Source organism: Xanthomonas sp. fls2-241-TYG-148 (genome assembly GCF_030208815.1).
Taxonomy (GTDB): domain Bacteria; phylum Pseudomonadota; class Gammaproteobacteria; order Xanthomonadales; family Xanthomonadaceae; genus Xanthomonas; species Xanthomonas campestris.
On the sequence record NZ_JARVTE010000001.1, the window covers coordinates 507,536 to 564,766 of the forward strand.

Genomic DNA, 57,231 nt, shown 5'->3' on the forward strand with positions numbered 1-57,231 from the left:
GCGCCGCATCGGCATCTGGCCAACGTTACGCACGCACGAGGCGCTGCCGGCGCGCGCCACCTTCCCTCAACTTTCGCACGCGTCGGCCGATACTGATGCCGACTCCTCCAGAACTTCGCCCGTGATCCTCCATTTGCGGCGGGATTTCCGCCTCGGCATCGTCAAGATGCTCGGGCCGATCACCGCGCTGTTGCTCTGCCTGTACGCGGTGTACCTGGCCATGCATGGCCAAGGGGTGGCATGTGCGTTGACTGCCACGCTCGGCCTGGTCGCGGTGTGGCGTGGCTGGCGCATGCGCAGTGCCGAGCGCACCGGACGCGGTGGGGTGTGGCTGGCCTCCATCAATGTCGCTGGCTGCCTGATCGGCTGCTGGAGCGGCGGCGACGGCGCCCTGCCCTGGTTGTTCCCGGTGCTGGCCACCAATTATTTTCTCTGCGGCCCGCAGCGCGCGGTGTTGCTGAGCCTGCCGTTGCTGGCGGCCTTGCTGTTGCTGCCCGGCTTGATCGTCAGCCCTGGCCAGGGCATCTCCACTGTGATGGTCACCTTGGTGACGCTGGCGGTGGGCTACGCGTTCTCGGTGCGCATGCAGGACGACCGCGTGCATCTGGAAGAACTGGCCTCGCTGGATGCGCTGACCGGGCTGCCCAACCGGCGCATGCTCGAGCGCGCGCTCACCCATCAGATCGATCAGCGCCAGCCGCAGGATCGGCTCAACAGCCTGATCATCCTGGACCTGGACCACTTCAAGGACGTCAACGATCTGTACGGGCATGCCGCCGGCGATGCGGCATTGGCTGACCTGGCCACGATCCTGCGGTTCGAGGTGCGTGAGCCGTACCAGGTGTTCCGTTTCGGCGGCGAAGAGTTCGTGGTGCTGCTGCGTGCCGGCTCGCTGGCGGAACTGGAAGCGGCCACCGAACGCTTGCGCAAGGTGATCCGCAACGGATTACGCGGGCCGGGCGGACGCATCACCGTGTCGCTGGGCGCGGCCCGCCACGATGGCGAGACGCACTGGCAAGACTGGTTTTCGCGTGCGGATGCGGCGCTGTATCTGGCCAAGAATGGCGGTCGCGACAGCGTGCGCATCGCCGACTGAGTCATCAATCGCTGATCGGCGATTACCGATCAGCGATCGATACCGTCGTGCATGCATGCATGGGCGGGACGGCCGCGCGGCCGCCCCGCCCTGCCATCTCAGCGCTCGGCCACTGCCACCGGCGCGGCCGGTGCATCGCCTTGCTTCCAGCCACCCAACGCCTTGTAGACGCCGACCACGCCGACATTGACCGCCGCTTCGGCCTGCGCCAATGCATCGTCAGCCGCCAACTGGGTGCGCTGTGCATCCAGTAGGGTCAGGAAGTCTTCCGAACCCTCGCGGTAGCGGATCTGCGCCAGCTGCTCGGCACGCCGCGCCGCGTTGGCCTGGTCCACCACGATCGCCAGGCGCGCCTGCTGACGCCCATAGCCGGTCAAGGCATTTTCGGTGTCTTCCAGTGCCAACAGCACGGTCTGCTGGTACTGCGCCAACGCGCCTTCGGCCTGCGCCTTGCTGGCACGCAGGCGTGCACGCACGGTGCCGAAGTCGAACGCGGCCCAGCTGATCGACGGCGTGATCGACCAGGCCTTTGCGTTGCCCTGGGTCAACCTGGCCGCATCGCCAGACAGAAAGCCGACAAAGCCGCTCACGCTGATACGCGGGAACAGATCGGCCGTGGCCACGCCCACCTGTGCGGTGGCCGCAGCCAGACGCCGTTCGGCGGTGCGCACGTCCGGGCGTTGCCGCAGCAAGCTGGCGGTATCGCCGAGCGGCAAGGCGCGGGCGAACGGCGGTGCGGTGCGCGCCACCAGGGTGGCATCCAGCGCATTCGGCTGTTGACCAAGCAACACGGCAATCCGATGGCGGTACTGCGCTTCGGCAGTTTCCAGCAGCGGAATGTCGGCTTCGATGGCCTTCAAGCGTGCCAGGCTGCTCTGCACATCCAGCTCGCTGCCGGCGCCCAGGTCCCAACGCGTCTGCGTCAGCTTCTGGGTGTCGCGCAGGTTGGTCAGGGTGCGCTTGGAGACGTCCAGCTGCTTTTGCGTGCCGCGCAATTCGAAATAGTTGCGCGCCACTTCCGCCGCCACCGTGACCTGCACGTCCTGCAGGCCGGCCTGCTCGGCTTCCAGGTCGGCACGCGCCGCCTCCGACGCACGCCGTTGGCGGCCGAACAGATCCAGCTCCCACGCCGCATCCAGACCCAGCGTGGTCTGCTCGGTGAGGAAACGCTGATTACCGGCGATCACCTGCTGTTGTTCGCGGCGATCGAAGCTGCCTTGTGCGGTGATGTGCGGCGCCTGGTCCAACCGGCGTTCGACGAACACCGCACGCGCCTGCTTGACGCGCGAGACGGCAATGCGCAGATCGTGGTTGGCGAACAACGCATCGCGCACCAGTTGTTCCAGTACCGGGTCATCGAATTGCGACCACCAGTTGCCCACCGGCGACTCGGCACTGTAGGCCGCATCCTGCGCGCCTTGCAGTGTCACTGCGGCCGGCGGTTCGGGGCGGTAATCCGGCCCGACCGCGCAACCACTCAGGATCGCCGCGGCAAGCGCGGCGCCCAACAAGGTCCTCACCATGGCAGCACCTCGCCCAGGTGGGTGAAGCTGCCATTGGGGCCGTGCGCATCGATCAATGCCATCTGCACGCTGCTGTGTGCGCCCTGCTCCACGTCGATCTCGCCACCGCCACCGTTCATGTCGGTTTTGACATAGCCCGGGTGCACCATGTTGACCTTGATCGCGCTTTCGCGCAGCTCATGGGCCAGGTGCACGGTCCAGCTGTTGAGTGCGCTCTTGGAAGCGTCGTAGGCAGGTATCTTGAAGTCATAGATCGGCGAGCCCGGCTGTGTGTGCAAGGTCAACGAGCCGAGGATGCTGGAGACGTTGACGATGCGCCCGGCCAGCGAACGACGCAGCAGCGGCAGGAACGCCTTGGTCACGCCGACCACCGCAAACAGGTTGGTGTCGAAGGTGCGCTTCCAGGTGTCCAGGCTCTGCTCGGACGGCTTGCGCTGCATGTCCTCGATCATGATGCCGGCGTTGTTGATCAGGATGTCCAGATGGCCGTGACGCTGCTCCACCGTGCCAACGGCCGCGGCGATGCTGATGTCGTCGTTGACGTCCAGCTGGATGGCTTCCACCGGCAGGCCTTCGGCCTGCAGCTTGAGTGCGGCGGCGACGGCGTCATCGCGCTTGCGGCCAGCCAGCAGCGTGTGCACGCCGGCCTGGGCCAGTTGACGGACGGTCTCCAGGCCGATGCCGCGGGTGCCGCCGGTAACCAGTGCGATCTTGTTGGTGCTCATGTGCAATGTCCTTCAAAGATGGGGGAAGAGGAATCAGGCCTTGACCGGATCATGTGCCACGGCGGCCGGTGCGGCAGGTTCGCCACGGGTCACCCACTTGCGCAGGGCCACGTAGAACACCGGCGTCAGGAACAGGCCGAACAGGGTCACGCCCAACATGCCGGCGAACACGGTGATGCCGGTGACCGAGCGCACTTCTGCGCCAGCGCCATGGCCGAACACCAGCGGCACGGTGCCGGCGATGAAGGCAATGGAGGTCATCACGATCGGGCGCAGACGCAGGCGGCAGGCTTCCAGTGCGGCTTCAACGATGCCCTTGCCGTGCATTTCCAGTTCGCGGGCGAACTCCACGATCAGGATCGCGTTCTTGCACGCCAGGCCCATCAACACCACCAGGCCCACCTGCACGAACACGTTGTTGTCGCCACCGGTGAGCCACACACCGAACAACGCAGACAACAAGGTCATCGGCACGATCAGGATCACCGCCAGCGGCAACGTCCAGCTCTCGTACAACGCGGCCAGCACCAGGAACGCCAGCAACACCGCCATCGGGAACACGATCAATGCCGAGTTGCCCTGCGTGGATTGCTGATAGCTCAGGTCGGTCCACTCGATGTTCATGCCGTTGGGCAACACCTTCGGCGCCATGCCGGCCAGCGTCTGCATCGCCTGGGTGGAGGAGAGCACGCGCGGGTCCGCTTCACCGATCAGGTCGGCGGCCGGGTAGCCGTTGTAGCGGATCACCGGATCCGGGCCGTAGGTCTGGCCCAGCGTGACCATGCTGCCGATCGGCACCATCTGCCCGCGATCGTTGCGGGTGCGCAGGTTGGCGATGTCTTCGACGCTATCGCGGAACTGTCCATCGGCCTGGGCGATCACCTGGTAGGTGCGACCGAAGCGATTGAAGTCGTTGATGTACGACGAACCCAGATAGGTCTGCAGCGTGTCGAACAGATTGGTCAACGGCACGCCCTGCGCCTTGGCCTTGTCGCGGTCGACCTTGGCATCGAGCTGCGGCACGTTGGCCTGGTAGGTGCCGATCGGGAACTGCATACCCGGCGTCTGCGAGATCGCACCGGACATCGCGTTCACCGCACTCTGCAGCTGGCCGTAACCCAGTCCCGCGCGGTCCTGGATGTACAGCGAGTAGCCCGAGCCCTGCCCCAGACCCAGAATCGGCGGCGGCATGAAGGCGAACGCGAAGCCCTGCTGGATCTGGCTGATGCGTGCGTTGATCTCTGCATTGATCTGCACCGCACTGCGGCTACGCTGACTGAAGGGCTTGAGCGTCAGGAACACCGTGCCGGTGTTGGGCGTGTTGGTGAACTGCAGCGGATTCAAACCCGGGAACGCAATCGCGTGGTCCACGCCCTCGGTCTGCAGCGCGATCTGGGTGATCTGGCGGATCACCTCATTGGTACGCTCCAGCGAGGCGCCTTCCGGCAGCTTGGTGCCTGCGATCAGGTACAGCTTGTCCTGGGTGGGAATGAAGCCGCCCGGTACCAGCTTGAACATCACCCCGGTGCCGACCAGCAGCAACAGGTACACCACAAACACCGCACCGCGCTTGCCCAACGCGCGCGACACCGCACCTTGATACTTGTGCGAACTGCTGTTGAAGAAGCGATTGAACGGACGGAACAGCCAGCCGAACAAGCGGTCGATCAAGCGCGACGGGCCGTCCTTCGGCGCGTCGTGTGCCTTCAGCAGCATGGCGGCCAGCGCCGGCGACAGCGTCAACGAGTTGATCGCCGAGATCACCGTGGAGATCGCGATGGTCACCGCGAACTGCTTGTAGAACTGGCCGGTCACGCCCGACAGGAACGCCATCGGCACGAACACCGCGCACAGCACCAGCGCGATCGCGATGATCGGCCCGGACACTTCGCGCATGGCCTGGTGCGCCGCCGCCAGCGGGGTCAGGCCTTCTTCGATATTGCGCTCGACGTTTTCCACCACCACGATCGCGTCGTCGACCACGATGCCGATCGCCAGCACCAGGCCGAACAGGCTCAGCGTGTTGATCGAGAAACCCAGCAGATACAGCGCGGCAAACGTACCGACCACCGACACCGGCACCGCCAGCAACGGGATGATCGAAGCACGCCAGGTCTGCAGGAACAGGATCACCACCAGCACCACCAGCAGCACCGCTTCGAGCAGCGTATGCACCACCGCGCTGATCGAGTCGCGCACGAACACGGTGGGGTCATACGCGGCCGACCACGCCATGTCCTGCGGGAACTGTTTTTCCAGCTCGGCCATCTTGGCGCGCACCGCGTCCGACAATTCGATTGCGTTGGCACCGGGCGACTGGAACACACCCATGCCCACCGCGTTCTGGTTGTCCAGCTGCGAGCGCAGGGTGTAGTTGCCGGCGCCCAGTTCCAGACGTGCCACATCCGACAACCGCACGATCTCGCCGCTGTTGCCGCTGCGGATCACGATGTTGCCGAACTCTTCTTCGGTGGTCAGGCGGCCCTGCGCATTGATCGAGAGCAGAAAGTCGCTCTTGTTGGGCATCGGCTCGGCGCCCAACTGGCCGGCGGAAACCTGCACGTTCTGCTCGCGGATGGCGGCAACCACATCGCTGGCGGTCAGCCCGCGCGCAGCCACTTTGTCCGGGTCCAGCCAGATGCGCATGGCGTAATCGCCCGCGCCGAAGATCTGGATCTGGCCCACGCCCGGCAGGCGCGACAGCTCGTCCTTGACCTTCAGCAACGCGTAGTTGCTCAGGTACAGCGAGTTGTACTTGCCCTTGGGCGAGGTCAGATGCACGACCATGGTCAGCGTCGGCGACTGCTTCTGCGTGGTCACGCCCTGGCGGCGCACGTCCTCGGGCAGACGCGCCTGCGCCTGGCTGACGCGGTTCTGCACCTGCACCTGCGCCTGGTCCGGATCGGTACCGGGCTTGAAGGTCACGGTGACCACCAGCACGCCATCGGAGCCGGCGACCGACTTCATGTACATCATGTCTTCGACGCCGTTGATGGCTTCCTCAAGCGGCGTGGCGACGGTCTCGGCGATGACCTTGGGGTTGGCGCCCGGGTACACCGCGCGCACCTGCACGCTCGGCGGTACCACTTCGGGGTATTCGCTGATCGGCAGCAGCGGCATGGCGATCAAGCCAGCCGCGAAGATGATGATCGATAGCACCGCCGCAAAGATCGGTCGGTCGATGAAAAAACGGGAAAAGTCCATGGGGATGGTCCTGAAAGAAGTCGCCGCCGGGTGGCGGCGCGGCACACAGCGCCCCGGTCCGGCCATCGGGATGGCCGGCGGTTGGGGCGTGCGGTGCAGCGGTAAAACGGGTGCTTAGTTGGACGCGGTGCGCTTGTCCGCCGCCGGCACCATGGCCACGGCCTTGGCGTCGACCGGCATGCCGGGCATGAAGATCTTCTGCACGCCATCGACCACCACGCGGTCACCGGCGGCCAGGCCCTTGCGGACGATGCGCAGGCTATCGGCCGTACGGCCGAGCTCCACGTCGCGTCGCTGTGCCTTGCCATCCTTGTCGACCACGTACACGTACTTGCGGTCCTGGTCGGTCAGCACGGCCTTTTCATCGACCAGCATGGCCTTGAACTGGCCGCTGCCGAGCAACTGCACATGCGCATACAGGCCCGGCGTGAACTGCCGATCGGCGTTGTCGAGTACGGCACGCACGCGGATGGTGCCGGTGCTGCGGGTGACCTGGTTGTCCAGGAAATCCACGCGCCCGCTGTGCGGGAAGCCCTGCTCGCCGACCAGGCCGATGCGCACCGGCAACTCGCCGCCACGTTCGTCCGGACGCTCGCCGTTGCGGCTCATCTGCGAGTAGCGCAGGAAGGTGCCTTCATCGGCATCGAAGTACACGAACACCTTGTCCAGCGACACCAGCGTGGTCAGCACGCTGGCGCTGTCGCCGGCGGTGACCAGGTTGCCGGCGGTGACCATCGCGCGCCCGGCGCGGCCGTCGATCGGGGCACGCACGCGTGTCCAGTCCAGGTTGAGCTTAGCGGTGTCCACGGCGGCCTGTGCGGCCAGCACCTCGGCATCGGCCTGGTCGGCCGCGGCGCGGCGTTGTTCCCAGGTTTCGGTGGAGATGGCCTGCTGCTCGGACAGCTTGCGCGCACGCGTTGCTTCGCTGCGGGCCAGGCTGGCCTGGGTGCGGGCACGCACCAGCGCGGCATTGGCGCGGGCAAACTCGGCGCGGTAGCTGCGGTCGTCGATGCTGAAGAGCACATCGCCCTTCTTCACTTCGGCGCCTTCGGCGTAATTGACCTTGTCGATATAGCCGGACACGCGCGGGCGTAGTTCCACGCTTTCCACCGGCTCGATGCGGCCGCTGAATTCGTCCCACTGGCTGATCTCTTTCAGCAGCACCGGGGCGACACTGACGCTGGGCGGTGGCGGCGCGCCGGTCTCGGCGGCCTTGCTGCCGCAACCGGCCAACACGACCGCGAGGACAGCGCCCGTCAATACAGTACGCAAGGGAAAACGGAACGGGGTGGCGTTCGGGGTCATGGGGAAATCTCTCGGGTGGGAAGGGGAAACTGCAGACCGGCCAGGCGGCCAGCCGACGGTGCGGTCTGCGGGCGACGGCTGACGGTCACGATGGCGTGTCCGGGCTGGCCAGGCCCGGCGATCAACGAGACGGCGGCGCGGCCGACGTCCACGGCCCGGATCCATTCCGGGCAGGCCTCCTTGGCACGGCTGGGCGTGCACACCGGCTGCTCGACCGACAGCAGGTGTACGCGCACGCCCAACGGCTTGGCTTCTTCGTGCAGCACCTGCGCCAGCATGCGGGTGGCCGCCGCGGCGATGGAGATATCGCCGTGCGCCGACCACGCACGCAGTGCACACGGGCTGCCGAGCAACAGGTAACGGCCGCCGCCATCGGCCTCGGCCAGCAGCGGCATCAGATGCCGGGCGGCCGCCAGGTGCGGAAGCAGGTCGCGGTCCAGCCGGCGGCGCAAGGCGTTGACCGGGCGGTCCAGCAGGCGGCCAGCCTTGAGCGGGCTGCCCAGGCTCGCAACCACCGCCGCCAGCGGGCGTGGACGCTGCGCCAGCTCGGCGGCCAGTGCCTGCGCGGCGGCGTCATCGGCCACCGAGCCCTGCACCGTCTCCAGCAAGGGGCTGTCGCCATGGCGGGCGCGCAACGCAGCCAGCTTGGCGGCATCGCGACCGACCACCAGCACCGGCAGCTGCGCCTCGAGCAGCGCGGCAACGATGCCGGCACCGACATTGCCCGCGCCACCCAGGACGACCGTCTCGGATTGGACCATCCCAGTCACGGGACTTTCACTCCCGAAATCGGGACAATCCCACACATGGCCCAACGTGCAGACAGCCCGCTGCGGCGCACCGGCGTACCGCCGGCCTGCCGCTTGGGCGAGGCAGCAAAGGCGCGCGAAACGCTGGAATGCGGGCGTTTTGCCGGCATCTGCACCGGATCGAACGCGCTCTCAAGGGCGTCGCGGGGACTGGGGGACAAGCCGAGAAGTTGGCGCAACCACATGGCGGCGCTCCTGCGTGGAGGGGATGCCGCATAAGCTAGGCCTCAAAGCAGCACTTGATTAGTCCGGATTTAGGGGAATAATCGTCCCGCAAGCGGTCCAATCCCTCCAGACTCCGGAAGGCACCCCTCATGACCCACGATCTCAACGACACCCTGATCTTCGTCAAGGTGGTCGAACAAGGCAGTTTCATCGCTGCCGCCAACTCGCTCGGCCTGCCCAAGACCACGGTCAGCCGCAAGGTGCAGGAACTGGAAACCCGGCTGGGTGCCCGCCTGCTGCACCGGACCACGCGTCGCATCGGCCTGACCGAAGCCGGCGCTGTCTATCACGAACACTGCCAGCGCATTGCCCGTGAACTGGAAGAAGCAGAAAGCGCCGTCGGCCAATTGCAATCGGGCCCGCGTGGCTGGTTGCGGTTCACCGTGCCGTACTCGCTGGGCATCACCTGGATCGCGCCGTTGCTGGGCGAATTCCACGCGCAATACCCGGAAATCCAGCTGGACATGCACCTGGGCAACGAAAAGCTGGACTTGATCGGCGGCGAAGCCGATCTGGCCCTGCGCGTGGGTGCCCTGCCCGATTCCAACCTGGTTGCGCGCAAGCTGGGCAGCCTGCGCACGCAGGTGTTTGCCAGCCCGTCTTACATCGAACGCTATGGCGAGCCGCTGCATCCGGACGAGTTGCAGTTCCATCGCACGCTCGCTCTGCGCAAGAACCGCAACGTGCACAACAACCGCTTCTTCTGGTCGCTCAGCGACGGCAGCGATGTGCGCGAATTCCCGGTCAATCCGTTGATGGTGGCCAACGATCCGGCCGCACTCAATGGTGCGGTGCTGTGCGGCGAAGGCTTGTTGCTGACCGGCGATGTGATGGCCAAGCCGTTCGTGCAATCGGGCATGGTGCGGCGTGTGCTGGCCGGTTGGACCGGCCCGGAAGTGGACTTCAACGCGGTCTTTGCCGGTGGCCGGTTGGTGTCGCCGAAGGTGCGGGCGTTCGTGGATTTCCTGGTGACACGCCTGAACTTCGATGCCGATTACATGATGGCGCAGTGCCCTGCGCGGCTGGCCGCACAGCGCGCCAATGGGGATGCGGAAGTGGAGGTTGAAGTGGAGGCCGAGTTGCGCGCCGAGGGTAAGCGTATTTTGGAGAAAGCTACGGCGTGACGGGCGTTTTGTGCGGTCTCGGCGCGTAGCAAAGCGGGTGTTCCTTCTCCCAGTGGGAGAAGGTGCCTGCGGGACTGTTGGGGGTGAGGTGGGTTGGTTGTTCTGATATTCGTAATCGGATTTGCGTCTAGCTCGCGCAAGAAAGTTGATGCGACGCTTTAAGCGAATCCCTAATCCCCACATTCCAATCCCAGCTTCAACGCAGAGCTTTCGCGCCTGCGGCGCGAGTTCCTTTTGTCTTGGCAAAAGGAACCAAAACCGCTGTCGCCGACGCAATCCGGTGCGGTGAAGCTGCACCGGTGCCCTGCGCTCCTCGCCACGCGCGGCACGGCGCCCAAACTCGCTACGCTCAGACAAGGGCGCCTCTTCGGCCACGCGTGGCCGCGGTGCTCGGCTTGCTTTAAGGCGACTGGGTGAAGCGGAGCAAGAGCGGAACAGCCCGGCCCGACTTATCTATTTCGTTGTACCGATAGTCGGATTGGGCTTTTTGCATCTAGTTCGCAGTAAGAGCTGACGCGATGATTCATGCGAATCCCTAATCCCGACGCTCCAATCCCGGCTTCAACGCAGAGCTTTCGCGCCTGCGGCGCGAGTTCCTTTTGTCTTGGCAAAAGGAACCAAAACCGCTGTCGCCGACGCAATCCGGTGCGGTGAAGCCGCGCCGGTACCCTGCGCTCCTCGCCACGCGCGGCACGGCGCCCAAACTCGCTACGCTCAGACAAGGGCGCCTCTTCGGCCACGCGTGGCTGCGGTGCTCGGCTTGCTTTAAGACGACTGGGTGAAGCAGGAGCAAGAGCGGAAAAGCGGTGCCGAAGCAAGGTTTCAGGCTTGGCAGGCGACGGATCGCTGTGTTGATCGCAAACAGGGCAATACAGCGACAGCGACAGCGACAGCGACAGCGACAGCGACAGCGACAGCGAGTTCAATGATGAGGAATGCAGCCGCTTTGTTGGACGTTTTTTTGCTCTTATTTTTTGTTTGTGTTGGCGTTTGCGGGGCCAGTGATCTGGTTCTTGGTCTTACTTCAGGCAGTCTGTAACTCAATAAAAAAGGCCGCTTTCGCGGCCTTTTTCATGCATCGATGAGGTCAGTTACACGTCACGCGACGCCATCAAACTCAGCGCATGCCGGTAGTGCTGGCGGCGCCTTCCTGACGTAGCGGGATCAGGCGAATTTCGACGCGGCGGTTCTGTGCACGGCCGGCGTCGGTGGTGTTGTCGGCAATCGGGTAGCGCTTGCCGGCGCCCATGGTTTCCATGCGTTCGCGCTGCACGCCCTGTGCGGTCAGGTACTGGGCCACCGCGTTAGCGCGCTCTTCGGACAGGCGCTGGTTCACCGCATCGCTACCGACGCTATCGGTGTGCCCCACCACTTCCACCATGGTCTGGTTGTACTCACGCAGTGTCGAGGCCACGCCGTTGAGCGCGGTGTAGAACTGCGGCTTCAACGCAGACTTGCCGAAATCGAAGGTGATGCCGTCGGGCAGGTTCAAGGTGATGTTGTCGCCCTGGCGCTGCACGTCGATGCCGGTGTTGGCGGTGCGCTCGCGCAACGCGCGCTCCTGACGGTCCTGGTACTGGCCAACGGCCGCACCACTCAATGCGCCGATACCGGCACCGATCATCGCGTGCTGGCGGCGTTCGGTGGCGCTGTCGCCGGTGAGCAGGCCGGCGGCCACGCCGATCGCGGTACCGATCAGCGCATTGCGGCCGGTGCGGTTCTGTTGTTGGGTCTGGTCGCCGTACTGGTCGCGCTGCACGTATGAGCCGCCGGTGGCGCAGGCGGACAGCGCGATGGCGCTGGCCAAGGCCACGGCAAGGCTCTTGCTGGCTGCTGGGGACATGGTGTTCTCCTTTGGCCGGACCATCCGGCGCTGAATCGTGCCGCGAGGATAAACAGCGCAACGCGACTGGCACATGATGAAATCGCCCACCGCCAGCGCTCGGCTAGCGGTTCATTCAGGAAAACGTTTTCGCTTAGCCGCGCGTGCCTGCGTAGGCCGCCAACGCGGCATCGCGCCCTTCGGCCAGGCCGATGATCGGCGCGCGAGGATAGGTCGGTGCCAGCCGCGCCAGCGATAACGGATGCAGCCACGGTGCAAAGCGCTCTTTCACCGGCAATGCCGCCAGCTCGGGAATCCAGCGCGTGATGTAGGTGGCTTGCGGGTCGAATTTCTCGGCCTGCGTCACCGGATTGAACACGCGGAAATACGGCGCAGCATCGGCGCCAGTGCCGGCCACCCACTGCCAGCCCATCGTGTTGTTAGCCAGGTCCGCATCCACCAAGGTGTCCCAGAACCAGCGCGCGCCCTCCAGCCAATGCACGCGCAGATGCTTGCACAACAGGCTCGCCACGATCATGCGCACGCGGTTATGCATCCAGCCGGTGTGCCACAGCTGCCGCAGCCCCGCATCGACGATCGGGATGCCGGTGCGCCCGCGCTGCCATGCGTCCAGCGTGACCGGATCCACCGTGGCCCAGTCGAAGCTGGCAAAGCGCGGGTTGAGGTTTTGCGTGGTGGTGTCCGGGAAGTGATGCAGCAGGTGGTACGCAAAATCGCGCCATCCCAACTGGCGAATATAGCCGTCGATTTCCGCGCCATTGCGCGCGCTGCGCTGCGCCTCCAAGGTGCTGGCAATGCGCCAGGGCGCGATCTCGCCAAAATGCAGATGCGGCGACAACTGCGAGGTGCCAACGCGGTCGGGGCGGTCGCGATTTTCGCGGTAACCCGACAGCGCGCCGTCGACAAAGATCTCCAGCATCTCGTGCGCACCGGCTTCGCCCGGCTGCCAGTGTTCCCAGAAGCCCTGATCCCATGCCGGCGTGGGCAGCAGGTTCAGCGCATCGACGTGCACACCGTCCAGCGACGCGGGCAACGGCGGCAGGCTGCGCGGCGCGGGCATGGCATCGGGCAAGCGCAGCTGGGTGAGTGCATTCCGCCAGAACGGCGTAAACACCTTGTACGGCCCGCCCTGCTGGGTGGCCAGGGTCCATGGTTCGAACAACAGCGCGGCGTTGCAGCTTTGCACCTCCAGCCCACGCTCGCGCAGGCTGCGCTTGATCTGCGCATCGCGTGGCTGGGTGGCCGGCTCATATTTGCGGTTCCAGTACACCGCCACCGCCCCGGTCTGCGCGATCACTGCGTCGAGCACCTGCGCGCTGTCGCCCTGCCGAATCAGCAACGCGCTGCCGTGCGCGCGCAAGGAGGCATCCAGTGCGGCGAGACTGCGATGCCGCCACGCACGCGATGCCGCGCCCGGCGCCCATTGACCTTCTTCGTGCGGGGCATCGATGTAGAGCGGAATCGGGTCGTGCCCGGCATCGAGCGCGGCGCGCAAGGCGGGGTTGTCCTCCAGACGCAGATCGCGACGGAACCAGACGATGGCGTAAGACATGCGGACTCGGCAGCGGCAGGTGAGGCCGCGCAGCATAAGCCAGCGACTGCAACGATGGCGCGATGCCAGCCGCGGGGTCCATGCGAAGCGTTCGCTGGCGCATCGGCTGTGCCGCGACGTGCCACGGCAATCGCTGCGCGTCATGCCCTGCCAGCGTTGCGCGCGCTGGTGCAGCTCCGCGCGCATGGCGCCCAGGCATCGCTGCTGACACATGCGGTGCCGGGCACCACCCCCCGCATTCCTCATCGACCGCCATCCCTGAGGTCAAGACGCCACGGGTTGCCAGCGGCTTACTCGAAGCTACCCACCGAATCGTGCGCCAGATTGTCAAAGCGCGTGTATTCGCCGAAGAACTTGAGCTTGCACGAGCCGGTCGGGCCGCCACGGTGCTTGCCGATGATGATCTCGGCCAGGCCCTTGTCGGGCGAGTTTTCCTTGTTGTAGTAGTCGTCGCGGTAGATGAACACGATCATGTCCGCGTCCTGCTCGATTGCGCCGGATTCGCGCAAATCGGCCATTACCGGGCGCTTGTCGGTCCGCGTTTCCAGCGAGCGATTGAGCTGCGACAACGCAATCACCGGCACGTTGAGTTCCTTGGCCAGGCCCTTGAGCCCACGCGAAATTTCCGAAATTTCGGTCGCGCGGTTTTCGCTATTGCCCGGCACCGACATCAGCTGCAGGTAGTCGATGACGATCAGGCCCAGGTCGTGTTCGCGCTTGAGCCGGCGGCACTTGGAACGCAGCACTTCCGGCGACACGCCGGGCGTGTCGTCGATGAAGATCTTGGTTTCCTTCAACATCTTGATCGCGCCGGTGACGCGCGCCCAATCCTCGTCTTCCAGCGCACCGGTGCGCAGGCGTTGCGCATTGATGCGGCCGTTGGAGGAGATCAAGCGCATCGCCAGCTGCGACGCCGACATTTCCATCGAAAACACTGCCACGCCCTTCTTGGACTTGATCGCGGCGTATTCGGCAATATTCAACGCCAGCGTGGTCTTACCCATCGCCGGACGCGCGGCCAGGATGATCAGGTCGGTCGGCTGCAGGCCGGCGGTCATCGCATCGAAATCGGTGTAGCCGGTCGGCAGGCCGGTGATGTTGCCGCCGTTTTCGAAGCGGTTGCGCAGCTCTTCGAACGCGTCCTTCAAGGCGCCCGGCATCGCCACGAAGTCGGTCCGCCCACGCGCGCCGGCTTCGGCGATCTTGAACACCGCTTTTTCCGCCGACGCCAGCAGCTCGACGCTCTCGCGGCCTTCCGGCTGGAAGCCATCGTTGACGATGTTGGTGCCCACTTCGATCAGCTGCCGCAACACCGCCTTGTCGCGCACGATTTCCGCGTAGGCGGCGATGTTGGCCGCCGACGGCGTGGTGCTGGCCAGCTCGATCAGATAGGCGCCGTCGCCCACCTGCTCCAGCTTGCCCTGCGACTCGAACCACTCGCCCAGCGTGACCGCATCGAACGGGCGATCCTTCTCGGAGAGCTCGCGGATGGCGCGGTAGATCAGCCGATGGTCGCGCCGGTAGAAGTCGTTCTCGGTGAGCTGGTCGTTGACCTTGTCGAATGCATCCGGCGCCAGCATCAGGCCGCCCAGCACCGCCTGCTCGGCTTCCACCGAATGGGGTGGAACCCGCAACTGGTCCAGGCGCGGCTCCGGACGATCGTAGTCATCACGATCGCGGTCGCGATTGCGGTTGGAACGGAAGCCGGGACGAGCGGACATGGACGGACAGCCTGACGCGAGGGAGACGGGGGCAGGAAGCATAGTCATCGCCGGCGGCGAGGACCATGCACAACTCTGTGGATAACTGGTGCATAGCCAGTGCACCACAGCCTACGCCGGTGCGGTCTCACTGCCCGCGATGCCCTGCCCCGTCTAGCCTGCGGGCATGCCGGCCTGGCCCGCGCGCTCAGCGTGTGTGGTGTGCGATCCAGGCCAGGAAGCTGTCGACAAATCCCTGCAGGAACTTGCGGCTGTCGGCATCGGCAATCTGGTCGTCGGCGCCGAACAGGCCATCCTTGTACTGCAGATAGATCTCCGGCTGGCCGAGCACGTGCATATCCAGGTAGGCCAGCACACCACGCAGATGCTGCTGCGCCAGCGCGGTGCCGATGGCGCCGACCGAGATCCCGGCGATGGCGGCCGGCTTGCCGGCGAAGGCGCTGTCGCCATATGGCCGCGAGGCGGTATCGATGGCGTTCTTGAGCACGCCGGGGATCGAACGGTTGTATTCCGGGGTCACGAACAGCACCGCATCGGCCGCGCGTAATTGCTGCTTGAGGCGGGTGCCTTCGGCTGGATAATCGCTGTCGCGGTCCTGGTTGTACAGCGGCAGGTCGCCGATCTCCAGGAACTCGAACGTGGCCTTGTCGCCGGCCAGTTGCGCCAGCGCCTGGGCCAGCTGACGGTTGTAGGACTGCGCGCGCAGGCTGCCGACCAATACCGCAATGGTGTACTTGCTCATGGGGAACGCTCCGTGGGAACCAGCGCCCCACTGTAGGCAGCGTGGCGCGCACACCCGGTGAAGCGCCGCCCGCGCTACGACCGGACGATGGCGGCCCGCTGCGCGCGCCAGTGGTCCTGCCAGGCCTGGAACATCAGCACCGTCCACAGGTGGGTGTGCCACTTGCGCTCGCCGCCATTGAAGTCGCGCCACAGCCCGGCCACGGTATCGGCAGCGAACACGCCTTCGCGCTGCAGCGTGCCGTGTGCCAGCAGATCGTCGGCCCAGCCGTGCAGGTCGCCGCGCAGCCACGCACTCACCGGCGCACCGAAGCCACGCTTGCCGCGGTAGACCATCGGCTCGGGCAGATAGCGGCACAGCACGCGCTTGAGCAGGTATTTACTGACCCCGTCGCGGTACTTGAGCGACAGCGGCAGCGACCAAGCGAACTCGGCCACGCGCCAGTCCAGCAGCGGCGCGCGCGCCTCCAGCCCCACCGCCATGGTGGTGCGGTCGACCTTGCACAGCAGATCGTCCGGCAGATACGCAGCGAAGTCGGCCAGCATCATTGCGTCGGCCGGCGTGCCCGAGCCGTGCAGCGGATCGGCCAGGCTGTAGAAACTGTCTGGCTCGGTCGCACCCAGCACCACCGCGGCCGGGTCGCGCCAGCGTGAGATGCGGTTGCGGTAGATGTCGCCGATGCCGCGCGCGCCCGCTTCGGCCACCAGTGCCGCCAGCCCGCCGGTGCGTGAGGCTTCGCCGCTCTTGCGCGCTGCCACCGCCATCAGCCGCCGCAGCGGCGCCGGTACCAGCCCGTGCATGCGCCAGTTGCGCAGCGCGCGCTGGTAGCGCCCATACCCGAAGAACAGCTCGTCGCCGCCATCGCCGGACAGCGCCACGGTGACGCCACCGCGCGCCAACCGCGCCACCAGCGCGGTGGGCACCTGCGAGGCGTCGGCGAACGGTTCGTCGAACATGTCCGGCAAGCTCGGCACCACCGCCAGCGCATCGGCGCCGCTGACATACAGCTCGGTGTGATCGGTGTGCAGGTGCGTGGCCACTTCGCGCGCCAGCGGGGCTTCGTCGTGGTGCGAGCCCTCAAAGCCGATGCTGAAGGTGTGCACCGGCTGGTCGCTCTGCGCCTGCATCATCGCGGTGACGATCGACGAATCGGTCCCGCCGGACAGGAACACGCCCACCGGCACGTCGGCCACCATGCGCAGCGCCACTGCATCGCGCAGCACGCTATCGAGTTGCTCTTCGGCCTGGGCATCGGTGCCGGTGAATGGCGCGGCCAGCGCACGCTGCATGGCCTCGCGTGCATTCCAGAACGGTTGCTGGGCCTGGTCGGGCCGGTGTGCGGCGGCGCCGGCGGCCACCGCTTGGGCGTCCAGCCGCAGTACCCGCCCGGGCATCAGCTTGAAGGTACGTTCGTGGATGCAGGCCGGCGCCGGGATATAGCCCAGCCGCAACAGCAGGGTGAGTGCATCGCGGTCCACGCCGTTGTCGAAATCCGGGTGCTGCCACAGCGCCTTGAGCTCGGAGCCGAACACCAGCGTGTCACCGGCCCAGCCGTAGTAAAGGGGCTTCTTGCCCACGCGGTCACGGGCCAGCGACAGGCAATGGTCGCGTTCGTCCCACAGCGCCAGCGCGAACATGCCGTTGCAGCGCGCCAGGGTGTCGTCCAGGCCCCACTCCACCACTGCGGCCAGCAGCACTTCGGTGTCCGAATGCCCGCGGAAGCGGTGCCCGAGCGCCGCCAGCGCCGCGCGCAACTGCGCGAAATTGTAGATCTCGCCGTTGTAGACCAGCACGTAGCGGCTGTCGGCCGAGCGCATCGGCTGATGGCCGAGCGGAGAGAGATCCAGGATGCTCAGGCGCTGATGGGCCAGCGCAACGCCGGCCTGTGCATCGCACCAGGTGCCGGCATCGTCGGGGCCACGGTGGCGCAGGGCGCCGCCCATCGGCCGCACCAATGCTTCCAGCTGCTCGCCGTGCATGCGCGGTGTTGCCAGCAACAGTCCTGCCAATCCACACATCGTCAGTGCTCCTGCCGGCCGCTCATGCGCTCACCGGCGCAGGCATCGCCACGAAGCCCGGCAGCGCGCGCACACGCTGCAACCAGCCGTCAATCGCCGGCCAACGCTCCAGATCGAAGCCGCCGTCTTCGGCGCAATGGGTATAGGCGAACAACGCGATGTCCGCGATGCCGTAGTCGGCGCCGGTGAACCAGGCGTGCTGGCGCAGGTGCTGTTCCATCACCCCCAGCGCCTGCTCGCCACGCGCGCGCAGCTGCGGCAGCTCGGCACGGCGTGCGGCATCGCGCGGCGTCCACAGGCTGATGAAGCGCGCTACCGCCACATAGGGCTCGTGGCTGTACTGCTCGAAGAACATCCAGCTCAGCGCCTGCGCGCGTTGCCAGGTGTCGGTGGGCAGGTACGGGGTGCCTTCGGCCAGCCAGAACAGGATGGCGTTGGATTCGGTCAGCACGCGGCCGTCGTCGCGTTCCACCATCGGCACCTTGCCGTTGGGATTTTTGGCCAGATATTCGGGCGTGCGGGTCTCGCCGGAAGCGCTATCGACCTCGACCCAGTGGTAGCGGCTGCCGAGCTGCTCCAGCAGCAGACGCACCTTGTAGCAGTTGCCCGAGCTGGACATGCCATGCACGGTCAGGGGGGGACGCACGGTCGAGGTCACGCTGACTCCGCGGCAGCAACGAGGGGCTGGCAGTGTCACAGCCCTTCGCGGCTTTGCAAAGCCCTGCCGCGGGCGCACGCGGCAGGGCACATCTGCCGGTCATCCACCTGCCTACTGCCGCCCGCAGCGAAGTAGATGGCCTGCAGCGGGCGCCCTGCCGTCATTGCGGCGTTGTATCGGCTGGATCCATCAACGCCTTGCAGACCGCACGCCGATCAGCGCATCACCCATAACGCGAGCGGCACACCAATCACCGCGACCAGCATGCCCAGCAGCGACGCAGTCAAGGCCAGCGCCCCGAACGCACGGGCGCGCCTGCAGTGCGCCGCGCCGGCCACGGCCTGCAGCGCGGCAATCGCCCACCACAGCGCACCCAGCAGCAGCACGAACACGTACATCGCCAGTTGCGCCAGTTCCGCCCCGTTGCGCGCGCCGGTCCGCAGCAACGTGACATCGCCAGCGAGCGCCACCAGCCCGGCCAGCAGGCAGACCAGCCACGGCAAGGCGCTGCCCAAGGCGGCCGGCAGCACGCGGCCCAGCGACGCGGTGCTGCCCATCCAGCGCAACACCGGCTTCAGCAACACGCCACCGAGCACGGCCAGCGCATAGACGCCGATGCCGCCTGCCAGCCGCGCCCACAGTGGCCAGCTCTGCAACAGCATCCAGGCCATCAATGTCGCAGAGACCGCTGCGGTGATCCACGCGCTCCAGCGCAGGCCTGGCTGCTGCGGCATGCGTTGCGCAACGGCATACGGGTCGAACAGCATTCCGCCCAGTCCACCGAGGCGCCACCACACCACGCACCCCAACAGCAGCACGATCAACGCCCCCAGCGCTGCCATCGGCTGCAGCAGTGCGCGCCAGTTGGTTGGCGCGCGCGGCGCCGGCGTTGCCAGATCGTGGTTGAAATACAGCAGGTCGCGCGCACGCTCCATGTCGGCCGCCGCACGCTTGATGCCGTTCGGGGGAATGCGGTCGGACAACCGCTGCCACTCGCCGACGATCTCCAAGGTGCCATCTCGCATGGCCACGGTGCGCGAGAAGCGGAACCACGGGTTGGTTACCTCATCGCGCTGCGCCTTTACCGAGATTGCAGGCGTCACATGCACACGCACGGTCTGGCGCGCCAGCCGCGGGCCTTCCAGGGCCAGCGGGCTTTTTCGCGCGGCGCTTGGCAGCGTGTCCATCCAGTCGCTGAGCTGAAACAGCGGGAAGCCGACCTCGTCGCCTTCGTCCTTGGCCCATTCAAGCCGGTAGGACTCGTTGGTGCGCGCCTGCGAGCGATCGTCCGGCTGGGTGAGCGTCGGCTCCTCCTCCTGGGTCAGCGCGGTGTAGTACTGCTGCATGTACTCCAGATAGCGTTCGCCCACCGCCTCGGCACCGTCGGCGTCGAACCGCGCCGCGACCGGATCGCCGTAGCCCTGGCGATACACCGTGGCCACGCTGAAGGTCGCCACGCGCGGCGAATCCCCCATAGCGATATGGATGTCTTCTTCCACCTCGACCTGCGGCACCGTCGGCCGCGGCGCGGGCACCGCGACCAGCTCGGTCTGCCCGGCAAGCACCGGCAAGCCGCGCACGAACGGCAGTGGGCGGCGCTGCGCCAGTGGACCTTGCTCGCGGTCGCGCGTGGCATCCACCCATACCTCGCCCTGCGGCAGATGCGCGCGCACCACCACATGATCGAAGGCATACGGGCTTGGCAGGCGGTTTTCCAGACCATGCCCGCGCTCGCTGTGCACCAGCACCGGCTCGGCGCGGATGCCGGCAAGCTGCAGCAGCGCGATCAGCAGCGTGGCCTTGTCCTTGCAGTCGCCGTAGCGGTTACGCAGCGTCACCTCCGGCGCATGCGGGGCGTGCGAGTTCTCGCCCATGTCCAGGCCCACATAGCGGATCTCGCCCTGCACGAAGGCCACTGCGCGCAGCAGCGCGCCCTGAGGATCGGTGTTGCGCAGCTGCAGGCTCTGCACCATGGCGGCGGCCACCTGCGCATCCTTGAACGCGTGCGGGTACAGCTGCAGCGCCCATGCCGCCACCGCGCCCCAGCTGCCGGCGGTCGACACTTCGATCACGCCATAGGGGTCGACATCGTCGGGGGCATCTTTCTCCGGCTGCACCGCGGCAATATTGCTCGCGGCAATCTCCAGCGTGGTCACCCCGTCGGCACTGCTGACATGCCGGCTGAAGCCCGGCGCGGCGATCTTCCATTGCAACGACAACGTGGAGGGATAGCGCACGCGCACCCGGCGCTCGCCCAAGGGCACGCCGTAGCGCGCATCGAAGACGTCGTAATAGCCCTGACCAAACACCGGGTTACTGCCGGTGAGGGTCACGCCGTAGTCGACACGGTCACCCACGCGCAGGTCCGGCACGGTGATCGACAGCGTCACTGCGCCATCGATCAGCCCTTCCTCCAAGCCGCTCTCGCGGCGCAGCCGCGCGTAATGCGCCTGCGTGCGCATGTCGATCCGGCGACCGTCGCGCCAGACCTCCAGGCTGTTGAGCACCAGTTGCTGGTACTGCGGCTGGTAGTCGATGGAGATCTGCCCGGCCTCCTCCAGGTCTTTTTCGCGCCGCACGCTGTAGCTCAGCCGCCGGTACGCCTGCGGCGCGCGGCCGGTCAGATCGATCTGGTCGGACACCAGTTCATAGCGCAAGCCGCTGGTGCCGGCCACCTTGTCCGGCACGGCGTCGGCCACCACCCACGCCGGCGCGGGCGCCATACGCGGCGCATCACTGGCCTGCGCGGCCGGCACCGCCAGCACCGCAACGACGGCCAGGCACCCCCACACTCCCCACCACACGCCACGCAGGCGCTGCATCACATCCTTGCCGATCAAGCACCCACTCCTCGTCAGAACGCATTGAGCCCGGTCAGGGCCCGTCCTACCACCAGTTGATGCACGGTTTCGGTGCCCTCGTAGGTAATCACCGATTCCAGATTCAGCGCATGCCGGATCGCCACGTGCTCGGTGGTGATCCCCGCCGCCCCAAGCAGGTCGCGGCACTCGCGCGCCACATCCAGTGCCATGCGGCAATTATTCCACTTCGCCAGCGAGATCTGTTCCGGGCGCAGCGTGCCGGCCTCCTTCAGTCGCCCCAGTTGCAGCGCCAGCAGTTGCGCGGTGGCGATCCGGCGCGCCATGTCGGCCAGCTTGATCTGCGCGCTTTGCGTGGCCGCCAGGGGCCGACCGAACAGAATGCGTTCGCCGCTGTAGGCCAGCGCCTCGCGTAGGCAGGCGACCGCCGCCCCGATGGCGCCCCAGGCGATGCCGAAGCGCGCCTGGCTCAGGCAGCCCAGCGGCGCCTTCAATCCCAGCGCATCCGGCAAGCGTTGCTGCTCGTGCACGAAGACATCGTCCAGGAACACCGCCGAGGTGACCGAGGCGCGCAGGCTCATCTTGTGGCCGATGTCCTGCGCACGGAAACCCTCGCTGCGGGTGTCCACCAAAAAGCCGCGCACGCCGTCGTCGGTATGCGCCCAGATGATTGCCAGATCCGCGATGCTGCCGTTGGTGATCCACATCTTGGCGCCACGGAGCCGCCAACCGTCACCGTCGCGCACCGCGCGCGTGGTCATCGCCGCCGGGTCCGAACCGCCTTGCGCCTCGCTCAAGCCGAAACAGCCGATCACCCGGCCGGCGGCCATCTCCGGCAGCCACTGGCGCCGTTGTGCGTCGCTGCCATAGGCATGGATGGGGTACATGCACAGCGACGATTGCACGCTGACAAAGCTACGCAGGCCGCTATCGCCGCGCTCCAGCTCCTGGCAGATCAGCCCGTACGCCACCGCGCCCAGGCCGGCGCCGCCCTCGCTCACTGGCAGGCTGGCACCCAGCAAGCCCAGCGCTGCCAACTCGGGCACCAGCTCACGCGGGAAGCGCGCGGCATCGAAGGCCTCGCCGATGCCGGGCAGCACCCGCGCATCGGTGAAACGTGCCACCGCATCCTGCACCGTGCGTTCGTCATCGCTCAGCTGCGCACGCACGTCGAACAAGTCATCAGGCCGTACCGGCATTGCGCGCCTCCAGGTGGGATGCGGCGATTATCTGCCAGTTGCGCCGTCCACAGGCGGCCATCCATACGCGAGCGCTGTGTGCGGGCAGCGCCGCGGCGTCCGCACAAACGAGAAGAGCCGGCAATGCCGGCTCTTCTCTCTACTGCGCACCCAACTGCTGGTGCGCGTTGGCGCTTACTGGCGGGTGCTGCTGCTCGGGCGGTCCACGGCCGACGCGGTCTGCGTCACCAGCTGACCATCCACCACCGGCAAGCGCTCGCTGGCCGGCTTGTCGTTCATGCGCACGGTCTTCTCGAAACCGTCATAGCGGTAGGTCACGTCGTAGCCCACCACGTTGTCGGCATCGCCCAGCGAAATGCGCTCGCCCGGCTTGCTGTCCATGCGCATGGTGGCGGTGGTGCCATCCTGATTGCGGTAGGTCACGTCATAGCCGACCACGCGCGAGGACTGCGAGTTGGCATTTTCGGTATGGCACTGGCGCTCGGTGCGGTCGACCACACGGCCACCGACGTGATTGCGATCGACGCGGTTGCCGACCATGCCGCCACCCACTGCACCGGCCACGGTGGCAAGCTTGCGGCCGTTGCCGCCGCCCACCTGGTTACCCAGCAGACCGCCGATCACGGCACCGGCCACCGTGCCGCCGACGTTACCGTCACGCTCGGGCAGGCGCTCCTGCACCACCACGTCGCGGCAGACTTCGCGCGGCGAGGAGCTGGTGGTGGTTTCGCGAATGGCGTTGCTGTTGATGACCTGCGCGTACTGCGGCTCGCGCTCGGTGATCGGCGCAACCTTCACCACATCGGCATATTCCAGGCCGCGCGGTGCGGGCTCGCCGTTGGCGACGAAATCACCCGAGGACGGGCGGTTATTCATGAAGGCAGCCGTGGCCACGCCTCCGACCAGCAACGCTCCAGCAGCGACCAGTATAGTTGTCGTATTGCTCTTCATGACCAGCTCCGTGCGGACACGCCGCGTTGTTGACGGCGTGATTCCAGCACGGGAACCCTGAACAAAAACGCCCTCGCTCATGAATGCCGCAGTTAAGTTCAGCTAGCGGTTACTTCATGCATCGCTAACAGCAGGAGCCTGCGCATGCGTAATCCACTGACTTCACGCGCCCTGGACTGGGCCAGCAAGCTGCGATATCCCACTTTGTTCAAGCTGGCGGCCGCCCTGTTCCTGGTCGACATGGTGGTGCCTGATCCCATTCCGTTCCTGGACGAACTGCTGTTCGGCCTGAGTACGTTGTTGCTTGCCAACTGGAAGACGCGCAAGGCACCGCTGCCTGCGCCGGTGCGGCGCGACTGATGCCCTTGATCGACAGCCACTGCCATCTGGACGCAGGCGAGTTCGACGCCGACCGCGCCACGGTGATTGCGCGGGCACAGGCCGCCGGCGTCATGCAGCAGGTGGTGCCGGCGATCACCGCCGCCAGCTGGCCGGGCCTGCGTGAAGCCTGCGCGCTGGCGCCGGGCCTGCATCCCGCGTACGGGCTGCACCCGATCTTTCTGGACCAGCACCGCCCCGAACATCTGGAATTGCTGGCCGAGTGGATTGCGCGCGAGCGCCCGTGCGCCATCGGCGAATGCGGCCTGGATTTCTTTCTCGATGGCCTGGATGCGCAGGCCCAGCGGCACTACTTCGATGGCCAGCTACAGCTCGCCAAGCGCTTCGATCTGCCGCTGATCGTGCATGCGCGCCGCGCCGTCGAGGAGGTCATTGCGCGCATCAAGGCGGTAGGCGGCATCCGCGGCGTGGTGCACAGCTTTGCCGGCAGCCCGGAACAGGCGCAGCAATTGTGGAAGCTGGACTTCATGATCGGCCTTGGCGGGCCGGTCACCTATCCGCGCGCCAATCGCCTGCGCGGCTTGGCCGCGCAGATGCCGCTACAGCATCTGCTGCTGGAAACCGATGCGCCCGACCAACCGGACGCAGAGATTCGCGGGCAACGCAACGAACCGGCGCGTCTGCGCACCGTGCTGGACTGCATCGCGCAGCTGCGCGGCGAGCCGGCCGAAGCGATCGCGACGCAGACCAGCGCCAATGCGCGGCGGCTGTTTGGCTTGCCGGCTTGACGACGTGCAGTAGCACGCCATCACTGGCAGACCAGCGGCCAGACGCTACGACGCCGCCGCATCCGCTGCGGCAGGCAACGCTGTCGCGCTCTTGGGCTTGAGCAACATCTCCAGCGCCTTGCCGACCGCGACGAAGGCGAACGTGCCGGTGATGTGGGTGGCCGCGCCCAGCCCGGCACCGCAGTCCAGCTTGAGCGCGGCATCGGCGCCCAGTTGCGGACGAATGCCACAGACGCTGCCATCGGCTTGCGGGTATTTCACGTTCTCCAGCGAATACACCGCCGGCACGCCGAAGTAGCGCTTGGCGCTTTTCGGAAAGTTGAAGTCGCTGCGCAACTTCTTGCGGATCAGTGCCAGCATCGCGTCGTGCTCGGTGCGCGAGACATCGCGTACACGCACCAGGGTCGGATCGGTGCGCCCGCCCGCCGCGCCCACGGTCAGCAGCGGCAGCTTGCGACGCCGGCACCAGGCGATGGTTTCGACTTTCACGCGAAAACTGTCGCAGGCATCGATCACCAGATCGAAGCCCTCGCCCAGCAGGCTCTCGATATTGCCGGCGGTGAGAAATGACTCCACCGCATCGGCATCGATCTCCGGATTGATTGCCACGCAGCGCTCGGCCATTGCGCGCGCCTTGTTGCGCCCGTACTGGCCGGCCAGCGCCGGGAGCTGCCGGTTGGTGTTCGACACACATAGATCGTCGGCATCGATCAGCCGCAGATGGCCCACGCCGGTGCGGGCCAGCGCCTCCACCACCCACGAGCCCACCCCGCCCATGCCCACCACCGCGACCCGGCACTCGGCCAGCCGCTCCACCGTGCCAACTCCGTACAGCCGGTCGATACCGGCAAAGCGTTCACGCCATTGTGCTTTCATCGGCCTATTTTACGCGCCCCATCCAAGGCGCGCTCACCTGGAGCAGCCATGTCCGCACCGCCTCCCGCGCAATCCCATGCGACACGCTATGTGTTCGTTCTCGTGCTGGGCGTACTGATCGGCCTGGTCTGCACGGTGATGGTGGCGCGCACGCTGCAGGCACGGCGCGACCCGGTGCCGGACAGCCTGATGCAGGTCATGGACCATCAACTGCGCGCCCTGCCCGGCCCATCCAGCGGCAGCTGTGAACCCGCCAGACAACACGCGCGGCTGCAGACGCTGCAGCTGCTGGCCACTGACCTGGAGCCGGTGTTCGGCGACCTGGGCGAAGACCGGCGCTTTGAAGAACACGCGCAGGCACTGCGCGCTGCGATCGCTGCGCCACTGCACGCGCCGAACCTTGATTGCACTGCGCTGACACAGGCGCGAGCGCAGATTTCCGAGGCCTGTGAGGCCTGCCACCGTGACTTTCGATGAAGGCCTCGCTCGGGTTTCGTTAAGCCTGGAGTGATCCAGTTGGCAGGCCGTTCACCTGGACCATCACAGGATGACGTCGCCGCGGCCCCGACCGCCTACCGAATTCCTGGAGAGACCTCATGAAGACCCGACTGCTCGTCATTGGCCTGGCCGCCACCGCAACCCTGGTCGGCTGTGCCACCTCCCAGCCCCAGTACGGCAGCTATCGCGGCGACCGCGGCTACGACCAGGGCGGCTACTCGCAGCAGAACCGCTGCGTGGATTGCGGCATCGTCACCCGCATCGATGAGGTTGGCCCCACCCGCAGCGCTCCGACCGGCACCGGCGCGGTACTCGGCGGCATTGTCGGCGCGGTCGCTGGCCGTCAGATCTCCAAGGAGACCGGTGGCAGCAAGGGCAACAAGAACGTGTCTGCCGTTGCCGGTGCCGCTGCGGGCGCCCTGGCGGGCAACGCGATCCAGAACAACGTCACCAGCGAGAGCTACGACGTGCAGGTGCGCATGGACGATGGCCGCGTGATCATGGTCAACCAGCGCGACCTGGCCGGCGTGCGCGAAAACGCCTATGTGCGCGTGGTCAACGGCAAGGTCGTGCTGCGCTAAGCGCACGCCGCTTAACGCCGTCCTGAGCAGAAAGGCCCGGCAACGGGCCTTTCTGCCGTCTGCGCAATGCCTGTGCTCAGACCACCTGCACCGCGTCGGCCTGCAGGCCCTTCTGGCCTTGCACGACGGTGAAGCTGACTTTCTGGCCTTCCTTGAGGCTCTTGAAGCCCTGGATCTGGATCGCGCGGAAATGCACGAACACATCCTCGCCATTTTCGCGGCTGATGAAGCCGAAGCCCTTGGCATCGTTGAACCACTTCACGACACCATTTTCGCGTTCGATGTTGGACATCTCGACTGACTCCCTACGACACTGTGTATGGAATTGGCGGCGGTGGCTGGTTGCAAGGAGGAAGCGAGGTACAAGGATGTAGCGGATCGGTCGATCTACCGCATCAGGCCACGATTCACTGTGACCCCGGCAAACAGCTGCGGCTGCAACTTAACCCGCACAAAACGAAATTTCAAGCACCCCTTGCGCATTTTTGTCAACCCTGAAATAGGACATTTCTAGACCATCATGGACACCACCGTCGTCTACTACATTCTGGCCGGCGTGCTGGTCCTGGTCGGGCTTGCCGGGGTGATCCTGCCGGCCTTGCCCGGGTTGCCACTGGTGTTTGCCGGCCTGTTGCTGGCGGCCTGGGCGGACGGCTTCGCGCATGTGGGATGGGTTGCGCTGGTGGTGCTGGGCGTCATGACGGCGCTGTCCTTCCTGATCGACTTCCTGGCCACGGTGTACGGCGCGCAGCGGGTCGGCGCCAGCAAGCTCGCGCTGTGGGGCTCGGTGATCGGCGCCATTGCCGGAATCTTCTTCATGCCGATCGGGCTGTTCGTGGGTCCCTTCGCTGGCGCGTGGATCGGCGAGTATTGGCAGACCCGCAAGACCGGCCAGGCTACCAAGGTGGGGATCGGCACCTGGCTGGGCATCGTCTTCGGCACTGCCACCAAGCTGGCGCTGGGCATGTGCATGCTGGGCGTGTTCGCGATCGCCTGGTTTTTCTGAGGCGACAACAACCGCGGGCCGGCGACGGCGCGTGCTTCATCGGCAGCTCCGCGGCCGCGGTCGCGTCCGACTTGTTATGCCGCCGTGTACACATGGCTTATGCAGACGCGACCGTTATCCTGCGTCCTTCTGCGCCTGTGTGGCGCCTCCACCTCGGCCAGCACCCATGTCCAAGCACCGTACCCGTCCCCTAATGCTGATCGCCCTGGCCGCTGCGCCGTTGGCGCATGGGCAGGAAATCGCTCCGCAGCCGGCATCGCCGCAGGCCTGTACCTCCGTGACTTCGGATGCCGCGCGTCTGGCGTGCTACGACCAGGCGCTGGGATATACCCCGCAGGCCGTGCAGGAGGCAGATGCCGCCGCGCAGTTGGCCAAGCAGGCCGCCAAATCGGAAGACACCCGCAAGATCAGCCGCGTGGGCGATTTCTTCCGCGCCGACGGCCAGGACCACCCGAAGGAAGAAGCGGTCGCCAATGCCGGCCGCGGCTCGCTGCTGGATCGCCGTTGGGAGCTGGCCAAGGATTCCAAGCTGGGCACCTTCCAGTTACGCGGCTACAAGCCGGTCTATCTGTTGCCGGCATTCTGGACCAGCGACACCAACCGCACGCCGCAATCGCCGAACCCGGCCAACTCGGTCAGCACGCCGCAGCAACTGGACAGCGCCGAGCTGAAGTTCCAGCTGAGCTTCAAGACCAAGGTGGTTGAGGATCTGTTCGGCGACAACGGCGATATCTGGATGGGCTATACCCAGAGCTCGCGCTGGCAGGCCTACAACTCCGATGCCTCGCGCCCGTTCCGCGAGACCAATTACGAGCCGGAAGCGATGCTGGTGTTTCGCAACAACTACAGCATCTTCGGCTGGAAAGGCCGCATGAGCGGCATCAGCATCAATCACATGTCCAACGGCCGCGAAGACCCGCTGTCGCGTTCCTGGAACCGGGTGATCCTCAACATCGGCCTGGATCGCGAGAACTGGGCGCTGACCTTGCGCCCGTGGTTCCGTATCAAGGAAGACCGTGCCGACGACAATAATCCGGACATCGAGGATTACATGGGCCGCGGCGACGCCACCCTGGTCTATAACAAGGATGGCCACGAATTCGCCTTGATTGCCCGGCATTCGCTGCGTGGCGGCGACCGCTCGCACGGCTCGGTGCAACTGGATTACGGCTTCCCGATCACCAACCTGTTGCGCGGCCACGTGCAGGTGTTCGACGGCTATGGCGAGAGCCTGATCGACTACAACCACAAGGCCACCTATGTGGGCGTGGGCGTGTCGTTGCTGGAATGGTTCTGATGCGTCGGCCGCATGGGTGCACGCAGGCCCGTCAACGCCGGCGGTAAATCCTGGAGGCCGATGTTGTCGCAGCAGCGACGGCACAATCAGTTGCCATGAAAAAAGCCGGCATCGCTGCCGGCTTTTTCAATTCAGATGTTTCAGCGCAGCAGCAGGAGCAGAAAACGCCGCACACCTGCGTGTTGCCACCGCCTCAGACGTCGAAGAAATCGACCTTGCCGTCCTTGAGCGTGTAGTAGGCGCCAACCACACGGCAGCTACCGCCACGCAGCGGTTCAAGAAGTGCCGGCTCGGACGCACCACGCAGGCGGTCCACGGTGCGCTTGACGTTTGCCTTCACCGATGCCGCCAGCAGGTCTTCACCGCCCTGGCTCTTTGCCGTCAGCACGGCCGGAACGATGGGTTCGATCATCGCGCCGATCGCGCCGGGGAAGAACGCGTTCTGCTCGACCACCGACACCGCCGCCGCCACCGCGCCGCAGCTTTCATGCCCCATCACCACCACCAACGGCACGCCGAGCTGGCTCACTGCGTATTCGATCGAGCCCAGGGCGGTGGTGTCTACCGTGTTGCCGGCATTGCGCACGATGAACATTTCGCCCAGGCCGCGGCCGAACAGCAGCTCCGGCGGCACGCGCGAATCCGAGCACGACACCAGGATCACGAACGGGGTCTGCCCAAGCGCAAGCTCCAGTCGGCGCTTGCCGTCGGAGATCACCTTCTTGGGGCGGTTCTCGACGAACGCCTTGTTGCCGTCACGCAGCACCTGCAGCGCCTGTTCGGCGGTGAGGTCAGTTTTCTTGCTGGGCGCAGCGCGCAGCGAGAACGGCAATGAGGCAGCGGCAGCAGCCACCGGTGCGCAACATGCGCATTGCAACAGTTTGCGACGCGATACGGACTGCAACATGGTAGAGCCCCTGTTCTCTGTGTGTCTCGCGATCGTACACCTGGGCAGGCATAACCCAGCGGACTCAACTGCAACTATCGACACACCGCTTCGCCTGCGCGTTCGCGGTTCAGGTCCAGTCGGTCAGGCCCTCGCGCCGGTAGGTCTCCTGGAATGCCGGCCGCGCCTTCATCCGCTGGGCATGCGCGTGCAAGGCGGGCCAGGTATCCGTGGGTTTGGGCATATTGCGCGACCAGCGCATCAGCATGGTCAGCAGGAAATCGACCGCCGATAGCGTGTCGCCCAGCAGATACGGGCCGTGCGCCTGCAGGTGCGCGTCCACCTGCGCCCAGGCCGCCTCCAGTTTCTGCCGGGCCTGCGCTTGCGCAGCGTCGACCTGCTCAGCGCCGGCCGGCTCGTCCGGGTAGAACCAGGCGCGATACGCCGGCTGCAAGGTGTTGGCGCAGAAGAACATCCACTGGTAGTACGCCGCGCGTGCCGGCGTCCCCGGCGGCGGTGCCAAGCCCGCCTGCGGGTGCAGGTCGGCCAGGTGCAGCACGATGGCCGCCGCTTCGGTCATCACCTGTCCCTCCAGCACCAGGGTCGGCACCACGCCGGCCGGGTTGAGCGCGAGATACGCGGGGGATTTCTGCTCGCGCCGGTCGAAGTCCAGTGGATGCAGCACGTGCGGCACCTGCAGTTCGATCAACATCCAGTGCACGACCAGGGCGGCGGTGCTGGGGGCGTGGTACAGCGTCGTGGTCATGCAGGCTCGCTCGTTAGGTGGGACAGGACTAGTTGGTACAGGAACGCAAACAGGCAAGCTTGTGCGGTTCACAGCGATTGGCATCGCTTTGCTGGGTGCAATCGAACACCTGCGCCATGCAATTGGCCCGCTGCGCCGGATTCTGGGTTGCGTCGCAGCTCTTTCCGCGCGGTGCAACCGCCATGCGGCAATTGCTTTCGCTTGGCCGGTCGGCGTTGCACTGCGCGGCGCTGCGGTTGCACTGCGCGATGCAGCGCTCCATCACCGAGGGGCCGTCAAAGCGCGTCGCGGTGTCGCTGGGCTTGAGCGGCTTTTTCTCGGCAAACGGCACCGGTGCGGTGGGCTGCGGCGCGTAGTTGCCGGAAGGAAACAGCGCGGTGGGCTGGGTCTTTTGCTGCGCTGCCAGCGGCAGGCTGGCGCACACCAAGACGGCAAGGCAAATGAGGCGGAGCATTCCTGTTCTCCTGAGGGTGCTGGCATGTGCACCCCGAGCATAGCCCGTTCCTGTTGGGCCGTCCTGCCACGTAAGACACGCATGCAGGCATCTTTTCCAGCGCACAAACACCGCGTGCGAACAACAGATATACGCGGTGCCCAAACTGAAAACGGCGACGCAGTGGGTGTGCGTCGCCGTTCCAGGTTTGCTTATTCCACCACCACCGGAATCTTGCCGATGCGCGACTGCCACAGCCGCGGGCCGGTCTTGTGCACCGATTCGCCGGTGGAATCCACCGCCACCGTCACCGGCATGTCCTTGACCTCGAACTCGTAGATCGCCTCCATGCCGAGGTCTTCGAAGGCCAGCACGCGTGCGGCCTTGATCGCCTTGGACACCAGGTACGCCGAGCCGCCGACCGCCATCAGGTACACGGCCTTGTTGTCGCGGATGGCGTCGATCGCCGCATCGCCACGCTCGGACTTGCCGACCATGCCCAGCAGCCCGGTTTGTTCGAGCATCTGGCGGGTGAACTTGTCCATGCGCGTGGCGGTGGTCGGGCCGGCCGGGCCCACGACTTCGTCGCGCACCGGGTCGACCGGGCCAACGTAATAGATGAAGCGGTTGGTGAAGTCGACCGGCAGGGTCTCGCCGCGGTTGAGCATGTCGATCATGCGCTTGTGCGCGGCATCGCGGCCGGTGAGCAGCTTGCCGTTGAGCAGCACCACTTCGCCCGGCTTGAAGCTGGCCACTTCTTCGCGGGTGATGGTGTCCAGGTTGACCCGGCGCGCGTTGGTCGGGTTGTAGGTGAGCTTGGGCCAGTCTTCCAGCGAAGGCGGGTCCAGCATCACCGGGCCGCTGCCATCCAGGGTGAAGTGCGCATGGCGGGTGGCCGCGCAGTTCGGGATCAGCGCCACCGGCAGGTTGGCGGCGTGGGTCGGGTAGTCCTTGACCTTGATGTCGAGCACCGTGGTCAGGCCGCCCAGACCCTGGGCACCGATGCCCAGCGCGTTGACCTTTTCGTACAGCTCCAGGCGCAATTCTTCGGCGCGATTGGAGGCGCCACGGGCCTGCAGATCGACGATGTCGATCGGCTCCATCAGCGCTTCCTTGGCCAGCAACATGGCCTTTTCGGCGGTACCGCCAATGCCGATGCCGAGCATGCCCGGCGGGCACCAGCCGGCGCCCATGGTCGGCACGGTCTTGAGCACCCAATCGACGATGGAATCGGAGGGATTGAGCATGGCGAACTTGCTCTTGGCCTCCGAGCCGCCGCCCTTGGCCGCCACGATCACCTCAAGATGGTCGCCCGGCACGATCTTGGTGTTGACCACCGCCGGGGTGTTGTCCTTCGTGTTGGCGCGCTTGCCGGCCGGGTCGGCCAGCACGCTGGCGCGCAGCTTGTTGTCCGGGTGGTTGTAGGCGCGGCGCACGCCCTCGTTGACCATGTCTTCCACGCCCATCGTGGCGTCGTCCCAGCGCACGTTCATGCCGATTTCCAGGAACACGGTGACGATGCCGGTGTCCTGGCAGATCGGGCGGTGGCCTTCGGCGCACATGCGCGAGTTGATCAGGATCTGCGCAATCGCGTCCTTGGCGGCCGGCGACTCTTCGCGCTCGTAGGCGGCGGACAGATTCTTGATGTAGTCGACCGGGTGGTAGTAGCTGATGTACTGCAGCGCATCGGCGACGGACTGGATGAGGTCTTCCTGCTTGATCGAGGTCACGGCTGGCTCTACGGCTGGCGGGGGCAATCCGGGCATTTTAGTCCAAACCGCCGGCCGGACCGGCGCAGCCAGGAGAAGGCAGCGTTGCACGCGGCGATCGCGCCGCGCATGGACGTGTGGGCGCTCGCGGCGCCGCACCTGATCGCGGGCGCGGGCGGGCAACGTACGGCCCGCCCTGCTCCGCTGTGGCGCCCCAACACCCGCAGCGCACGCGGCCCCCGGCACACTATGCCCATGTCAGCATCCCGACCCGGCGCCAGCGCGCCCGCCCCCCGTACCGGCCCCACCCTGCGCGAGCGCTTCGATGCGCTGCGCAACCTGCCGCCCTTCCTGCGCCAGATCTGGCAGACCAGCCGTTGGTTGAGCGCCAGCAGCATCGGCTTGCGCGTGCTACGCGCGTTGATGCCGATCGCCACGTTGTACATCGGCAAGCTGATCATCGACGAGGCGATCCACCTGGTGGGCCAACCGCCGGCATTCGATTCGTTGACCCAGGCATTGGCCAGCGGCCGGCTCAACCGGCTGCTGGAGTTGCTGGCTTTGGAACTGGCGCTGGCGATCGGCTCGGACCTGCTCGGCCGCCTGGTCGGTTACGCCGATGCGTTGCTCTCGGAGTTGTTCAACAACGCGGCCAGCGTGCGGCTGATGGAACACGCTGCGCAGCTGGATCTGGAGGATTTCGAAGACCCCGACCGGCAGGACAAGCTGGATCGCGCACGCCGCCAGACCATGAACCGCATGAACCTGATGAGCCAGTTGTTCGGCCAGGTGCAGGATGCGATCACCGTGGCCAGCCTGGCGGTTGGCCTGCTGGTGTATGCACCCTGGTTGATCGTGCTGCTGGCCATTGCGTTGATTCCGGCCTTCATCGGCGAGGCGCATTTCAATGCGCTGGGCTATTCGCTCAACTTCCAGTGGACCCCGGAGCGCCGCCAGCTCGACTACCTGCGCCAGGTCGGTGCCAGCGTCGAAACCGCCAAGGAAGTGAAGATCCTCAACCTGCACCGGTTTCTGATTACGCGCTACCGCCGGCTGGCCGACAAGTTCTTCCAGGCCAATCGCGCGCTGGCACGCAAGCGCGCGCTGTGGGGCGCGCTGCTGGCGGCGCTGGGCACGCTGGGCTATTACGCGGCCTATGGCTACATCGCCTGGCGCACGGTGCGCGGCGATTTCAGCATCGGCGATCTGACCTTTCTCGCCGGCAGCTTCCTGCGCCTGCGCCAGTTACTGGAGGGCCTGTTGATCGGGTTTTCGCAGGTCGCCGGGCAAGCCTTGTATCTGGACGATCTGTATTCGTTCTTCAACATCGTGCCGGAGATCCGCTCGCGCCCGAACGCGCTGCCGGTGCCGCGGCCGATCCGCCAGGGCTTCGTGTTCGAGGACGTGGGCTTCCGGTACCCGGAGGCCGAACACTGGACGATGCGGCATCTGAATTTCGAGCTGCGCGCTGGCGAAGTGCTGGCGCTGGTCGGCGAAAACGGCGCCGGCAAAACGACTTTGGTGAAACTGCTGGCGCGGCTGTACGACCCGGACGAAGGCCGCATCCTGCTCGATGGCCGCGACCTGCGCGATTACGACCTGGACGATGTGCGCGCCAACCTGGGCGTGATCTTCCAAGATTTCGTGCGCTACCACCTGAGCATTGGCGAGAACATCGGCGTGGGCCAGGTGGATGCGATGGACGACACCGATCGCATCCGCACCGCCGCGCAACGCGCGATGGCCACCGAGCTGATCGACAGCCTGCCCGATGGCTATAACCAACTGGTGGGGCGGCGCTTCAAGAACAGCGTGGACCTGTCGGGCGGGCAGTGGCAGAAGATCGCCATCGCGCGCGCCTACATGCGCGATGCGCAGCTGATGATCCTGGACGAGCCCACCGCCGCACTGGATGCGCGCAGCGAGTTCGAAGTGTTCCAGCGTTTCAAGGAATTGTCCGACAACCGCACCGCGGTGCTGATCTCGCACCGTTTTTCCAGCGTGCGCATGGCCGACCGCATCCTGGTACTGGCTAATGGCCGCATCGAAGCAAGCGGGACCCACGCGGAACTGATGGCACAAGGCGGGCGCTATGCGGAGTTGTTTGAGCTGCAGGCGGCGGGGTATCGGTGATTGGGGCGGGAATCGGGAATGGGGATTCGGGAATGGTCAGACGCAGCTTCCCGCGGCTGAGAGGGAATGAGCGTGCTGATCCAACATGCTCGGCCCACTCGCTCACTGCACCGATTCCCGATTCCCTATTCCCAACTCCCGGCCAAATGAGAGTTCATCTCATTTGGCCAGCTTGAGGTAGAATTGGCGGGCACTCTTCACTACGACACTAAACGGCATGTCTTCCGCTTTCGGCGCCGAAACGGTGCTTGAGGTCCGCCACTGGACCGACGCCTACTTCAGCTTCACCACCACGCGCGATGCCGGCTTCCGGTTCGAGAATGGTCAGTTCGTGATGATCGGCCTGGAGACCGAGACGCGGCCGCTGCTGCGCGCCTACTCCATTGCCAGCGCCAACTGGGAAGAACACCTGGAGTTCTTCAGCATCAAGGTGCAGGACGGCCCGCTCACCTCGCGCCTGCAGCACATCCAGCCGGGCGACAAGGTCCTGGTAGGCAAGAAGCCCACCGGCACGCTGCTGATCAGCGACCTGCATCCGGGCCGCAACCTGTACCTGCTGGGCACCGGCACCGGCTTGGCGCCGTGGCTGTCGATCATCAAGGACCCGGAAACCTACGAACGCTTCGACAAGGTGATCCTCACCCACGGCGTGCGCTTCGAAAAAGACCTGGCCTACCGCGATTATTTCGAGCGCGAACTGCCGCAGCACGAATTCCTGGGCGAGCTCCTGCACGACAAGCTGCTGTATTACCCGGCAGTCACGCGTGAGGCGTTCGCCAACCAGGGCCGCCTGACCGAGCTGATGGCCGACGGCCGCATGCAGCAGACGCTGGGGTTGCCGCCGCTGGATCCGGCCAAAGACCGCTTCATGATCTGCGGCAGCCCGCAGATGCTGGCCGACCTACGCACCCTGCTCGACGCGCGGGGTTTCGAAACTTCGCCACGCATCGGCACCCCCGGGCATTACGTGTTCGAGCGCGCGTTCGTCGAGAAGTAAGGCAACCACGCGAAGACCTCGCGCGGTGCGGCGTTTTATCTGGCTGCTGCGCGAGCACGTCGTGTCGTCGTAGGAGCGCACCCGGGCGCGATGGAGCATTCCCAGTAACGCTTCATCGCGCCCCAGGGCGCTCCTACGGTTTGGCAGCAGCCTGACATCTCAGGCGCCCAGCGCGCGCTCGATATCCGCCGCCAGCGCCTCCGGCTTGGTGGTTGGCGCATAGCGCTCCAAAACACTGCCGTCGCGGCCGATCAGGAACTTGGTGAAATTCCACTTGATCGCTTCCGAGCCCAGCACGCCGCGTTTTTCGTGCTTGAGCCATTGCCACAGCGGGTGGGCACCGCTGCCATTGACCTCGACCTTGGCCGCGAGCGGAAAATCCACCGCGTAGTCCAGCGAGCAGAACTGGCGGATGTCCGCCGCATCTCCAGGCTCCTGATGACCGAACTGATCGCAGGGAAACCCGATCACCACCAGCCCGCGGTCGCGGTAGCGCTGCCACAGCGCCTGCAGGCCAGCGTACTGCGGCGTAAAACCGCATTTAGAGGCCACGTTGACCACGAGCACCACCTTGCCGGCGTACTCGGCCAGCGACTGGGGTTGACCGTCCAGGGCGGTGAACTGGTAGGTGGAGAGCGTGGTCATCGGCAGGTCCGCAACGGAAACCGCAAGCCTAACGCAGCGTCGCCTACAGCCAGGAAATGTCCTACCTCGATGTCGCGCCACGCTCGCGTCTGCCTGGCGGCCATGCCTTTTGTCACACGCCTGTCCCGGCTGGCTGCGCTAGCCTCGGCGGTTCGCACTTTGGAGTAACGCTCTTGACCACCCGTCTTGCCTTTGCCCTGGCCGCTTCCCTGGGACTTGCCATGCCGTCCTACAGCATCGCCGCACCCGCCGCCACCCAGGCGACCGCGACCGCCAACCCGTTTTTTGCCGACAGCACGCTGCCGCTGCACTACCCGCAGTTCGACAAGATCAAGGACAGCGACTTTGCGCCTGCCTTCGACGCCGGTATGGCCGCGCAGTTGAAGGAAGTGGACGCGATCGCCAACCAGAAGGCCAAGCCGACCTTCGACAACACCATCATTGCGCTGGAAAAGAGCGGCGCCACGCTGGATCGCGCCACCACGGTGTTCTTCAACCTGGTAGGCGCCGACACCAACGATGCGCGCAAGAAACTGCAGGCCGACTACTCGGCCAAGTTTGCCGCGCACCGCGATGCGATTTCGCTCAACGGCAAGCTGTTCGCGCGCATCCAGACCCTGTACGACCAGCGCAGCAAGCTTGGCCTGGATGCACAAGGCGTGCGCCTGGTCGAGAAGTACTACAGCGATTTCGTGCGCGATGGCGCCAAGCTGTCCGATGCCGACAAGACCACGCTCAAGGCCATGAACGCCGAGCTGGCGAACCTGGGCACCACCTTCAGCCAGAACGTGCTGGCCGAGGTCAACGCCGCGGTCGTGGTGGTGGATGACGTCAAGCAGCTCGATGGCCTGTCTGACGAGCAGATCGCCGCCGCCGCCGAAGCGGCGAAGGCGCGCAAGCTCGACGGCAAATACGTGATCGCCCTGCTCAACACCACCGGCCAGCCGCCGCTGACCCAGCTCAAGAACCGCGAGCTGCGCAAGAAGATCTACGACGCCTCGGTGTCGCGCGGCAGTCATGGCGGCCAGTACGACAACACCGCCCTGGTCTCGCGCATCATGACTTTGCGTGCCAACAAGGCCCAGCTGCTGGGATTCCCCACGTACGCTGCGTATTCGCTGGAAAACCAGACCGCCAAGACCCCCGAAGCGGTCAACGCGATGCTGGGCAAGCTGGCACCGGCCGCAGTGGCCAATGCCAAGCGCGAGGCGGCCGACCTGCAGGCGATGATCGACAAGGAACAAAAGGCCGCGCGCAAGCCGACCTTCAAGCTGGAAGCCTGGGATTGGGCCTACTACAGCGAGAAAGTGCGCCAGGCCAAGTACAACTTCGACGAGTCGCAGCTCAAACCGTATTTCGAGCTGAAGAACGTGCTGGAAAACGGCGTGTTCTATGCGGCCAACCAGGAATACGGCCTGACCTTCAAGCAGCGCACCGACCTGCCGACCTACCGCGACGACATCACCGTCTATGACGTATTCGACGCCGACGGCAAGCAGCTGGCGATCTTCATTGCCGACATGTATGCACGCGAATCCAAGCGCGGTGGCGCCTGGATGAACTCCTACGTTTCGCAGTCGGAGCTGACCGGTTTCAAGCCGGTGGTGGCCAACCACCTCAACATCCCCAAGCCGCCGACCGGCCAGCCAACGCTGCTGACCTGGGATGAAGTGACCACCATGTTCCATGAGTTCGGCCATGCCTTGCACGGCATGTTCTCGGACGTGAAATACCCGTATTTCTCCGGCACCAGCGTGCCGCGTGACTTTGTCGAGTTCCCCTCGCAGGTCAACGAAATGTGGGCCGACGAGCCGTCGATCCTGAAGAACTATGCCAAGCACTACCAGAACGGCACGCCGATGCCGCAGGCGTTGCTGGACAAGGTGATTGCCGCGTCCAAGTTCAACCAGGGCTTTGCCACCACCGAGTATTTGGGTGCGGCCATGCTCGACCAGAACTGGCACCAGATCAGCGCCAACCAGGTGCCGGACGCCGCAGGCGTGATGGCGTTCGAAGCCAAGGCGCTGGCCGATGACGCCATCGCCTACCCGCCGGTGCCGCCGCGCTACAAGACCCCGTATTTCAGCCACATCATGGGCGGCTATGCGGCCGGCTACTACGCCTATATCTGGTCCGAAGTGCTGGATGCCAACACGCAGCAGTGGTTCAAACAGCACGGCGGATTGAGCCGCGCCAACGGCGACCGTTTCCGTCAGACCCTGCTTTCGCGCGGCGGTAGCGTGGATGCGATGGAGTTGTTCCAGAACTTCGCCGGGCATGCGCCGCAGATCGAGCCCTTGCTGGAGAAGCGCGGCCTCAGCGCACAGGGTGGCGACGGCGCCACGCCGGAAGCGTCGCAGTCCAAGCCGTAACGGCTTGAGATTCGGTTAAGAGCAACGATCAAAACGACTGCGCAGCCGCCAGGCGGGCGCGGCCGGTCCTCGGAATCGGCATGTACCCCCGTACACTCCGGTTCCTCCGCGCCGTCCGCACCCACCTGACGGCTGCTCGCTACGTTTTTGTTAGCCGCTTTAAAAACAATGCCGCCTGGTACTGCCAGGCGGCATTGTCGTTTGAAGCCCGCAAGCAGCGATTACTGTTCGACTGCGTCCACACCAGCGAGCAATTTCTTCAGCAGTTTCTCAAGGCGAACCTGTTCGGCCTCGCTGATCTGCGCGGTCTCCGCCTCCAGCAAGGTGCAGGCATCCGGCAGCAGCCGATCGATCAATGCCAGGCCAGCCGGCGCGAGCGTCAAGGTAATCTTGCGGCGGTCGTCCGGGCTGCTGGCGCGCGCAATCAGCCCTTTTTCGTGCAATTGATCGGTCAGCCGGGTGATGTTGGCCGGCTTCTCACTGGCCGCCTCTGCCACTTCGGTTGGCGTGATTGCCTGCCCCGGCGTCCCATACAACATCATCAGGATTTCGTACTCCGGCGGGCTGATGCCATGCGGCTTGAGCCGCACGCAGGCCTGGGTGTGCAGCCGCTTATAGAGGTGCTTGATCAGCCGCACCAGGACGGCCGGCTCCCGGGGAAAAGGCGGGTAACGCTCGCAAGTGTGGTCGACGCGTTTAGCGGTTGGATCAAAGCTACTCATGGCACCGTTGATTACATTACTGAATGGCTAAACCATTCAAACACATCGTCGGCGCGTGCACGTATCAGCGTGCGAAGAGATGTGCATATTCCGGCGCTACCCATGCCAGCAATGTTGCGGCGGGAATCTCGGCCGTTTGCGTGCCGTCCGAATACGGGCCCACCTGGTACGGCGGAAACACGAAGCGCAGTGCGCTGATTTTGCCGGCGGAATTCAACACCGGCACGAACTGCGCAAAGTTATCCGCCTGTGCAGCAGTGCCCTCGGCAATCATGCGATCGGCCGAGGCCACCTGTTCGGCTTGCTTTTCCACTGGCACGCGGTCCGCTTCCACGCGTTGCTCGGCGGCCGCATGCAGGCGCTGCGCCACCGCCTGCCCGATCTGCTCCCAGCCGGCCGGATCCGGAATCAGGGCTTGCGCGGTGAGCTGCTTGCGCTCCTTGATCAGCCAGACGAAGCGCGCCACCAGCGGTTCGCCATGCGCACCGCCGGTATAGCGGCTGCCGTCGGCCGACACCACGATGAGATCGGCGCTCTGCAGCACCTTCTCAAATGCCAGCGACAGCTCGTACGGTGCGGCGGGCTTGTCGTTGCCCAGCCCCGACACCGCCTGCATGAGCTCGCTGCGTGCGTCCTGCGCATAGCCCCGAATCAGCGCCTGCAATTCGGGATGCGCCTCCAGCCCGGGCGGATAGCTGATACCAACCATGTAGGCGGGCGCGTGTTCGATCACATCCTGCAGCGGCCCTTCTGCCACCGGTTGCACTGCCGGCTCGGCGGCCGCGGCCGCGGCCGGTGCCTGCTCAGCCGCAGGTTGCGCGGCCTCCGGCGTTTGTTGATTGCAACCTGCCAACAGCGCCAGCACCAGCAAGCCCTGCACCCCACCACCCACGTTCGACCACCGCATTCCCACCTACTCCCCTGACGACACCCAGCTGCTGACGATCAGGCCAGCAGCGCTTGAAATTGCGGATTCCGGCGCATGTAGGCGTCGGCATAACTGCAGGCGGGGATGACCTTCAACCCCGCCTCACCTGCGAAACCCAATGCCGCCTCCACCAAGGCGGCAGCCACGCCGCGGCCACCGATGGCGTCCGGCACCCGCGTGTGCGTGATGGTCAGCACCGCGTCCTGCTGCTGATAGGCCAACTCGGCGGTGTTGCCATCGAGCTCGACCCTGAACCGCTGGTGGGCGGCGTCGTGCGTCACGCGCTGCGTTGAGGCATCCATCTGGTCTTGATCCGGCGTTATTTCCTGTACCAATTCTGACCAGCGGCGCGCCGTGTCTGCGTGAAAGGCAAGCCACGCCGTGACCTGCTGCCCAGCCTGCTGCGGCGGGGCTAAAGTTCGCCGCGCCGACGCCGATAGCCAACGCGAAGGCGCTCGCAACAGCTGCTCGGCAGCGACGCACCGGCGCCTTCGCCCTACCCGCCAGGAGCGACAGCATGAACAACGATTCGTCAGGACACGGCGCAGAAAGTGATAGCTCGTTACTGGAAGGCCTGTTCCAGTTCGCCATCAACGGCAACACCCAGGGCCAGGAATTCGCCCAGCTCAACGACACCGTCTACGAGCGCCTGCAGCAGGCCTACGGCACCGTGTCCGGCAGCGGCAGCCTGATCGACCACGAGCGCAACGCGGCCTGAGGCCTTGCGCTGATCGCAACACTGCAGGGCCGCGCCCTGCCCAACCAGATCACGCTGCGGCAACCGTGCCGCAGCGAACGCCGCGCAGGCACATCATTCAACACCTGCACTTTCGGCGTGACGCAGGCCAGGCACACAGGCCAGCCCACGTCGCGCCCCACAAGCACCTTGCGGCGAGACCCGCCTGCTTAACCGAAGCGCGGGTTCGACAATTGCTCCAGGAACACCTGCAGCACGCGCGGTTCCATGATCAGCATGAACATCACGCCGAACGCCGCGCCCGCCAGGTGCGCGCTGTGGTTGATGCGGTCGCCGCCGCGACGGTCCATCCACAGGCTGTAACCCACGTAGAACACCGCATAGATGATCGCCGGCGCCGGAATGAACAGCACCAGGATGATCGTCCATGGCTTGAGCAGGATGAAGGCGAACAACACCGCCGACACCGCGCCCGATGCGCCCAGGCTGAGGTAGTTCGGGTTCTTCTGGTTCTTCAGATAGCTGGGCAGGATCGAGACGACCAACGCGCCCAGATAGAACAGCGGATAGGTCAGCACGCTACCGGTCAGCCGTGTCATCACGTCTTCGATGTACCGGCCGAAAAAGAACAGCGTGATCATGTTGAAGACCAGGTGCCCGAGATCGGCGTGGATGAAGCCGTAGGTGATCAGGCGGTCGTACTGCTTGTGCTTGTCCAGGGCGGGCGGCCACAACACCAGCCGGTCGGCCAGCTTGCGGTTGTTGAACGCCATCCACGAGACGATGCCGGTGATGGCGATCAGGATCAGGGTAATCATGCAGACCTCAGGCAGGACGGTAGTTGTCGACCATGCGATACCGGCGCGCGTACAGGCCGAAGGCCAGTGCTGCCAGGAACGCGAAGGCCGCGAAGAAGAACATCAAAAACGCCGCTTCGCTGAGCCCAGTATCGGCGATATGCGAGATCACAGTAGCGTTGCGAACCGCCACATTCGAGAGCAGCACCCACAGGTTGCCGACCGTGGTGGTCAGATACCAGAAACTCATCACCACGCCCTTCATCGACGGCGGCGCCTGGCTGTAGGCAAACTCGATCCCGGTGGCCGACACCAGCACTTCGCCGAAGGTGAGCAAGGCGTAGGGCAGGATCTGCCAGGCGATGTGCATCGGCTCACCGCCATCCATCGCCACCTGGATCGCACCGACCGCAATCCACGCCACGCCGCTGAAGGCGATGCCGCTGGTCATGCGCCGTAGCGAAGTGGGCTCCCAGCCCAGGCGACGCAGCAACGGATACAGCACCAGGTTGTTGAAGGGGATCAGCAGCATCACCAGCAGCGGATTCAGCGCCTGCATCTGCGAGGCGGTGAACCACGCCGGCATCGTCATCTCGCGGCCCTGCAGCACCCAGGTGGAGGCCTTCTGATCGAACAAGGAAAAGAACGGCGTCACCAGCGCGAAGATCACCAGCACCCGCAGCAACGCGCGCACGCCATCGACCGCCGCATCCGGATGCGTGCCGCGGGCACGTTCCAGCTGCCACCACGTGCCGCCGCCAATGCCGGCCAGCAGCAGCACCAGCGCCATGCACAGGCAGATCACCAGGCCTAGCTGCTCGGTCAATCCCAAACAGGCCAGCGCCAGCAACACGCTGACTGCTGCCAGTGCCAGGCCCGGGCGCCCCTGGCCCGGCGCATGCGCCAGCAACGCACTGCGCACCACGGCGCCAAACCCATGCGGGTCCTTGGGCGGTAACGGCACCCGAACGTAGCGCTTGCGGCCCAGCCAGAACACCACCGTAGCGATGAACATCAAGATGCCGGGAATGCCGAATGCCCACGACGGGCCCAGGTGCTTGAGCGCCAACGGGATCAGCAACGAGGCAAACAGCGAACCGAAGTTGATGATCCAGTAGAAGGCGTCGAACACCACCTTGGCCCGATGCTTGTTGGACTGGTCGAACTGGTCGCCCATGAACGAGGCCACCAAGGGTTTGATGCCGCCGGCACCGAACGCGATCAGGCCCAGGCCGACAAAAAACCCGCTGCGGCTGTCTTCAAACAACGCCAGGCAGGCGTGGCCGGCGCAGTAGATCAGGCTGAACCAGATGATGGTGGTGTACTTGCCGAAGAAGCGATCGGCCAGCCAGCCGCCCAGCAGCGGGAAGAAGAACACCCCGATCATGAAACTGTGCAGGATGTGTTTGGCTTCGGCATCGCGCTCCGGCGCGCCGACCTCCTGCAGCAGCAGCGAGGTGATCAGGAACTGCACCAGGATGTTGCGCATCCCGTAGAAACTGAAACGCTCGCACGCCTCGTTGCCGATGATGAAGGGGATCTGGCGCGGCAGCGGCGCGTCGGCGGCGGGCGCCGGCAAGGTGGAGGTCGTCAAAGGCAGTCCGGTCGAGCAGAAAACGTGCCCTATCGTACCGGCGGCGGCCTAGTGCCCGCCATCGCGCGGCACTGGGTTGTTGGTCCGGAACGGGCCACAGGCTGCAGCACTTGCGTGGCTGTGGCGGCGCTGCAACCGATGCAGCGGCAGGAGTGCTGCGTGATGCATCCGCCGCAGTTGGCCGCCCAGCGTTGCACGCTGATCGCACCGCACCAGCATGTGGTCGACGGCCTGCAAGCGTGTCGGCCAGCCATTGCGCGCTTGGCAACCGCAACCCGTGGCCGCAGACCACATGCCAGATACCCATTGCTGATTGAGCCGAATAACAGGCCAAAAAGCCCGAGCGAACGCGACCACGCCGCCGCGTCGCAGCTGACGCCTTTGACGCAGTGCAGATTGGCCTGCCACGCTGGCTCGGCTACATTGCAAACGTTTTCCTGGAACACCGGACCGCTGGATGCCCCGCTTCACCCGCCTCGCCCTGAGCCTGCTGCTGCTCACCTCTGCCCCCGCCGCCCTGACTGCCGAGCCGCTGACCACCGTGGCCGAGCGCAGCGGTTTTGTGCAGACCGGCCGCTTTGATGAGGTCATCGCCTTGTGCGATGCATTCGCGCAGCGCTACCCGCAGGCGGTGCGCTGCATCAGCTTCGGCACCACGCCTGAAGGGCGGCCGATGAAGGCGTTGGTGGTGTCCACCAGCGGCGCGCTGGATGCGGCAAGCGCGGCGCAGCGTGCATTGCCGGTGGTGCTGGTGCAAGGCGGCATCCATGCCGGCGAGATCGATGGCAAGGACGCGGGCTTCCTGGCCCTGCGCGAGTTGCTTGATGGCACCGCCGGCAAAGGGGTGCTCGACAAGGTGGTGTGGATCTTCGTGCCGGTGTTCAATGTGGACGGCCATGAGCGCTTCGGCGCATGGAACCGCCCCAACCAGCGCGGCCCCGAACAGATGGGCTGGCGCACCACCGCGCAGAACCTCAATCTCAACCGCGATTACGTCAAGGCCGACGCGCCGGAGATGCAGGCGATGCTGCGGCTGGTGCAGCAGTGGGACCCATTGATGTACGTGGACCTGCACGCCACCGATGGCGCGCAGTTCGAACACGATGTGTCGGTGCAGGTGGAACCGGTGCACGCGGGCGACGCGGCGTTGCGCAAGGACGGCACCCGCTGGCGTGATGCGGTGATTGCCGACCTGGCCAAGCAGGGTTCGTTGCCACTGCCGTACTACCCGTCGCTGGTGCGCGAGGACGACCCCAGTTCGGGCTTCGCCGACGACGTTTCGCCGCCGCGGTTCTCGCACGGCTATTTCCTGCTGCGTAACCGCTTCGGCATGCTGGTGGAAACCCACTCGTGGAAGCAGTACCCGGTGCGCGTGCGGGTGACCCGCAACGCCATCGTCTCGGTGTTGCAGCAGGCCGCACGGCACGGCACGCAATGGCTGGCCGACGCGCATGCCGCCGATCGGCGCGCCAGCGCGTTGGCCGGTCATCTCGAGCCGTTGAGCTACGCGGCCGGCCCGGGCACGCGCACCGTCGCGTTCCGCGGCTATGCCTACACACGCACGCCCTCGCCGGTGTCCGGTGCGTTGATGACGCGCTACGACGAGCGCACACCGCAGATCTGGAAGGTGCCGCTGCGCGACCAGATCGCTCCGGATGTCACCGTGGAGGCGCCGCGCGGTGGCTACCTGGTGCCGGCGGCGCAGGCCGCCCTGGTCGCCGACACACTGCGCCTGCACGGCATCACCTTCCAGACCCTCACGCAAGCAGGCAACCGCGCGGTGCAGAGCTTCCGCGCCGACACTGCTACCTTTGCGACGCGCTCCAACGAGGGCCACCAGGGACTCACCGTTAGTGGCCAATGGCGTGCTGAGACGCGCGCGGTGCCGGCAGGCACGTTGTTCGTACCGATTGCCCAACCCAAGTCGCGGCTGGTGATGGCGATCCTGGAGCCACAGGCACCGGATTCGTTGCTGCAGTGGGGCCTGTTCAATCTGGCCTTCGAGCGCAAGGAGTACATGGAAGACTACGTGGCCGAAGACGTGGCGCGCGAGATGCTCGCCAGCGACCCGGCCCTGAAGGCGCAGTTCGAACAACGCCTGGCCAGCGACCCGGCATTTGCCGCCGACCCGCAGGCGCGCCTGGAGTTTTTCTACCGGCTGCATCCGTCCTGGGACGAGCGCTACCGGCTCTACCCGGTGCTGCGTACCGACCAGAGCGCATTTTGAGCGCGCCGACGCAGGCGCGCTGATTCACGGCGCAGCCGGCGCCACCCATTCGGGCACCATGGTGCCCTCCCCCGATCCGTTACCGCACCACAAGGACCACGACGTGCCACACCTCGATATGAAAACGTTTACACCCACCGCTCCGCGACCGCGCCGACTGGCGCTGGCCCTCGCGCTGGGATTGGGCATCGCCCTCAGCGCGCCGCTGGCCGCGCAGCAGGCCAACGCCGCACAGCCGTGGATGGACACCGCGCTGAGCCCGGACCAGCGCGCCGCGTTGCTGCTGACGCAGATGACCGAAGACGAAAAATTCCAGATGCTGCGCAGTTACTTCGGCCTGGGCACCGACAAGATTCCCAAGCCCGAAGGCGCACTCGGCTCGGCCGGTTATGTGCCGGGCATTGCGCGCCTGGGTATCCCGGCGCAGCAGCTGGCCGATGCCGGCGTGGGCGTGACCAATCCCGGTGGCATCCGCAAGGGCGACTTCGCCACCGCGATGCCGTCCGGCCCGTCCACGGCGTCGAGCTGGAATCCGCAACTGGCCTATGCCGGCGGCAAGACCATGGGCCGCGAATCCTGGCAGCAGGGCTTCAACGTGCTGCTGGCCGGCAGCGTCAACCTGCAGCGCGACCCACGCAACGGCCGCAACTTCGAATATGCCGGCGAAGACCCGCTGCTGGCCGGCGTGATGGTGGGCGAATCGATCCGCGGCGTGCAGAGCGAGCACGTGCTGTCGACGATGAAGCACTTCGCGCTCAACGATATGGAAACCCGGCGCAACTTCCATAGCGCGCAGATCGGCGAACAGGCGATGCACGAGTCGGACCTGCTGGCCTTCGAGATCGCGCTGAAGATCGGCGACCCGGCATCGGTGATGTGTTCGTACAACAAGATCAACGGCATCTACGGCTGCGAGCACGACTACCTGCTCAACCAGGTGCTCAAGCAGGAATGGAAGTACCCCGGCTATGTGATGTCCGATTGGGGCGGCGTGCACAGCGGCTCCAAGGCCGCGCTGGCCGGGCTGGACCAACAGTCGGCCGGCGAAGTCTTCGATGCGGCGGTGTTCTTCGATGCACCACTGCGCATGGCGGTCCGTGCCGGCGTGGTGCCGCGCGCGCGCTTCGACGACATGGTCACGCGCATCCTGCGCAGCCTGTTCGCGCATGGGGCATTCGACCACCCCACCCAGCGCCAGACCATCGACGGCAAGGCCGGCCAACGCGCCGCGCAGCGCGTGGCCGAAGAAGGCAGCGTGCTGCTGCGTAACGAACAGGCCACCTTGCCGCTGTCAAAGGACGTGCGCCGCATCGCGGTGATCGGCGGTTATGCCGACAAGGGCGTGATGTCCGGCGGTGGTTCTTCGCGGGTGGACTACACCATCAACGGCGGCAACGCGGTGCCCGGGCTCACCCCGACCACCTGGCCCGGCCCGGTGATCATCCATCCCTCCTCGCCGTTGCAGGCGCTGCGCGCGGCGTTGCCGAACGTGCAGATCGATTACGTGGACGGCAAGGACCGCGCGGCGGCCGCACGCGCGGCCAAGGCTGCCGACGTGGCGATCGTGTTCGCCACCCAGTGGGCCGCCGAGTCGGTCGACCTGCCGGACATGCAGCTGCCCGATGGCCAGGACGCCTTGATCGAGGCGGTGGCCAAGGCCAACCCCAAGACCACCGTGGTGCTGGAAACCAACGGCCCGGTGCGCATGCCGTGGGCCGAGCACGTGCCGGCGGTGTTGCAGACGTGGTACCCGGGGATTGGCGGTGGTGAGGCCATCGCCAACCTGCTGACCGGTGCGGTAAATCCCTCCGGCCATCTGCCGGTGACCTGGCCGGTCGATGAGTCGCAATTGCCGCGTCCGTCGATTCCGGGCCTGGGCTTCAAGCCGGCCAAGCCGGGCGAAGACACCATCGATTACGCCATTGAAGGCGCCAACGTCGGCTACAAGTGGTTTGCCGCGCGCAACCTCACCCCGCGCTATCCATTCGGCCATGGCCTGTCGTACACGCAGTTCCGCATGGGCGGCCTGCATGTGGAGGCTGCCAACGGCCAGCTGACTGCCAATTTCGAGGTGGAAAATACCGGCAAGCGCGACGGTGCCGCCGTGCCGCAGCTCTACGTTACCTTGCCCAGCGGCCACGCCACACCGCTGCGCCTGATCGGCTGGCAGAAGGTCGCGCTCAAGCCCGGCGAGAAGCGCACGGTGCAAGTCGTGGCCGAGCCCAAGACGCTGGCCGACTTCGACGCCAAGGCACGTCACTGGACGATTGCCGCCGGCACCTATCGCGTGCAGTTGGCACGCTCGGCCACTGACCCGGTGGAGAGCTTGGAAGTCGCGCTGCCGGCGATGCAGTTGCCGTGATGCGGCATGGCGGACTCGCACCTGCGGCGTCCGCCACTGCGTGTTTCGGCATGCGCATCTACCCGCGTGCGCGCCCAACTTTTTTTGTGCAACTGCGTTGACAGCCGCGCCGCCAGCTTGCACAATTCGCCCCCTGAGTCGCCCAGGTGGCGGAATTGGTAGACGCACTAGCTTCAGGTGCTAGCGGGGGCAACTTCGTGGAGGTTCGAGTCCTCTCCTGGGCACCACGACTCACGGTAGATCGTAAAAAACCTCGCTTCGGCGGGGTTTTTTGCGTTTGGGCGATCGCAGTGTATGCGGTGCCGATGGTGCCCACTGCCTGTGGCTGACGCTGCTTGGCGTCGCGCGTTGTCGCTGTCCGTGGCTGACCACGCGGGGCGCTGTGCTTTTAGGCAATCACGGTCGTCGCGATGCGTCACAGGCGATGCGAATGGCACGCCGTGCAGCCGGAGTCGCTAGCGGTGTGTTCGGCTGTGCACCGCCAAGCGATGGCCTGGCGTCGATGCAGATGACTTGGTCCGCGACGTTGGAGCTTGCACGTGACCGCAGACCGCGCAAACGTCTCCACGGTGGTTAGCGTCAGATAAGCCACATCGCGACAGGCATTGTCGCCAGTGCCTGTCGCGACACCACGCGCCCTACTTGGCGGCAGCCTGTTCCTGATAATCGGTCAGGTAATGCTCGGCGTTGATCTGCTCGGAGGCAGCGGGGTCGTATCCCACCTGTGCAGCCTTCTGTGCGCCAGGCAGGTACAACTCGCCAGTTCCGGCATTGAGGATCAGCAGCACGTACGGCCGCCCGCGCAGTTGCACCGTGTAGCGGGTGTCCTTCTGGGTCGCGGCGGTCGCGGCCAACAGGATCTTGTCGTCGATCTCGCTATCGGCACCGGTCACCTGGACCAGCGCCTGGTTCTTCTCGCGCGGGCCATAACGCAAGGTCGATACCTTGATGCCATCCCTGGAACTGTAGGCCTTGGCCTGCTTGGCAACCTCCGGGCGTGCGGCAGCGGCCTGCGTCTGGGTGACGGCAGCCAGCGACAGCAAGGGAATGAGTACGGCGGCCGCAGACAGGCGGCGCAACTGAGATCCAAACATCATGAAGCTTCCTTGTTGAGTGAGAACACGGGCAGCATGCCCATGCCATGCGCCACGTACTGCATCGTTCGAACACCTCAGCACGCGTCGCTGCGCCGCATGCTACTGCACGCGATTACACGATTGCACGATCGGCAATGCCTGGCGCACTGACCTCGCTGGTAATTCACTAAAAGGCATCAACACGACAATCGAGAGGCAACCATGCTTCATGGATGTCCTCACGCATGACCGCGCATCTCGGAGCGACTGCAGATCCTGCGCAGTGACTTTCGACACGCGACCGTGCATGGCAACGAAGCGGACCATTCGGTATGACACCACTGCGCATGGCCCCGTCGATGCGAAGCTCCTTTGCGCTCGTTCTCTTGCTTGTTGCTTCCAGCGTCCACGCTCGCGGCCAGGCCGACGACGCTAGCGCGGGCGGGCACGGCCATCGCGTGCAGCTCTCGTCTTCGCACTGCAGCCTCAGTACGCCATTCAATGTGCTCGCCGACAGCGGCGGCATCTGGCTGTATCGAGGAGACGGACTGCCGCGCGAGATCTTCTTCCATGCAGGCGAACTGAGTGTCGACCACCAGTTGCAGCAGATCAGCGCGGACGATGCGCAGCGGTTGCAGGCGATGGAAACGCAAGCACGCCAGTTGATGCCACAGGTCGCAGGGATTGCGCATGACGTGATCGACCTTAGCTACGACGCGCTCGGGGGTGTGGTCGAGGTCATGACCGGTAGTTGGCTCAACGCCCGCAAAATCGAACGCCTGCGCACGCGCGCTAGCGCCTACGTCGATGACACGCTCGGCAAGGGGCGCTGGGAGCAACAGGCCTTCGATGGCAACTTCGAGCGCTACGTCGAGCAGGAAGCCGAGGCATTCAAAGGCAGCATCGGGCGGCACCTGATGTGGCAGATCATGACCGGGCGTGCGGATGGGATCGACCAACGTGCCCAAGCGATGGATGGCCAGCTGGATGCCAAGCTCGACGCGCGAGCGGCCACGATCGAGGTCAAGGCCGATGCACTCTGTACTCAGGTGCAATCACTGCGTCGTCTACAAGACGCGCTGCAGTACCGCTATCAAGGCAAGCCGCTGCAGATGCTGACGCCGTTGCATGAGGACACCTCAGCCAAGGCCGCCGAAGCGGCCACAACGACACCTCACACCGCGGATGCACCTGCCGGCACCGCGATCGAAGTGCAGCAGGCACACCACAACTGATGCGCGCTATCAGCTGCGCTCAGTGCCCCCCAGCCGCCGCTGCGCCGCCGGCACCGGCGCCGAACGGTGGCTTGGCCAGCCACAGGAAGAAGATGATGCCCAAGAAGGTCCAGCCGAGCAGATAGAAGATGTCGTTGAAGCCCATCTGCGAAGCCTGGTGATTGATCATGTTGTTGAGCGAGGCCGCGCCGCGTTGCAGGTCGCCCTGCCCCATTGCGGTGACCTGCTCCTGCATGCCGGGCGTGTACACCGAGATGTGTTCGGTGATGTGCGCATGGTGCACCTGCGTACGGCGCGCCCACAGATACGTGGTCAGCGATGCGGCAAAACTGCCGCCCAATGTGCGCAGGAACGTGGCCAGGCCGGAGCCGGCCGCGATCTCGCGCCCGTCCAGATCCGAGAGCAGGATCTGCAGCACCGGCATGAAGAACAAGGCCACGCCCACGCCCATCACCAGCTGGATGGTCGCCACGTGCGCGAAGTCCACCTGCAGGTTGAAGTTGGAACGGAAGAAGCTGGTGAACGACATGAAGATGAAGGCAATGGTGGCGAGCATGCGCAGATCGAAACGCAACGCGTACTTGCCCACGAACGGCGTCATCAACACCGGCAGGATGCCGATCGGTGCGGTGGCCAGGCCCGCCCAGATCGCGGTGTAGCCCATGTCGCGCTGCAACCACTGCGGGATCAGCAGGCTGACGCTGAAGAACGCCGCGTAAGCCACCACCATGGCGAGCGTGCCGGCGCGGAAGTTGCGGTGCCGGAACAGCTTGAGGTCGACGATGGGATCCTTGTCGGTGAGCTCCCAGATCACGAACACCACCAGCGCCACAGCTGCGACACAGGCCAGCATCACGATCTTGTCGGAAGAAAACCAGTCTTCGTCGTTGCCCAGGTCCAGCACCAGCTGCAGCGCGCCCACGCCGACCACCAGCAGGATCAGGCCGATGTAATCCATGCGCGGCCGTTCCAGCTGTTCCGGGCGATGCCGCAACTGCGAACCGACGATGCTGCTGGCGATGATGCCCAGCGGCACGTTGATCAGGAAGATCCATTCCCAGCTGTAGTTGTCGGTGATCCAGCCGCCCAGGATCGGGCCGGCGATCGGCGCCACCACCGTGATCATGGCCAGCAAGGCCAGCGCCTGCCCGCGTTTTTCGCGCGGATAGATCGACACCAGCAAACTCTGCGTGATCGGGTACATCGGCCCGGCCACGAAGCCCTGCAGCGCACGCGCCACCACCAGCATGCCCATGCTCTGGGCGAGGCCGCACAGCAGCGAGGCAATGGTGAAGGCCAGCGTGGACCACACGAACAGCTTGGTTTCGCCGAAGCGACGGCTCAGCCAGCCGGTCAGCGGCAACGCGATCGCGGTGCTCACCGCGAACGAGGTGATGACCCAGGTGGCCTGTTGCGAACTGGCGCCGAGATTACCGGCGATGGTGGGCAGCGAGACGTTGGCGATGGTGGTGTCCAGCACCTGCATGAACGAGGCCATCGCCAGGCCCACGGTGCACAGCGCCACGCTCGCCGGGCGAAAGCCCGCGGCGGGCGCCGGTGCCGAAGGGCCGCCGGGCGCGGTGGGAGCTTGCGAAGACATGGTGGCTTAGCCCGCCTTGGTGGCAGCCTGCGTCGGCAGGTTGTCCTGGATGATGCGATGGATGTCGGCGTCGGCGGCCTTGAGCTGCTGCGCGTAGACATCGGTGGAGAACACCGCGCCGCTGGCAAGCTTGGTCGGCAGCACACTGCCCTGCTGGTCGTGCAGGTTGACGTCGACCTTCATCGACAACCCCAGACGCAGCGGGTTGGCCGCCAGCTGCTTGGGTTCGATGGCGATGCGCACCGGCACGCGCTGCACGATCTTGATCCAGTTGCCGCTGGCGTTCTGCGCCGGCAACAGCGAGAACGCGCTGCCGGTGCCCAGGCCCAGGCTTTCGATCCGGCCGGTGTAATCCACGCCGCCGCCGTACAGATCCGAATGCAGTTCCACGGTCTGGCCCAGGCGCATGTGCTTGAGCTGGGTTTCCTTGAAATTGGCTTCCACCCACATCTGCTCCGGCGGCACCACCGCCATCAGCACGGTGCCGGGCTGCACCCGCTGGCCCACCTGCGCCGAACGCCGCGCGACATATCCGGACACCGGTGCTACCACGCCGGTACGCGCATGGTTGAGGAAGGCCTGGCGCAGCTGCGCAGCGGCGGCCTGCACGTCGGGCTGGGTGGCCACTTCGGTGTCGTCGACCAACGCGCGATTGCGCTCGAAGCTTTCGCGCGAGCCGCTCACCGCCGCTTCGGCGGCAGCGAGTTCATCGCGGGCATGGGCCAGTTCTTCGTTGGAAATCGCACCGCTGGCAGCAAGGTCCTTGCGGCGTGCGAAGTCGGCACGTGCGCTACGCAATGTCACTTCGCGTGCAGAAAGTTCGGCCTGCGCACCTTCCACGCTGCGGTACAGACCACGCACCTGGCGCACGGTCTTGGCGAGGTTGGCTTCGGCCTGCTGCAAGGCGACCGCGGTGTCGGACGGGTCCAGCTGCACCAGCAGCTGGCCGCGCTCCACGCGCATGCCGTCTTCGGCGCCGATGCTGACCACGGTGCCACCCACCATCGGGGTGATCTGCACCTGGTTGCCCTGCACGTAGGCGTCGTCGGTGTCTTCAGACCAGCGCCCGATCAGGAAGTACCACACCACCAGGCCGATGACCGCAAGGATCACCAGGATGGCGACGATGCGCAGCAGTTTGCGGCGCTTGCTGGGTGCGGCCGGCGCGGGATGCGAAGAGGTAGGAGTCGTCTGGCTCATCGTCGATGTCTCAGGAATGCGGTTGTGCGGAAGAGGTCGCGGCGTGTGCGGTGTCGTGCGCAGGCTCCGGCGTAAAGCCGCCGCCCAGCGCACGGCGCAACTTCACCGAGGCCATGAGTTGTTGGGAATGCAGCCCGGCCATGCGCTGGCGCGCGGTGAGCAATTGCTCCTGCACACTCAGCACTTCCAGGTAGCTGCCGATGCCGGCGCGGTAGCGCTGCTGGGCCAGGTCGAACGCGGCGCTGGCGGTCTGCACAGCGTCGTTCTGCGCGCGTGCACGCTGCTCCAGCGAGCGCACCGCGTTGACCTGGTCGGCCACTTCACGCAGGGCGTCGAGCACCTTCTGGTTGTAATCGGCCACCGCCAGGTCGTACTGCGCATCGCTGCCGGCCAAGCCGGCGCGCAGCCGGCCGCCGTCGAAGATGGGCAGGCTCAAGGCCGGGGCCACCACACCGAGGACCGAGCCGCTTTCCAGCAGCTTGCCGACATCGGAGTTGATCACCCCGCCCAGCGCGGTGAGGTTGAGGCTGGGATAGAAGCGCGCCTTGGCGACGGCGATGTCCTTGTCGGCCGCTTCCACGCGCCAGCGCGCCGCCACCACATCGGGGCGACGGCCGAGCAGATCCGCTGGCAAGGCGCTGGGCAGTTGCGGCGGCACGCTCTGGCTCAGCACCGGGCGCGCGATGTCCAGCCCGCGGTCCGGGCCCTGCCCGACCAGCGCGGCCAGGGCATTGCGTGCTTCGTCGATCTGCTGCTGCGCCGATTGCACCTGCTGCTGCGCGGCGGGCACGCGGGCCTGCGCCTGACGCACCTGCAATTCGCTGTCGATGCCGGCGCCGCGGCGGCGCTGGGTCAGCTCCAGGGTTTTCTGCGCACGTGCCAGCTCATCGTTGGCCACGTCCTGCAGATCCCAGGCGTAGGCGAGCTGTGCGTAGCCTTCGGCGATGGCGGCCGACAGGTTGAGGCGTGCCGCCTGCGCGTCCACCTCGGCGGCGTGCGCCTGGTCCACGGCTGCTTCCCACGCGGCGCGCTTGCCGCCCCACAGGTCCACGCCATAGCGGAAGTCCAGCACCACCTGCGCGCTGCCGGCATAGCTGCCGCCGCGCTCCTCGCCCACCATCGATTCGGGCAATTGCAGGCCGGTGTAGCCGCCGGAGACCGACAGGCTGGGGCCGCGGTCGGCCTGGGCAGTGCCGGTGCGCGCCTGCGCCTGGCGCAGCCGTGCATCGGCAGCGGCCAGGCTGGGGCTGTGCTGCAGGCCTTCGGCGATCAGCGCGTCCAGCTGCGGGTCGCCCAAAGCGCGCCACCAGTCACTGGCCGGCCAGGCGGCCGGGCTCAGCTGCGCCTGCCCGAAGGTGCGCTCGGCATGCACGGCGCCGGGCTCCAGCACGGCGCCTTGCGGCGCCAGGCCGCGGCTGCTGGCACAGGCGGCCAGCGCCAGGGCCAGCGTGGTCACGAGGATCGGCCGCAGCCTGCGCACTGCGCGCGGGTGCCGCCTCTGAAGGAAGGAACTAGCAGCGTTCATGAGTTGAGTGCATCGCGGACACGGATGAGAAGAGAGGTGAGTTGCTCGCGCTCGGGCGCCGACAGGTCGCGCAGGCCATGCTCCATGGCGCGTTCGCCGCGCAGCCGCAGGCGCTCCCATAGCGCCACGCCCTGTTCGGTCATGACGATCTGCAGCGCGCGGCGGTCCTGCGCATGTGGCTCGCGCCGCACTGCGCCCAGCGCCTCGAGCTTGTCGAGCAGGCGCGTGACCGCGCTCGGGGTCTGGTCCAGCGCCTGGGCCAGCTCGTTGGCGGTACACGGCGAGCGCACTGCCAGCACTTTAAGGCCCACGTAATGGCTGAAGCCGAAGTCGGGCAGTTCGCCCTTCATTTCGGCATCAAGCTGGCGCATCAGCGCGTCGCGCACCTGGCGCAACAGCAAGCCGAAGGTCGGCGGCGTGGTAGCTGTGGAGTCGATCATGGGGCGTTATTTTGTTCCGAAAAATATATTTGTCAACGCAAATATGTCATCCGGGATAAAACCGATTGCAAGGATCTAGACGATACGCGCCCCGCCAGCTGGCCCGGTAATACAATCTGGCCAATGAATTACGAAAACCGGCCAACCGAGATCGACGCGCTGCCACCTGGCGCGCGGGCCAGCTTCGAATGGGCGGATGGCCCAGTGGTGGTCGCCTTCCGCGCCGATCTGCGTGCGGTGTGGGCGCCGGAGACCGCCTGGCATGCGCATGTGCGCGGCCAGCTGATGTATGTCGAACAGGGCGTCTTGACCGTGCACACCGAACACGGCACCTCCTCGCTGCCGCCCGGCTGTGCCGGCTGGATGCCGCCCGGCCAGCAGCACACCGTGGAGCTGGCCGGGCCGCTGCGTGGCTGGGGCGTGGTGGTGCGGCCGGATGCCTGCAGCGGCCTGCCGGCGCGCAGCGGGGTGATCCGCCTGAGCGGGCTGGCCCGCGAGGTGATCATGCGGGCGGCCAGCTGGCCGCTGAGCGAGGTGCTGGCCGAACCCCTCGATCCGGCCCGGCAGCGCCTGGCGGCGGTCCTGCTGGACGAGCTGTGCCAGGCGCCGATCGAGCATCTGCACCTACCGATGCCGGCCGACCGGCGGCTGCTACGCATCGCCCGGCAGCTGCTCGACACCCCCGCCGACCCGCGCCCACTCGAGGCCTGGGCCACCTGGGGCGGGCTGTCGCCGCGCAGCCTGAGCCGGCACTTCCGCGACGAGACCGGGCTCAGTTTTGCGCAATGGCGGCAGCAGGCGCGTCTGGCCGAGGGCCTGCGCCGGCTCAGCCAGGGCACCGCAGTGGCGCAGGTGGCCGACCAGCTCGGCTACAGCAGCCCCAGTGCCTTCGTCAGCGTCTTCCACCGGCATTTCGGCGCTCCGCCCGCCCGTTATCTGGCCGGCGGCCACGCGCGCGGCTTGGCATCCCCCGCCGCATCCGGATAATCGGCGCTCTTCGAGCCCGCGCGCTGGCGCGGGTTCTTCTTTCGTAGGACCTGGCTTCGCATGACCGATCTGACCCGCCCCACCTTCCATGGCTTCGAGCAGCTGCCGCTGCGCGAGTACGCCGAACGCGCCTATCTCGATTATTCGATGTACGTGGTGCTCGACCGCGCCCTGCCGTTCCTGGGCGACGGCCTGAAGCCGGTGCAGCGCCGCATCATCTTCGCGATGAGCGAGCTGGGGTTGAACGCGGCCGCCAAGCCCAAGAAGTCCGCGCGTACCGTGGGCGATGTGATCGGCAAGTACCACCCGCACGGCGACAGCGCCTGCTACGAAGCGCTGGTGTTGATGGCGCAGCCGTTCTCCTACCGCTATCCGTTGATCGAAGGCCAGGGCAACTTCGGCTCTACCGACGACCCCAAGTCGTTCGCGGCGATGCGCTACACCGAATCCAAGCTCACCCCGATCGCCGAAGTGCTGCTGGGCGAAATCAGCCAGGGCACCACCGACTGGGCGGCCAACTTCGACGGCACCCTGGAAGAACCCACCTGGCTGCCGGCGCGCCTGCCGCACCTGTTGCTCAACGGCACCACCGGCATCGCAGTGGGCATGGCCACCGACGTGCCGCCGCACAACCTCAACGAGATCGTCAGCGCGCTGCTGCACCTGCTCGACGACCCGGACGCCACAGTGGCGCAGCTGTGCGAACACGTGCTGGGCCCGGACTACCCGACCAGCGCGGAAATCATCACCCCCGTTGCTGATCTACGTGCCATCTACGAGACCGGCCACGGCAGCGTGCGCGCCCGCGCCACCTACAAGAAAGAACACGCCAACATCGTCATCGACGCGTTGCCCTACCAGGTCTCGCCGTCCAAGGTGATCGAGCAGATCGCCCAGCAGATGCGCGCCAAGAAGCTGCCGTGGCTGGAAGACATCCGCGACGAATCCGACCACACCAGCCCGGTGCGGGTGGTGCTGGTGCCGCGCTCCAACCGCGTGGA

At 65.9% G+C, this 57,231-nt stretch carries 49 protein-coding genes, 1 tRNA gene and 1 other RNA gene (1 of these 51 running past the window's edge); 19 read left to right on the top strand and 32 right to left on the bottom strand.

Annotated features, from left to right (window positions below; translation table 11 throughout):
• The first annotated feature begins 121 nt into the window (after positions 1-121).
• Complete coding sequence (locus QRM60_RS02345; protein ID WP_029216865.1) at positions 122-1,096, top strand: GGDEF domain-containing protein; 975 nt, start codon at positions 122-124, stop codon at positions 1,094-1,096.
• Between the two features lie 98 nt (positions 1,097-1,194).
• Here the strand turns inward: QRM60_RS02345 and QRM60_RS02350 are convergent, their stop codons facing one another.
• From QRM60_RS02350 to QRM60_RS02375, 6 genes are all read right to left on the bottom strand, one after another.
• The gene (locus QRM60_RS02350; protein ID WP_273675148.1) at positions 1,195-2,619 is read right to left on the bottom strand and encodes an efflux transporter outer membrane subunit; all 1,425 of its coding nucleotides are present in this window, start codon (positions 2,617-2,619) and stop codon (positions 1,195-1,197) included.
• Positions 2,613-3,344, bottom strand: a complete 732-nt coding sequence (locus tag QRM60_RS02355) for an SDR family oxidoreductase (RefSeq protein ID WP_114997647.1) — start codon at positions 3,342-3,344, stop codon at positions 2,613-2,615. Before QRM60_RS02355 ends, QRM60_RS02350 begins: the two co-directional genes overlap by 7 nt.
• 33 nt (positions 3,345-3,377) lie before the next feature.
• Positions 3,378-6,548 (bottom strand): efflux RND transporter permease subunit, encoded by a 3,171-nt coding sequence (locus QRM60_RS02360; protein ID WP_285445529.1) that lies wholly within the window; start codon positions 6,546-6,548, stop codon positions 3,378-3,380.
• A gap of 114 nt (positions 6,549-6,662) precedes the next feature.
• The gene (locus tag QRM60_RS02365) at positions 6,663-7,853 is read right to left on the bottom strand and encodes an efflux RND transporter periplasmic adaptor subunit (protein WP_042598753.1); all 1,191 of its coding nucleotides are present in this window, start codon (positions 7,851-7,853) and stop codon (positions 6,663-6,665) included.
• Positions 7,850-8,623 (bottom strand): SDR family NAD(P)-dependent oxidoreductase, encoded by a 774-nt coding sequence (locus QRM60_RS02370; protein ID WP_042598752.1) that lies wholly within the window; start codon positions 8,621-8,623, stop codon positions 7,850-7,852. The genes QRM60_RS02365 and QRM60_RS02370 overlap by 4 nt, the downstream gene beginning before the upstream one ends.
• On the bottom strand, positions 8,620-8,847 hold the full coding sequence (locus QRM60_RS02375; protein ID WP_285445530.1) for a hypothetical protein: 228 nt from the start codon (positions 8,845-8,847) through the stop codon (positions 8,620-8,622). The genes QRM60_RS02370 and QRM60_RS02375 overlap by 4 nt, the downstream gene beginning before the upstream one ends.
• Positions 8,848-8,976: 129 nt before the next feature.
• Between QRM60_RS02375 and QRM60_RS02380 the strand changes: the two genes are divergently transcribed.
• Complete coding sequence (locus QRM60_RS02380; protein WP_011036627.1) at positions 8,977-10,011, top strand: LysR family transcriptional regulator; 1,035 nt, start codon at positions 8,977-8,979, stop codon at positions 10,009-10,011.
• Between the two features lie 1,117 nt (positions 10,012-11,128).
• Here QRM60_RS02380 and QRM60_RS02385 read toward each other — a convergent pair.
• The 9 genes from QRM60_RS02385 to QRM60_RS02425 all read right to left on the bottom strand — a co-directional run bounded on the left by QRM60_RS02385 (position 11,129) and on the right by QRM60_RS02425 (position 23,514).
• On the bottom strand, positions 11,129-11,854 hold the full coding sequence (locus tag QRM60_RS02385; protein ID WP_285445531.1) for an OmpA family protein: 726 nt from the start codon (positions 11,852-11,854) through the stop codon (positions 11,129-11,131).
• 133 nt (positions 11,855-11,987) lie between these two features.
• Positions 11,988-13,406: a deoxyribodipyrimidine photo-lyase gene (locus tag QRM60_RS02390; protein WP_285445532.1), complete on the bottom strand. Its 1,419-nt coding sequence runs from the start codon at positions 13,404-13,406 to the stop codon at positions 11,988-11,990.
• Between the two features lie 290 nt (positions 13,407-13,696).
• Entirely contained in the window at positions 13,697-15,127 is a 1,431-nt protein-coding gene (locus tag QRM60_RS02395; protein WP_011036624.1) for a replicative DNA helicase, read from the bottom strand.
• A gap of 187 nt (positions 15,128-15,314) precedes the next feature.
• Positions 15,315-15,869 carry an NAD(P)H-dependent oxidoreductase gene (locus QRM60_RS02400; RefSeq protein ID WP_285445533.1) on the bottom strand — a complete coding sequence of 185 codons (555 nt, stop codon included), beginning with the start codon at positions 15,867-15,869 and terminating at the stop codon, positions 15,315-15,317.
• Positions 15,870-15,943: 74 nt separating this feature from the next.
• On the bottom strand, positions 15,944-17,887 hold the full coding sequence (asnB, locus tag QRM60_RS02405; RefSeq protein WP_285445534.1) for an asparagine synthase (glutamine-hydrolyzing): 1,944 nt from the start codon (positions 17,885-17,887) through the stop codon (positions 15,944-15,946).
• 22 nt (positions 17,888-17,909) lie between these two features.
• The gene (locus tag QRM60_RS02410; RefSeq protein ID WP_285445712.1) at positions 17,910-18,533 is read right to left on the bottom strand and encodes a glutathione S-transferase family protein; all 624 of its coding nucleotides are present in this window, start codon (positions 18,531-18,533) and stop codon (positions 17,910-17,912) included.
• A 227-nt stretch (positions 18,534-18,760) separates the two neighbouring features.
• On the bottom strand, positions 18,761-21,307 hold the full coding sequence (locus tag QRM60_RS02415; protein ID WP_285445713.1) for a DUF3857 domain-containing protein: 2,547 nt from the start codon (positions 21,305-21,307) through the stop codon (positions 18,761-18,763).
• Between the two features lie 92 nt (positions 21,308-21,399).
• On the bottom strand, positions 21,400-22,563 hold the full coding sequence (locus QRM60_RS02420; RefSeq protein WP_285445535.1) for an acyl-CoA dehydrogenase family protein: 1,164 nt from the start codon (positions 22,561-22,563) through the stop codon (positions 21,400-21,402).
• Between the two features lie 174 nt (positions 22,564-22,737).
• On the bottom strand, positions 22,738-23,514 hold the full coding sequence (locus QRM60_RS02425; protein ID WP_011036618.1) for a glycine zipper 2TM domain-containing protein: 777 nt from the start codon (positions 23,512-23,514) through the stop codon (positions 22,738-22,740).
• Positions 23,515-23,658: 144 nt separating this feature from the next.
• Here QRM60_RS02425 and QRM60_RS02430 point away from each other — a divergent pair, with 144 nt between their 5' ends.
• Both QRM60_RS02430 and QRM60_RS02435 read left to right on the top strand, forming a co-directional pair.
• The gene (locus QRM60_RS02430) at positions 23,659-23,874 is read left to right on the top strand and encodes a DUF6116 family protein (protein ID WP_076036054.1); all 216 of its coding nucleotides are present in this window, start codon (positions 23,659-23,661) and stop codon (positions 23,872-23,874) included.
• Positions 23,874-24,641, top strand: coding sequence for a TatD family hydrolase (locus QRM60_RS02435; RefSeq protein ID WP_285445536.1), 768 nt, complete (start codon positions 23,874-23,876; stop codon positions 24,639-24,641). Before QRM60_RS02430 ends, QRM60_RS02435 begins: the two co-directional genes overlap by 1 nt.
• A gap of 45 nt (positions 24,642-24,686) precedes the next feature.
• Here QRM60_RS02435 and QRM60_RS02440 read toward each other — a convergent pair whose 3' ends face one another.
• The gene (locus QRM60_RS02440; protein ID WP_285445537.1) at positions 24,687-25,517 is read right to left on the bottom strand and encodes a tRNA threonylcarbamoyladenosine dehydratase; all 831 of its coding nucleotides are present in this window, start codon (positions 25,515-25,517) and stop codon (positions 24,687-24,689) included.
• Between the two features lie 48 nt (positions 25,518-25,565).
• Between QRM60_RS02440 and QRM60_RS02445 the strand changes: the two genes are divergently transcribed.
• Positions 25,566-25,994 carry a cytochrome c gene (locus QRM60_RS02445; RefSeq protein ID WP_115576795.1) on the top strand — a complete coding sequence of 143 codons (429 nt, stop codon included), beginning with the start codon at positions 25,566-25,568 and terminating at the stop codon, positions 25,992-25,994.
• A 119-nt stretch (positions 25,995-26,113) separates the two neighbouring features.
• On the top strand, positions 26,114-26,596 hold the full coding sequence (locus QRM60_RS02450; protein WP_011036613.1) for a glycine zipper 2TM domain-containing protein: 483 nt from the start codon (positions 26,114-26,116) through the stop codon (positions 26,594-26,596).
• Positions 26,597-26,672: 76 nt separating this feature from the next.
• Here the strand turns inward: QRM60_RS02450 and QRM60_RS02455 are convergent, their stop codons facing one another.
• Positions 26,673-26,888: a cold-shock protein gene (locus QRM60_RS02455; RefSeq protein ID WP_003483561.1), complete on the bottom strand. Its 216-nt coding sequence runs from the start codon at positions 26,886-26,888 to the stop codon at positions 26,673-26,675.
• Positions 26,889-27,116: 228 nt separating this feature from the next.
• On the opposite strand from QRM60_RS02455, the gene QRM60_RS02460 reads away from it, so the two are divergent.
• Together QRM60_RS02460 and QRM60_RS02465 are read left to right on the top strand one after the other, a co-directional pair.
• On the top strand, positions 27,117-27,602 hold the full coding sequence (locus QRM60_RS02460; RefSeq protein ID WP_011036612.1) for a DUF456 domain-containing protein: 486 nt from the start codon (positions 27,117-27,119) through the stop codon (positions 27,600-27,602).
• 166 nt (positions 27,603-27,768) lie between these two features.
• Positions 27,769-28,899, top strand: a complete 1,131-nt coding sequence (locus QRM60_RS02465) for a phospholipase A (protein ID WP_285445538.1) — start codon at positions 27,769-27,771, stop codon at positions 28,897-28,899.
• Between the two features lie 193 nt (positions 28,900-29,092).
• Here QRM60_RS02465 and QRM60_RS02470 read toward each other — a convergent pair whose 3' ends face one another.
• The 4 genes from QRM60_RS02470 to QRM60_RS02485 form a co-directional block, all read right to left on the bottom strand.
• Positions 29,093-29,731: a carbonic anhydrase gene (locus QRM60_RS02470; protein WP_172666351.1), complete on the bottom strand. Its 639-nt coding sequence runs from the start codon at positions 29,729-29,731 to the stop codon at positions 29,093-29,095.
• Positions 29,732-29,915: 184 nt separating this feature from the next.
• Complete coding sequence (locus QRM60_RS02475; RefSeq protein WP_285445539.1) at positions 29,916-30,551, bottom strand: glutathione S-transferase family protein; 636 nt, start codon at positions 30,549-30,551, stop codon at positions 29,916-29,918.
• Between the two features lie 28 nt (positions 30,552-30,579).
• Positions 30,580-31,149 carry a hypothetical protein gene (locus QRM60_RS02480; protein ID WP_285445540.1) on the bottom strand — a complete coding sequence of 190 codons (570 nt, stop codon included), beginning with the start codon at positions 31,147-31,149 and terminating at the stop codon, positions 30,580-30,582.
• 47 nt (positions 31,150-31,196) lie between these two features.
• Complete coding sequence (locus QRM60_RS02485; RefSeq protein WP_014507279.1) at positions 31,197-32,714, bottom strand: fumarate hydratase; 1,518 nt, start codon at positions 32,712-32,714, stop codon at positions 31,197-31,199.
• A gap of 234 nt (positions 32,715-32,948) precedes the next feature.
• On the opposite strand from QRM60_RS02485, the gene QRM60_RS02490 reads away from it, so the two are divergent.
• Positions 32,949-34,826 carry an ABC transporter ATP-binding protein gene (locus tag QRM60_RS02490; RefSeq protein ID WP_228436059.1) on the top strand — a complete coding sequence of 626 codons (1,878 nt, stop codon included), beginning with the start codon at positions 32,949-32,951 and terminating at the stop codon, positions 34,824-34,826.
• Between the two features lie 217 nt (positions 34,827-35,043).
• Positions 35,044-35,823, top strand: a complete 780-nt coding sequence (locus QRM60_RS02495) for a ferredoxin--NADP reductase (RefSeq protein ID WP_228436058.1) — start codon at positions 35,044-35,046, stop codon at positions 35,821-35,823.
• A gap of 159 nt (positions 35,824-35,982) precedes the next feature.
• On the opposite strand, the gene QRM60_RS02500 is transcribed toward QRM60_RS02495, so the two are convergent.
• A complete protein-coding gene (locus QRM60_RS02500; RefSeq protein WP_225041489.1) occupies positions 35,983-36,468 on the bottom strand; it encodes a glutathione peroxidase in 486 nt (161 codons plus the stop codon).
• A gap of 173 nt (positions 36,469-36,641) precedes the next feature.
• On the opposite strand from QRM60_RS02500, the gene QRM60_RS02505 reads away from it, so the two are divergent.
• Positions 36,642-38,840 carry a M3 family metallopeptidase gene (locus tag QRM60_RS02505; protein WP_285445541.1) on the top strand — a complete coding sequence of 733 codons (2,199 nt, stop codon included), beginning with the start codon at positions 36,642-36,644 and terminating at the stop codon, positions 38,838-38,840.
• Positions 38,841-38,920: 80 nt separating this feature from the next.
• Positions 38,921-38,996: non-coding RNA, sX9 sRNA (locus QRM60_RS02510), on the top strand.
• Positions 38,997-39,061: 65 nt separating this feature from the next.
• Here QRM60_RS02510 and QRM60_RS02515 read toward each other — a convergent pair.
• The 3 genes from QRM60_RS02515 to QRM60_RS02525 all read right to left on the bottom strand — a co-directional run bounded on the left by QRM60_RS02515 (position 39,062) and on the right by QRM60_RS02525 (position 40,792).
• Entirely contained in the window at positions 39,062-39,562 is a 501-nt protein-coding gene (locus QRM60_RS02515; protein WP_115576790.1) for a MarR family transcriptional regulator, read from the bottom strand.
• Positions 39,563-39,626: 64 nt separating this feature from the next.
• Positions 39,627-40,469, bottom strand: coding sequence for a DUF3298 domain-containing protein (locus tag QRM60_RS02520; protein WP_285445542.1), 843 nt, complete (start codon positions 40,467-40,469; stop codon positions 39,627-39,629).
• 38 nt (positions 40,470-40,507) lie between these two features.
• Complete coding sequence (locus tag QRM60_RS02525; protein WP_285445543.1) at positions 40,508-40,792, bottom strand: GNAT family N-acetyltransferase; 285 nt, start codon at positions 40,790-40,792, stop codon at positions 40,508-40,510.
• Positions 40,793-41,007: 215 nt separating this feature from the next.
• Here QRM60_RS02525 and QRM60_RS02530 point away from each other — a divergent pair, with 215 nt between their 5' ends.
• Positions 41,008-41,208 (top strand): hypothetical protein, encoded by a 201-nt coding sequence (locus QRM60_RS02530; RefSeq protein ID WP_012438794.1) that lies wholly within the window; start codon positions 41,008-41,010, stop codon positions 41,206-41,208.
• Between the two features lie 188 nt (positions 41,209-41,396).
• On the opposite strand, the gene QRM60_RS02535 is transcribed toward QRM60_RS02530, so the two are convergent.
• A complete protein-coding gene (locus tag QRM60_RS02535) occupies positions 41,397-42,005 on the bottom strand; it encodes a rhomboid family intramembrane serine protease (protein ID WP_050911595.1) in 609 nt (202 codons plus the stop codon).
• 7 nt (positions 42,006-42,012) lie between these two features.
• Positions 42,013-43,578 carry an oligopeptide:H+ symporter gene (locus tag QRM60_RS02540; protein WP_285445544.1) on the bottom strand — a complete coding sequence of 522 codons (1,566 nt, stop codon included), beginning with the start codon at positions 43,576-43,578 and terminating at the stop codon, positions 42,013-42,015.
• A gap of 457 nt (positions 43,579-44,035) precedes the next feature.
• Here QRM60_RS02540 and QRM60_RS02545 point away from each other — a divergent pair, with 457 nt between their 5' ends.
• The 3 genes from QRM60_RS02545 (at position 44,036) to QRM60_RS02555 (ending at position 48,394) form a co-directional block, all read left to right on the top strand.
• Positions 44,036-45,805, top strand: a complete 1,770-nt coding sequence (locus QRM60_RS02545; protein ID WP_285445545.1) for a M14 family metallopeptidase — start codon at positions 44,036-44,038, stop codon at positions 45,803-45,805.
• Positions 45,806-45,980: 175 nt separating this feature from the next.
• Positions 45,981-48,167: a glycoside hydrolase family 3 C-terminal domain-containing protein gene (locus tag QRM60_RS02550; protein WP_285445714.1), complete on the top strand. Its 2,187-nt coding sequence runs from the start codon at positions 45,981-45,983 to the stop codon at positions 48,165-48,167.
• Between the two features lie 140 nt (positions 48,168-48,307).
• Positions 48,308-48,394 (top strand) — tRNA-Leu (locus QRM60_RS02555).
• Positions 48,395-48,805: 411 nt separating this feature from the next.
• On the opposite strand, the gene QRM60_RS02560 is transcribed toward QRM60_RS02555, so the two are convergent.
• On the bottom strand, positions 48,806-49,264 hold the full coding sequence (locus QRM60_RS02560) for a hypothetical protein (RefSeq protein ID WP_285445546.1): 459 nt from the start codon (positions 49,262-49,264) through the stop codon (positions 48,806-48,808).
• Between the two features lie 437 nt (positions 49,265-49,701).
• On the opposite strand from QRM60_RS02560, the gene QRM60_RS02565 reads away from it, so the two are divergent.
• The gene (locus tag QRM60_RS02565) at positions 49,702-50,478 is read left to right on the top strand and encodes a DUF2884 family protein (protein ID WP_285445547.1); all 777 of its coding nucleotides are present in this window, start codon (positions 49,702-49,704) and stop codon (positions 50,476-50,478) included.
• 19 nt (positions 50,479-50,497) lie between these two features.
• On the opposite strand, the gene QRM60_RS02570 is transcribed toward QRM60_RS02565, so the two are convergent.
• From QRM60_RS02570 to QRM60_RS02585, 4 genes are read right to left on the bottom strand one after another with little or no spacing between them, the layout of a single operon-like run.
• On the bottom strand, positions 50,498-52,078 hold the full coding sequence (locus tag QRM60_RS02570) for a DHA2 family efflux MFS transporter permease subunit (protein WP_285445548.1): 1,581 nt from the start codon (positions 52,076-52,078) through the stop codon (positions 50,498-50,500).
• Positions 52,079-52,084: 6 nt separating this feature from the next.
• Positions 52,085-53,278, bottom strand: coding sequence for an HlyD family efflux transporter periplasmic adaptor subunit (locus QRM60_RS02575; RefSeq protein WP_115530099.1), 1,194 nt, complete (start codon positions 53,276-53,278; stop codon positions 52,085-52,087).
• A 10-nt stretch (positions 53,279-53,288) separates the two neighbouring features.
• A complete protein-coding gene (locus QRM60_RS02580) occupies positions 53,289-54,803 on the bottom strand; it encodes an AdeC/AdeK/OprM family multidrug efflux complex outer membrane factor (protein WP_285445549.1) in 1,515 nt (504 codons plus the stop codon).
• Positions 54,800-55,240, bottom strand: a complete 441-nt coding sequence (locus QRM60_RS02585; protein WP_029216859.1) for a MarR family transcriptional regulator — start codon at positions 55,238-55,240, stop codon at positions 54,800-54,802. The genes QRM60_RS02580 and QRM60_RS02585 overlap by 4 nt, the downstream gene beginning before the upstream one ends.
• Positions 55,241-55,366: 126 nt before the next feature.
• Between QRM60_RS02585 and QRM60_RS02590 the strand changes: the two genes are divergently transcribed.
• Together QRM60_RS02590 and parC are read left to right on the top strand one after the other, a co-directional pair.
• On the top strand, positions 55,367-56,230 hold the full coding sequence (locus tag QRM60_RS02590) for a helix-turn-helix transcriptional regulator (RefSeq protein WP_285445550.1): 864 nt from the start codon (positions 55,367-55,369) through the stop codon (positions 56,228-56,230).
• A 60-nt stretch (positions 56,231-56,290) separates the two neighbouring features.
• Positions 56,291-57,231: the 5' end (the start) of a DNA topoisomerase IV subunit A gene (parC, locus tag QRM60_RS02595; RefSeq protein WP_076039267.1), read on the top strand. 1,303 nt of this gene lie beyond the right edge of the window; the window shows 941 of its 2,244 coding nt (coding positions 1-941); its start codon is at positions 56,291-56,293; its stop codon lies beyond the right edge, outside the window.

What these genes read in the sequence shown, in the direction of transcription:
- QRM60_RS02350 (WP_273675148.1), bottom strand. Translation starts at nt 2,619, where the DNA reads ATGGTGAGGACCTTGTTGGGCGCCGCGCTTGCCGCGGCGATCCTGAGT.
- QRM60_RS02355 (WP_114997647.1), bottom strand. Translation starts at nt 3,344, where the DNA reads ATGAGCACCAACAAGATCGCACTGGTTACCGGCGGCACCCGCGGCATC.
- QRM60_RS02360 (WP_285445529.1), bottom strand. Translation starts at nt 6,548, where the DNA reads ATGGACTTTTCCCGTTTTTTCATCGACCGACCGATCTTTGCGGCGGTG.
- QRM60_RS02365 (WP_042598753.1), bottom strand. Translation starts at nt 7,853, where the DNA reads ATGACCCCGAACGCCACCCCGTTCCGTTTTCCCTTGCGTACTGTATTG.
- QRM60_RS02375 (WP_285445530.1), bottom strand. Translation starts at nt 8,847, where the DNA reads ATGTGGTTGCGCCAACTTCTCGGCTTGTCCCCCAGTCCCCGCGACGCC.
- QRM60_RS02380 (WP_011036627.1), top strand. Translation starts at nt 8,977, where the DNA reads ATGACCCACGATCTCAACGACACCCTGATCTTCGTCAAGGTGGTCGAA.
- QRM60_RS02385 (WP_285445531.1), bottom strand. Translation starts at nt 11,854, where the DNA reads ATGTCCCCAGCAGCCAGCAAGAGCCTTGCCGTGGCCTTGGCCAGCGCC.
- QRM60_RS02390 (WP_285445532.1), bottom strand. Translation starts at nt 13,406, where the DNA reads ATGTCTTACGCCATCGTCTGGTTCCGTCGCGATCTGCGTCTGGAGGAC.
- QRM60_RS02395 (WP_011036624.1), bottom strand. Translation starts at nt 15,127, where the DNA reads ATGTCCGCTCGTCCCGGCTTCCGTTCCAACCGCAATCGCGACCGCGAT.
- QRM60_RS02400 (WP_285445533.1), bottom strand. Translation starts at nt 15,869, where the DNA reads ATGAGCAAGTACACCATTGCGGTATTGGTCGGCAGCCTGCGCGCGCAG.
- asnB (WP_285445534.1), bottom strand. Translation starts at nt 17,887, where the DNA reads ATGTGTGGATTGGCAGGACTGTTGCTGGCAACACCGCGCATGCACGGC.
- QRM60_RS02420 (WP_285445535.1), bottom strand. Translation starts at nt 22,563, where the DNA reads ATGCCGGTACGGCCTGATGACTTGTTCGACGTGCGTGCGCAGCTGAGC.
- QRM60_RS02425 (WP_011036618.1), bottom strand. Translation starts at nt 23,514, where the DNA reads ATGAAGAGCAATACGACAACTATACTGGTCGCTGCTGGAGCGTTGCTG.
- QRM60_RS02430 (WP_076036054.1), top strand. Translation starts at nt 23,659, where the DNA reads ATGCGTAATCCACTGACTTCACGCGCCCTGGACTGGGCCAGCAAGCTG.
- QRM60_RS02435 (WP_285445536.1), top strand. Translation starts at nt 23,874, where the DNA reads ATGCCCTTGATCGACAGCCACTGCCATCTGGACGCAGGCGAGTTCGAC.
- QRM60_RS02440 (WP_285445537.1), bottom strand. Translation starts at nt 25,517, where the DNA reads ATGAAAGCACAATGGCGTGAACGCTTTGCCGGTATCGACCGGCTGTAC.
- QRM60_RS02445 (WP_115576795.1), top strand. Translation starts at nt 25,566, where the DNA reads ATGTCCGCACCGCCTCCCGCGCAATCCCATGCGACACGCTATGTGTTC.
- QRM60_RS02450 (WP_011036613.1), top strand. Translation starts at nt 26,114, where the DNA reads ATGAAGACCCGACTGCTCGTCATTGGCCTGGCCGCCACCGCAACCCTG.
- QRM60_RS02455 (WP_003483561.1), bottom strand. Translation starts at nt 26,888, where the DNA reads ATGTCCAACATCGAACGCGAAAATGGTGTCGTGAAGTGGTTCAACGAT.
- QRM60_RS02460 (WP_011036612.1), top strand. Translation starts at nt 27,117, where the DNA reads ATGGACACCACCGTCGTCTACTACATTCTGGCCGGCGTGCTGGTCCTG.
- QRM60_RS02465 (WP_285445538.1), top strand. Translation starts at nt 27,769, where the DNA reads ATGTCCAAGCACCGTACCCGTCCCCTAATGCTGATCGCCCTGGCCGCT.
- QRM60_RS02475 (WP_285445539.1), bottom strand. Translation starts at nt 30,551, where the DNA reads ATGACCACGACGCTGTACCACGCCCCCAGCACCGCCGCCCTGGTCGTG.
- QRM60_RS02490 (WP_228436059.1), top strand. Translation starts at nt 32,949, where the DNA reads ATGTCAGCATCCCGACCCGGCGCCAGCGCGCCCGCCCCCCGTACCGGC.
- QRM60_RS02495 (WP_228436058.1), top strand. Translation starts at nt 35,044, where the DNA reads ATGTCTTCCGCTTTCGGCGCCGAAACGGTGCTTGAGGTCCGCCACTGG.
- QRM60_RS02500 (WP_225041489.1), bottom strand. Translation starts at nt 36,468, where the DNA reads ATGACCACGCTCTCCACCTACCAGTTCACCGCCCTGGACGGTCAACCC.
- QRM60_RS02515 (WP_115576790.1), bottom strand. Translation starts at nt 39,562, where the DNA reads ATGAGTAGCTTTGATCCAACCGCTAAACGCGTCGACCACACTTGCGAG.
- QRM60_RS02520 (WP_285445542.1), bottom strand. Translation starts at nt 40,469, where the DNA reads ATGCGGTGGTCGAACGTGGGTGGTGGGGTGCAGGGCTTGCTGGTGCTG.
- QRM60_RS02525 (WP_285445543.1), bottom strand. Translation starts at nt 40,792, where the DNA reads ATGGATGCCTCAACGCAGCGCGTGACGCACGACGCCGCCCACCAGCGG.
- QRM60_RS02530 (WP_012438794.1), top strand. Translation starts at nt 41,008, where the DNA reads ATGAACAACGATTCGTCAGGACACGGCGCAGAAAGTGATAGCTCGTTA.
- QRM60_RS02535 (WP_050911595.1), bottom strand. Translation starts at nt 42,005, where the DNA reads ATGATTACCCTGATCCTGATCGCCATCACCGGCATCGTCTCGTGGATG.
- QRM60_RS02545 (WP_285445545.1), top strand. Translation starts at nt 44,036, where the DNA reads ATGCCCCGCTTCACCCGCCTCGCCCTGAGCCTGCTGCTGCTCACCTCT.
- QRM60_RS02560 (WP_285445546.1), bottom strand. Translation starts at nt 49,264, where the DNA reads ATGATGTTTGGATCTCAGTTGCGCCGCCTGTCTGCGGCCGCCGTACTC.
- QRM60_RS02570 (WP_285445548.1), bottom strand. Translation starts at nt 52,078, where the DNA reads ATGTCTTCGCAAGCTCCCACCGCGCCCGGCGGCCCTTCGGCACCGGCG.
- QRM60_RS02575 (WP_115530099.1), bottom strand. Translation starts at nt 53,278, where the DNA reads ATGAGCCAGACGACTCCTACCTCTTCGCATCCCGCGCCGGCCGCACCC.
- QRM60_RS02580 (WP_285445549.1), bottom strand. Translation starts at nt 54,803, where the DNA reads ATGAACGCTGCTAGTTCCTTCCTTCAGAGGCGGCACCCGCGCGCAGTG.
- QRM60_RS02590 (WP_285445550.1), top strand. Translation starts at nt 55,367, where the DNA reads ATGAATTACGAAAACCGGCCAACCGAGATCGACGCGCTGCCACCTGGC.